The organism is Anaerotruncus sp. AF02-27 (assembly GCF_003465835.1).
Classification (GTDB): Bacteria; Bacillota; Clostridia; order Oscillospirales; family Ruminococcaceae; genus Anaerotruncus; species Anaerotruncus rubiinfantis.
Window position 1 is genome coordinate 1 of the sequence record NZ_QSBX01000016.1, and the last position, 56,794, is coordinate 56,794.

56 protein-coding genes (1 of these 56 cut by a window edge) are annotated in these 56,794 nt (G+C 55.5%); 36 read left to right on the top strand and 20 right to left on the bottom strand.

Annotated features, from left to right (window positions below; all coding sequences use genetic code 11):
- Positions 1-49: 49 nt before the first annotated feature.
- From DWV16_RS12275 to DWV16_RS12285, 3 genes are all read right to left on the bottom strand, one after another.
- The gene (locus DWV16_RS12275; protein ID WP_118479482.1) at positions 50-952 is read right to left on the bottom strand and encodes an NAD(P)-dependent oxidoreductase; all 903 of its coding nucleotides are present in this window, start codon (positions 950-952) and stop codon (positions 50-52) included.
- 13 nt (positions 953-965) lie between these two features.
- Positions 966-1,769 (bottom strand): aspartate dehydrogenase domain-containing protein, encoded by an 804-nt coding sequence (locus DWV16_RS12280; protein ID WP_118479484.1) that lies wholly within the window; start codon positions 1,767-1,769, stop codon positions 966-968.
- A 217-nt stretch (positions 1,770-1,986) separates the two neighbouring features.
- Entirely contained in the window at positions 1,987-5,244 is a 3,258-nt protein-coding gene (locus DWV16_RS12285) for a DUF5107 domain-containing protein (protein ID WP_118479486.1), read from the bottom strand.
- Positions 5,245-5,482: 238 nt separating this feature from the next.
- Here DWV16_RS12285 and DWV16_RS12290 point away from each other — a divergent pair, with 238 nt between their 5' ends.
- Positions 5,483-6,580 (top strand): LuxR C-terminal-related transcriptional regulator, encoded by a 1,098-nt coding sequence (locus tag DWV16_RS12290; protein WP_118479488.1) that lies wholly within the window; start codon positions 5,483-5,485, stop codon positions 6,578-6,580.
- A gap of 69 nt (positions 6,581-6,649) precedes the next feature.
- Here DWV16_RS12290 and DWV16_RS12295 read toward each other — a convergent pair whose 3' ends face one another.
- Positions 6,650-7,525, bottom strand: a complete 876-nt coding sequence (locus tag DWV16_RS12295; protein WP_118479490.1) for an aldose 1-epimerase — start codon at positions 7,523-7,525, stop codon at positions 6,650-6,652.
- Positions 7,526-7,645: 120 nt separating this feature from the next.
- Here DWV16_RS12295 and DWV16_RS12300 point away from each other — a divergent pair, with 120 nt between their 5' ends.
- From DWV16_RS12300 to DWV16_RS12370, 15 genes are all read left to right on the top strand, one after another.
- Positions 7,646-8,305 (top strand): GntR family transcriptional regulator, encoded by a 660-nt coding sequence (locus DWV16_RS12300; protein WP_118479492.1) that lies wholly within the window; start codon positions 7,646-7,648, stop codon positions 8,303-8,305.
- Positions 8,306-8,432: 127 nt separating this feature from the next.
- A complete protein-coding gene (locus DWV16_RS12305) occupies positions 8,433-9,161 on the top strand; it encodes an MBL fold metallo-hydrolase (RefSeq protein ID WP_118479494.1) in 729 nt (242 codons plus the stop codon).
- Complete coding sequence (gene dgoD / locus DWV16_RS12310; protein ID WP_118479496.1) at positions 9,158-10,330, top strand: galactonate dehydratase; 1,173 nt, start codon at positions 9,158-9,160, stop codon at positions 10,328-10,330. Before DWV16_RS12305 ends, dgoD begins: the two co-directional genes overlap by 4 nt.
- Before the next feature lie 195 nt (positions 10,331-10,525).
- Positions 10,526-11,296 (top strand): SDR family NAD(P)-dependent oxidoreductase, encoded by a 771-nt coding sequence (locus tag DWV16_RS12315; RefSeq protein ID WP_118479498.1) that lies wholly within the window; start codon positions 10,526-10,528, stop codon positions 11,294-11,296.
- 23 nt (positions 11,297-11,319) lie between these two features.
- Entirely contained in the window at positions 11,320-11,829 is a 510-nt protein-coding gene (locus DWV16_RS12320; RefSeq protein WP_066456246.1) for a TRAP transporter small permease, read from the top strand.
- Positions 11,826-13,094 (top strand): TRAP transporter large permease, encoded by a 1,269-nt coding sequence (locus DWV16_RS12325; protein WP_066456252.1) that lies wholly within the window; start codon positions 11,826-11,828, stop codon positions 13,092-13,094. The genes DWV16_RS12320 and DWV16_RS12325 overlap by 4 nt, the downstream gene beginning before the upstream one ends.
- A gap of 130 nt (positions 13,095-13,224) precedes the next feature.
- Positions 13,225-14,316 (top strand): TRAP transporter substrate-binding protein, encoded by a 1,092-nt coding sequence (locus DWV16_RS12330; protein ID WP_158572859.1) that lies wholly within the window; start codon positions 13,225-13,227, stop codon positions 14,314-14,316.
- 331 nt (positions 14,317-14,647) lie between these two features.
- On the top strand, positions 14,648-15,733 hold the full coding sequence (locus DWV16_RS12335; RefSeq protein WP_118479502.1) for a TRAP transporter substrate-binding protein: 1,086 nt from the start codon (positions 14,648-14,650) through the stop codon (positions 15,731-15,733).
- A gap of 20 nt (positions 15,734-15,753) precedes the next feature.
- A complete protein-coding gene (locus DWV16_RS12340) occupies positions 15,754-16,290 on the top strand; it encodes a TRAP transporter small permease (RefSeq protein ID WP_066456261.1) in 537 nt (178 codons plus the stop codon).
- A 3-nt stretch (positions 16,291-16,293) separates the two neighbouring features.
- A complete protein-coding gene (locus tag DWV16_RS12345) occupies positions 16,294-17,574 on the top strand; it encodes a TRAP transporter large permease (protein WP_066456263.1) in 1,281 nt (426 codons plus the stop codon).
- Between the two features lie 10 nt (positions 17,575-17,584).
- A complete protein-coding gene (locus tag DWV16_RS12350) occupies positions 17,585-18,283 on the top strand; it encodes a FadR/GntR family transcriptional regulator (RefSeq protein WP_066456266.1) in 699 nt (232 codons plus the stop codon).
- A gap of 79 nt (positions 18,284-18,362) precedes the next feature.
- Entirely contained in the window at positions 18,363-19,175 is an 813-nt protein-coding gene (locus DWV16_RS12355; protein WP_118479504.1) for a transketolase, read from the top strand.
- A gap of 4 nt (positions 19,176-19,179) precedes the next feature.
- Entirely contained in the window at positions 19,180-20,106 is a 927-nt protein-coding gene (locus DWV16_RS12360; RefSeq protein ID WP_118479506.1) for a transketolase family protein, read from the top strand.
- 268 nt (positions 20,107-20,374) lie between these two features.
- A complete protein-coding gene (locus DWV16_RS12365; protein ID WP_066456275.1) occupies positions 20,375-20,587 on the top strand; it encodes a cold-shock protein in 213 nt (70 codons plus the stop codon).
- A 75-nt stretch (positions 20,588-20,662) separates the two neighbouring features.
- A complete protein-coding gene (locus DWV16_RS12370) occupies positions 20,663-21,874 on the top strand; it encodes a DEAD/DEAH box helicase (RefSeq protein ID WP_118479508.1) in 1,212 nt (403 codons plus the stop codon).
- A gap of 91 nt (positions 21,875-21,965) precedes the next feature.
- Here DWV16_RS12370 and DWV16_RS12375 read toward each other — a convergent pair whose 3' ends face one another.
- The 3 genes from DWV16_RS12375 to DWV16_RS12385 are packed head-to-tail and all read right to left on the bottom strand — an operon-like array spanning position 21,966 to position 25,068.
- Entirely contained in the window at positions 21,966-23,138 is a 1,173-nt protein-coding gene (locus DWV16_RS12375) for a PP2C family protein-serine/threonine phosphatase (protein ID WP_066456293.1), read from the bottom strand.
- The gene (locus tag DWV16_RS12380) at positions 23,135-24,817 is read right to left on the bottom strand and encodes a [Fe-Fe] hydrogenase large subunit C-terminal domain-containing protein (RefSeq protein ID WP_118479510.1); all 1,683 of its coding nucleotides are present in this window, start codon (positions 24,815-24,817) and stop codon (positions 23,135-23,137) included. Before DWV16_RS12380 ends, DWV16_RS12375 begins: the two co-directional genes overlap by 4 nt.
- Positions 24,818-24,822: 5 nt before the next feature.
- Positions 24,823-25,068: a (2Fe-2S) ferredoxin domain-containing protein gene (locus DWV16_RS12385; protein ID WP_066456298.1), complete on the bottom strand. Its 246-nt coding sequence runs from the start codon at positions 25,066-25,068 to the stop codon at positions 24,823-24,825.
- A 316-nt stretch (positions 25,069-25,384) separates the two neighbouring features.
- Between DWV16_RS12385 and DWV16_RS12390 the strand changes: the two genes are divergently transcribed.
- From DWV16_RS12390 to DWV16_RS12405, 4 genes are read left to right on the top strand one after another with little or no spacing between them, the layout of a single operon-like run.
- Positions 25,385-25,873 (top strand): NAD(P)H-dependent oxidoreductase subunit E, encoded by a 489-nt coding sequence (locus DWV16_RS12390; protein ID WP_118479512.1) that lies wholly within the window; start codon positions 25,385-25,387, stop codon positions 25,871-25,873.
- Positions 25,866-27,746: an NADH-quinone oxidoreductase subunit NuoF gene (locus DWV16_RS12395; protein WP_118479514.1), complete on the top strand. Its 1,881-nt coding sequence runs from the start codon at positions 25,866-25,868 to the stop codon at positions 27,744-27,746. Before DWV16_RS12390 ends, DWV16_RS12395 begins: the two co-directional genes overlap by 8 nt.
- A gap of 2 nt (positions 27,747-27,748) precedes the next feature.
- Entirely contained in the window at positions 27,749-29,455 is a 1,707-nt protein-coding gene (locus tag DWV16_RS12400; protein WP_066456306.1) for a [FeFe] hydrogenase, group A, read from the top strand.
- Between the two features lie 11 nt (positions 29,456-29,466).
- Positions 29,467-29,721: a (2Fe-2S) ferredoxin domain-containing protein gene (locus DWV16_RS12405; RefSeq protein ID WP_066456308.1), complete on the top strand. Its 255-nt coding sequence runs from the start codon at positions 29,467-29,469 to the stop codon at positions 29,719-29,721.
- A 96-nt stretch (positions 29,722-29,817) separates the two neighbouring features.
- On the opposite strand, the gene DWV16_RS12410 is transcribed toward DWV16_RS12405, so the two are convergent.
- Positions 29,818-30,357 carry a methylated-DNA--[protein]-cysteine S-methyltransferase gene (locus tag DWV16_RS12410; RefSeq protein ID WP_118479556.1) on the bottom strand — a complete coding sequence of 180 codons (540 nt, stop codon included), beginning with the start codon at positions 30,355-30,357 and terminating at the stop codon, positions 29,818-29,820.
- A 101-nt stretch (positions 30,358-30,458) separates the two neighbouring features.
- Complete coding sequence (locus tag DWV16_RS12415; RefSeq protein ID WP_066456310.1) at positions 30,459-31,166, bottom strand: FadR/GntR family transcriptional regulator; 708 nt, start codon at positions 31,164-31,166, stop codon at positions 30,459-30,461.
- Between the two features lie 298 nt (positions 31,167-31,464).
- Here DWV16_RS12415 and DWV16_RS12420 point away from each other — a divergent pair, with 298 nt between their 5' ends.
- The gene (locus DWV16_RS12420) at positions 31,465-32,628 is read left to right on the top strand and encodes a M20 family metallopeptidase (RefSeq protein ID WP_118479516.1); all 1,164 of its coding nucleotides are present in this window, start codon (positions 31,465-31,467) and stop codon (positions 32,626-32,628) included.
- Between the two features lie 48 nt (positions 32,629-32,676).
- Here DWV16_RS12420 and DWV16_RS12425 read toward each other — a convergent pair whose 3' ends face one another.
- The gene (locus tag DWV16_RS12425; protein ID WP_066456320.1) at positions 32,677-33,402 is read right to left on the bottom strand and encodes a FadR/GntR family transcriptional regulator; all 726 of its coding nucleotides are present in this window, start codon (positions 33,400-33,402) and stop codon (positions 32,677-32,679) included.
- A gap of 211 nt (positions 33,403-33,613) precedes the next feature.
- Between DWV16_RS12425 and DWV16_RS12430 the strand changes: the two genes are divergently transcribed.
- The 6 genes from DWV16_RS12430 to larA all read left to right on the top strand — a co-directional run bounded on the left by DWV16_RS12430 (position 33,614) and on the right by larA (position 39,324).
- Positions 33,614-34,696, top strand: a complete 1,083-nt coding sequence (locus tag DWV16_RS12430; protein ID WP_118479518.1) for a TRAP transporter substrate-binding protein — start codon at positions 33,614-33,616, stop codon at positions 34,694-34,696.
- Positions 34,697-34,768: 72 nt separating this feature from the next.
- On the top strand, positions 34,769-35,317 hold the full coding sequence (locus DWV16_RS12435) for a TRAP transporter small permease (RefSeq protein WP_066456324.1): 549 nt from the start codon (positions 34,769-34,771) through the stop codon (positions 35,315-35,317).
- Entirely contained in the window at positions 35,314-36,621 is a 1,308-nt protein-coding gene (locus DWV16_RS12440) for a TRAP transporter large permease (protein WP_118479520.1), read from the top strand. Before DWV16_RS12435 ends, DWV16_RS12440 begins: the two co-directional genes overlap by 4 nt.
- A gap of 13 nt (positions 36,622-36,634) precedes the next feature.
- Entirely contained in the window at positions 36,635-37,735 is a 1,101-nt protein-coding gene (locus DWV16_RS12445) for a C45 family peptidase (protein ID WP_066456332.1), read from the top strand.
- Positions 37,722-37,862 carry a hypothetical protein gene (locus DWV16_RS19090; RefSeq protein ID WP_154018848.1) on the top strand — a complete coding sequence of 47 codons (141 nt, stop codon included), beginning with the start codon at positions 37,722-37,724 and terminating at the stop codon, positions 37,860-37,862. Before DWV16_RS12445 ends, DWV16_RS19090 begins: the two co-directional genes overlap by 14 nt.
- A gap of 184 nt (positions 37,863-38,046) precedes the next feature.
- Positions 38,047-39,324, top strand: coding sequence for a nickel-dependent lactate racemase (gene larA, locus DWV16_RS12450; protein WP_066456336.1), 1,278 nt, complete (start codon positions 38,047-38,049; stop codon positions 39,322-39,324).
- 90 nt (positions 39,325-39,414) lie between these two features.
- Here the strand turns inward: larA and DWV16_RS12455 are convergent, their stop codons facing one another.
- The 6 genes from DWV16_RS12455 to DWV16_RS12480 form a co-directional block, all read right to left on the bottom strand.
- The gene (locus DWV16_RS12455) at positions 39,415-39,822 is read right to left on the bottom strand and encodes an RbsD/FucU family protein (protein ID WP_066456338.1); all 408 of its coding nucleotides are present in this window, start codon (positions 39,820-39,822) and stop codon (positions 39,415-39,417) included.
- Positions 39,823-39,878: 56 nt separating this feature from the next.
- The gene (locus DWV16_RS12460; protein ID WP_066456341.1) at positions 39,879-41,159 is read right to left on the bottom strand and encodes a TRAP transporter large permease; all 1,281 of its coding nucleotides are present in this window, start codon (positions 41,157-41,159) and stop codon (positions 39,879-39,881) included.
- 1 nt (position 41,160) lies between these two features.
- A complete protein-coding gene (locus tag DWV16_RS12465) occupies positions 41,161-41,655 on the bottom strand; it encodes a TRAP transporter small permease (RefSeq protein ID WP_066456344.1) in 495 nt (164 codons plus the stop codon).
- An 81-nt stretch (positions 41,656-41,736) separates the two neighbouring features.
- Positions 41,737-42,822 carry a TRAP transporter substrate-binding protein gene (locus DWV16_RS12470; protein WP_066456347.1) on the bottom strand — a complete coding sequence of 362 codons (1,086 nt, stop codon included), beginning with the start codon at positions 42,820-42,822 and terminating at the stop codon, positions 41,737-41,739.
- Positions 42,823-42,923: 101 nt separating this feature from the next.
- Positions 42,924-43,241 carry an L-rhamnose mutarotase gene (locus DWV16_RS12475; RefSeq protein ID WP_066460281.1) on the bottom strand — a complete coding sequence of 106 codons (318 nt, stop codon included), beginning with the start codon at positions 43,239-43,241 and terminating at the stop codon, positions 42,924-42,926.
- Between the two features lie 227 nt (positions 43,242-43,468).
- A complete protein-coding gene (locus tag DWV16_RS12480) occupies positions 43,469-44,509 on the bottom strand; it encodes a LacI family DNA-binding transcriptional regulator (protein WP_066456348.1) in 1,041 nt (346 codons plus the stop codon).
- Between the two features lie 281 nt (positions 44,510-44,790).
- On the opposite strand from DWV16_RS12480, the gene DWV16_RS12485 reads away from it, so the two are divergent.
- From DWV16_RS12485 to rbsK, 3 genes are read left to right on the top strand one after another with little or no spacing between them, the layout of a single operon-like run.
- Entirely contained in the window at positions 44,791-47,070 is a 2,280-nt protein-coding gene (locus DWV16_RS12485) for a pyruvate formate lyase family protein (RefSeq protein ID WP_066456349.1), read from the top strand.
- Positions 47,057-48,037, top strand: coding sequence for a glycyl-radical enzyme activating protein (locus tag DWV16_RS12490; protein ID WP_158572860.1), 981 nt, complete (start codon positions 47,057-47,059; stop codon positions 48,035-48,037). Before DWV16_RS12485 ends, DWV16_RS12490 begins: the two co-directional genes overlap by 14 nt.
- Before the next feature lie 13 nt (positions 48,038-48,050).
- Entirely contained in the window at positions 48,051-48,974 is a 924-nt protein-coding gene (gene rbsK / locus DWV16_RS12495; RefSeq protein WP_118479524.1) for a ribokinase, read from the top strand.
- A gap of 231 nt (positions 48,975-49,205) precedes the next feature.
- Here the strand turns inward: rbsK and DWV16_RS12500 are convergent, their stop codons facing one another.
- A complete protein-coding gene (locus DWV16_RS12500) occupies positions 49,206-50,264 on the bottom strand; it encodes a carbohydrate kinase family protein (RefSeq protein ID WP_118479526.1) in 1,059 nt (352 codons plus the stop codon).
- A gap of 129 nt (positions 50,265-50,393) precedes the next feature.
- On the opposite strand from DWV16_RS12500, the gene DWV16_RS12505 reads away from it, so the two are divergent.
- The 6 genes from DWV16_RS12505 to DWV16_RS12530 all read left to right on the top strand — a co-directional run bounded on the left by DWV16_RS12505 (position 50,394) and on the right by DWV16_RS12530 (position 56,185).
- Complete coding sequence (locus DWV16_RS12505) at positions 50,394-51,470, top strand: TRAP transporter substrate-binding protein (protein ID WP_118479528.1); 1,077 nt, start codon at positions 50,394-50,396, stop codon at positions 51,468-51,470.
- An 83-nt stretch (positions 51,471-51,553) separates the two neighbouring features.
- Positions 51,554-52,054 carry a TRAP transporter small permease gene (locus DWV16_RS12510; protein ID WP_066456365.1) on the top strand — a complete coding sequence of 167 codons (501 nt, stop codon included), beginning with the start codon at positions 51,554-51,556 and terminating at the stop codon, positions 52,052-52,054.
- Positions 52,051-53,334 (top strand): TRAP transporter large permease, encoded by a 1,284-nt coding sequence (locus DWV16_RS12515; protein WP_118479530.1) that lies wholly within the window; start codon positions 52,051-52,053, stop codon positions 53,332-53,334. Before DWV16_RS12510 ends, DWV16_RS12515 begins: the two co-directional genes overlap by 4 nt.
- A 107-nt stretch (positions 53,335-53,441) precedes the next feature.
- Positions 53,442-54,473: an SIS domain-containing protein gene (locus tag DWV16_RS12520; protein WP_066456369.1), complete on the top strand. Its 1,032-nt coding sequence runs from the start codon at positions 53,442-53,444 to the stop codon at positions 54,471-54,473.
- Between the two features lie 34 nt (positions 54,474-54,507).
- Entirely contained in the window at positions 54,508-55,287 is a 780-nt protein-coding gene (locus tag DWV16_RS12525) for a GntR family transcriptional regulator (RefSeq protein ID WP_118479532.1), read from the top strand.
- Entirely contained in the window at positions 55,280-56,185 is a 906-nt protein-coding gene (locus DWV16_RS12530; RefSeq protein ID WP_066456374.1) for a dihydrodipicolinate synthase family protein, read from the top strand. Before DWV16_RS12525 ends, DWV16_RS12530 begins: the two co-directional genes overlap by 8 nt.
- A 99-nt stretch (positions 56,186-56,284) precedes the next feature.
- Here DWV16_RS12530 and DWV16_RS12535 read toward each other — a convergent pair whose 3' ends face one another.
- The 3 genes in view from DWV16_RS12535 to yedE are tightly spaced (at most 12 nt apart) and all read right to left on the bottom strand, a layout consistent with a single transcriptional unit that may run on beyond the window.
- Complete coding sequence (locus DWV16_RS12535) at positions 56,285-56,515, bottom strand: DUF3343 domain-containing protein (protein WP_118479534.1); 231 nt, start codon at positions 56,513-56,515, stop codon at positions 56,285-56,287.
- Positions 56,516-56,722, bottom strand: coding sequence for a sulfurtransferase TusA family protein (locus tag DWV16_RS12540; RefSeq protein ID WP_066456377.1), 207 nt, complete (start codon positions 56,720-56,722; stop codon positions 56,516-56,518).
- Between the two features lie 12 nt (positions 56,723-56,734).
- Positions 56,735-56,794: the end of a YedE family putative selenium transporter gene (gene yedE / locus DWV16_RS12545; protein WP_066456379.1), read on the bottom strand. It continues 1,029 nt past the right edge of the window; the window shows 60 of its 1,089 coding nt (coding positions 1,030-1,089); its start codon lies beyond the right edge, outside the window; its stop codon occupies positions 56,735-56,737.

Here is a 56,794-nt window from a genome sequence, read left to right on the forward strand (position 1 = left end):
GGGGTCCGGCCCTTTTTCGTTTCGATTGGATGTCTCTCCGGGCGGAAAATCAGGCCTGCCGTGCGGCTGAGCGCAGATTGTCCAGCACTTTTTTGCTGAGCAGCTCCGCCGCCTGCGCGGTGCGGCCCGCAGACACGTCCCTGCAGGTCACGTTCGGCAGTGCAAAAAAGCCGTCGCTGACACTGCCCGCGGCGGCCCGCGTGTCACAGAAAAAGTAGTTGCTGCTGTCGCCGCGCACCCACTGCTCCAGCGCGGCCGGATCGAACCCCGGGCCGATGGAGGTGTTGAACAGGATTTTTCCGCTGCCCAGCTGCGCAAACTCCGGCGCGCCCAATAAGAGCACATTTTTATTCAGGCAGGTGCAAACCACCTGGCTGTCGCGCAGCAATTCGTGCAGCGGCGTGAAGCGCATCCCCTGCGCCTGCGCGTCCGGCTTTGGGGAGCGGCAATAATAGGAGATATTTGCCCCGAGCAGCTGAAGCGCGTCCGCAATCATCCGGCCGGAGGTTCCCAATCCCACGATGCCTACCTTCAGGCCGGTGATCTCCGCAGCCTGCTCATACAGGCGGGGCCGGTCGAACCCGTGAAGCAGGTCGATCAGCTCGTGCAGCACATACTCCACCACGCCCCGGTCGCCGTAATCCCGAATCCCCAGAACTTTCACGCCCAGTTCCCGGGCACAGGCAATATCCACATTGGCGCTTTCCTCGGAATACAGGCTACAGCACATCCCGATATATTTCAGGTTGGGACAGCGCCGGATCACCGAAGCGCCGATCCGGGAGGTGTAGCTCACCAGCACGGCGTCGGAATCGCCGATCCGCCGCAGGATCTCGTCGTCATTGGCCGGCACATCGGAAAACATGCAAACCTGCCGCGCATAGCCAAAAAGCTCCTGCTGGGCCCAGGGAAGCAGGCTCACCGGCTCAATCGCGGTTAATTTATCAAACACAGCAGACCCCTCCTTATTGAAATGCGATGGGGGAGATCAGGTTGCGCAGCAGCGCGACCACGCTCCAGCCCGCGATGGCACTGGTGCTGGAGTAGATATCCACAACCGCCTTTACCCCTTTAATTTCGGCGGTGATCTGGTGGTCATCGCCCAAAAAGCCCGGTACGCTTGTAATTTTTACCCCGGTAATCTGCGGCCCGGTAGTGGCAAGTGCAGTGGCCACCGCGACGTTCACCTTTGTGGGGAACAGGGCGATGGCATCTTTCGCGCAGCCATCGAACACGGTGCTCTCCCGCCGCGCCTTTATCAGCTCCTCCTGAAAGACGGGGGTGTTGCGCAGGGATTCGGGTTCCTTCCGGGTGGAGATGCCCGCCTGTTCAGAATATCCTTCGGCCTGTGCCATCAGGGATATGGTCTGCAGGACGTCAAAACCGCCGATGGCGCCGCTTGCAAGATGCACCTGCGTACCGTTTTCCAAGGCCGCGGCCTTGACCTGCTCATAGAATTCCGCATCCGCGAACGCGCCAATGGAGAGCACCACCAGATGCGCGCCGCCGCCCAGCACTTTTAGCGCCAAATCCCGGACGGTTTGGACGCTCGCGGCTTCCGCCACATAATCCGGCCGCAGCTTTAGCAGCTCCTCGATGGTATCGCATGCTTTGCAGCCGGCCAGGACGGCAGTTTTTTGAGCGGATTCCCGTGTGCGGCTCATCACGCCGACCAATTCATATCCTTCGAGAAGGCCGTCTGTATATGCCCTCGCGATAATATTTCCCAGATATCCGCAGCCCACAAGGGCCAGTTTTTTCGGTTTCATGGAATTTCCCTGCTTTCTGTGTAGTGATTGCCGGTATCTTTACCCATAAGGATACCATACCTGCTGATGCCGCACAACGGTATTCCTTCATTTTTTGTATTTCCGGGCCCGATAAAATGGCTGCTGACGGCGGGAATCGATGAAACGCCAAAAAACCGCCCCGCCGGCCGGAAAAGGACGGCGGGACGGCGGGACACCCAAAGGGCCTTCGCATCCGTCAGACACGAGTTTTGATCTGATGATAGGAATAGATCCGGAAATTGTAGGGATCGAGCCGCGCGGCGGCGGCAATTTCGGTTTCCGCCTGTTCCCGCTTGCCAAGACCAAGGAGCGCATAACCGCGCAGGATATGGCCATTGACAAGATTCTGCTTTTCAACATCGTACTCAAAAGGCATGGGGCAGGGTGAACCGACGCCATAATAAGTCCGCAGATCTTTGTCAGCGATCAGAGAATCGCCGGAGGAAAGCATCTCCGCCAGCACAGCGTTTGCCTCGGAGAAACGGGAGAGCTTTCTGAGTGCCAGGGCCCGGAACAAGGACAGCTCTGAAACGGCGGCTTTATAGACCGAAGCCTCCCCGTAGGCTTTCTGTGCGGCGTCCTGCTGGCCTTTCGTCTCCAGGAGACGCCCGAGATAATAATAGATGTGGGCTTCCTGGTTGAAGAAGGTCTTTGCTTCGCCATAGGATTTCGGCATATTCACGCCGGCATGATAGATTTTTTCCGCTTCGTCCGCCTGTCCGTTTGCGGCGAGCTCATTGCCATAGAGGACATGCATCCACGCATGCTGTTTGGTGAGGTTTCCCTCTCCGCCCTCGTAGATGTGGAAATGCTTGACAGCGGCCCGGCGGATGGCTTCCTTGTAATCTCCCTGCAGGCAGAGCAGGACGATCTGGTCGAGATAGCAGTCGTCGCGTTCGGCCAAAAGATCCGGATGCTTTTCATAGACCGCGAGCCGTTCCCGTGGGGAGACGTTGCTGTTTTTGAGCAGCTGCTGATATTCAAACAGCAGCCTGGGATCCGGCTTATATTCCATCGCCTTTTCCATGCAGACGCGCGCCGAAGCGTAATCCCCGCGCTTGTCGAAATAGGCGAGGCTGAGGTTCCGCAGGGCTTTGGCGTGTTTTGGCTCCCGCCGAACCGCCTCCTCCCAGCAGAGGATGGCTTCCTCGTACCGGAAGCGGTCATAGTAGAGGCTGCCCAGATAGTAACAGGCATTGGAGTCGTCCGGGTTATGCCGGATGGCGAAGTTCAGGATCTCGATATCCTGGAGCCGGGACGGGAAACAGGTCCCGGTTTCCAGATGCGCCGCGCGCAGCAGGTCCTGTGTGAACTCCCTGCCGCATTGTCCGAGACAGTAGGCCCGGTAATAGGAGAACAGCGGATAATCATTTCCGGCGAGATTGAGCACACGCAGCGCGTCCTCAAAAAGGCCGGCCTCCAGATAATCACATACCACGTCGAGAAAATTTTCCGGTTTCTGGCCAAAAATCTCCGCGATGCCCGTGTCCTTTCCGGTGAGGAACAGATATTCAAATCTGCTCCAGAGATCCAGGGAATCCGCCCGCATATTGTTCCGCGCGATTGCTTCGGCCTCGGCTTTGCGTCCGAGCCGCCGCAGGGCGGCAGCTTCCAGATTCCGGGCGCGCAGGTGCCCGGCGTTCAGCCCATAAGAAACGCCGGCCTTTTCAATCGCGTCACAATAGCGCCCAGCGGCGCAGTCCAAGGCGGCCAGCTTATAATATGCGGCGCTTCTATGGGAATAGTTCCATCCCGCGCGATGCAGAACATCGCAGGCCTCGGCGGTTTTGCCCAGATAGCAGAGCGCCACCCCTTTGAGATAGAAGGATTCTGTATCGGTGGGATGTTGGTTGCGGGAGGTCAGGCGTGCAATTGCGACGTCGCAGTGGTTCACGCATTCATCAAATTTGCCGTCCTTCAGCGCCAGGCGGGCCATGGCGGTATTGCAGCGAATATCGCCGGGGTCCCGCCGGAGCCCTTCCCGGTAGTAATCCCGTGGGTCAAAGTTATGCTGCTTATACTGTTCCAGATGGTAGCCGTTGAGATAGAGTTCCTCAACCGTCTTCATTTCCGACGGCCTGATCACAGGCTTGCGCACCTCGATCGGCTTTTTCTGCCCGCGGACATACGGTTGGTAGGAAACCAGGGTTCTGCCGTCCGCCGAGATGAGTGAAACGGTGAGGGAATAAAAATCGCGTCCTGCGAGCGGAATGGTTTTGAGATAGGCGGTTTCGGGAGCCATGTCGACGGTTTCGGAGAAAACAGTCCCGTTTCCAGCCGTGACCAGAACTTTGCAGCCGGGGAACACGCCCGTGACGTTGAATCCGATGAACAGCTCGCCGCCGCGCTGCTCCATATTCATCGCGGCGTCCATGGTGGCGTTTTTCACGTCCCCGATGTCGTGAATCGCATACCAGTACTGCTCGAATTCGCGGGTCTCGTAGGGCTGAAGCCAGGTGAAATCCGGCTGGTTGTCGGTGTACACGCCGGTCATCAGCTCGATGTAGGGCCCGTTTTCGTCGGTCAGGTTCGAGCACCACATTTCCCCGAAATCCCCATGACCCCAGGTCCACATTTTTTTACCAGGGGCGATATGATGGTCCGCGGTGGTGACAATCCCCTTCTGGATGCCGCTGTCGTAACCTGCCACGAAATCCATGTCCGACTGTCCCTGGGAAACCAGGAACGAGGAGGGCACTTTTACCGAATCGTAACGGGACAAATCGGTGCCCGCACCGTAATCGAAGGGCCGGGCAGTTTTGTAAACTCCCTTTGCGATGGGCCATTCGATGACCGCCCGCCGGTCGTGGTCGTTCACCCATTCGACATCCGGCGGGAAGATGGTCCTGGTGTTTTCATTGACCGGGACCGCGAGGTTTGCCCACCACATAAAAATCTGGGGGAGGTCGGTCCGGTTGTAAACACGGATTTTTGCCTTGATGTAGCTGCGGCCCGGGTCCAGGGTGATTCCGGCGGCGCCGCGCATCCTGTAAAAGGGTTCCACCTCTCCTGTCCAGACGGTGGCCCCGCCATCCGGGTTTTCCTCCAGAGTGGCCTCTAAAGGCATAAAGGTGGTTGGGCGGTGGTGCTGCGGGAAGTTGAATTCTATGCCGCCCGAAATCCAGGCGCCGGCCAGCCCCACCAGGGCGGGCTTGATGACCTCGTTATGATAAATAAAATCGTAATCCCCGGTTTTGTCGTATCCGCGCAGGATTTTTCCGCCAATGGCAGGCAGTACCTGCGTTTTGACATATTCATTTTCCAATGTGTAAACCTCGTAGGATACGTCCTGTTTTTCGTCGGTGATACCGTCCGAATAGGGCAGCGGATATAATCTTCCGGAAGCCCCTTGATAGGGCTTCTTTTCGAAGAACATGGGCAAATCATTCGGCTTTTTTGGCACATAGGTCGGAATGATCTGCTGCTGTTTTCGAGTTATCACTTTTTTGCTCATAGCGATCTCCTTTGTTTGGTATTCGGAACCTGGGGGCGGGCCGCCTGAAAAATGGCGATGGAACCACGCATGGCGTTTCTTTTGGTTTTATTCTAGAGAATTGCAGAATAAGAGGCAAGATAAAGAACGCTGTAAAAAATCCCAACATTCTTGTACCTTGCAGATAGAATGGTTTTCCTTTTAAATGGATTTGTGTATAATAGAATAAAAAGGAAATACCGTACGGAATGGAGTCATCATGAGTGAAGTTCTGATATTTTTAGAACCCGCATATTCCGGCAGCATGTGGTGCCAAAACCTGCTTGACGGGCTGTTGGGCGTGCTAAAGCTGAAAAGGATTCCATACAGGATCATCGGTTCCCTGAAGGAAATAAGAGAAAACCGGTATATTTTTTTAATCGGTTCGAACAACACCTGGGTGAAGGCGGTCCTGCGGGCGTGCAACGAAATTGGGACCTATCCGATTTTGCTCTGCAACCAGACCTACCACAAGTTCAATGCGGATTACAGCGCGATCTGTTCGGATGTCGCGGGGTCGATGAAGCATCTGGTGGGGATTCTGGATTCCATGAAACGCAAGAGAATCGCACTGTATGGGGTAAATCCGCAGTCGGTTTCAGACGAAGGACGCAAGGATAGTTTCCTCGTGGCTATGGGCGGTCGGGGCCGCGGGGATATCTTTATCAATAACGGCTCGCTGCAGCAGTGCTTTGCGCGTTTTTTGCTGCGGGCGCAGGAATACGACACGGCAATCTGCACGAATGATTTCGCGGCGATTTCACTGGTCCGGCACCTGAAGGAACAGCGGCCTGAGCTGCTGGACCGCCTCACGATCATTGGCTGCGCCGAAGCGCGCCTGACCGGGCACTATGCTGATCGGATACACTCGGTGCGCCTGAATTTTGAGGAATATGGAAAAGCGGCGGTGGTCACGCTTGGCAGCCTGCAGAAAACACCCTGCATTTCCAATATCGTCATGATGATAAAATGGGACTGCTCAGCGATTGAGAAGCTCCAGCCGGGTCAATCAGAAAAGACGGAGATCAAAAAGTCTGCGCTGCCGGTGGAGATGCAATGCACCGAAACCTTTTACAATGACGGCGAGCTGCGGGAAATGATGCTGGTGGAGCGCCTGCTCTGCGAATGCACCGAGGTCGAACGACTGATCCTCCGAAAAATTATGGAGGGATCTTCTTACGAAAAGATCGCGGAAGAGTGCTTTTTGATGGAAGGAACCATCAAGTACCATGTCAAAAAAATGGGCAGCCTCTGCCGCGTAAACGGAAAACGCCAGCTGGTGGAGCTGCTGCGCAAATATCTCCTGGGCAGTGTCTGAACGGGCCCAAAACAAAAAGCACCCGTCAGGGTGCTTTTTCAAAAGGTGCTCCAAATAATGGACGGCTGGTTATCGCGGGCCGGAAAAAGTGTAACGTCTGCTGTAAGTGGTTGATTCGCCGGGTTTGAGCGCAATGCCGCAGAAGGTTTCCGGGCAAAAGGCGTCTTTGTTGTTCCAGCTGTAAAAGTTTACGACGGGGAACAGATCCTCCACAAGCACCGAAAGCGGCGAATCGTCGCGGGTGAGCTTCATCCAGTGGGTTTTCATCCCTTCATACCCATGCACCCAGAACGCGGTGGATGCGGTCGCCTGGTCGAATGCGGCCACCCGGTAGGCGTCACGCTCGATCAAAAGGCTCCCGCGCCGCAGCGTTGGCGCAATGGAATAGGGAAACTGCAGCCGGTAGCCGCGGTCCACCCCATCCGCGCCAAAGCGGAAAAAGTTATGGCTGAATTCCGTGGCGCGGATCTCCTTTTCGCCCACGTTGTGCAGGGTGTGTGTAACCGTCAGAACGGTACCCTGGAGGGAAACTGTCTTGCGCTGGTCGACCGCGATTCCGTTGCAGAAATGGGGAAGGGTATGGAAGGCGGCTTCCGTATCGTTTTGGCAGAGGACTTCCCGCTCAAACGGCGTTACTTCGTATGCCTTGGTGAACTGAAATGGGAGGGTGTCGCTCTTTTTCAGAAGCCCGACCCCGATCATTGGAAAGGAATCAGCGAAAGCGGTACTGTCATAAATGGATGTGTCGGCCCACTCGAAGACGCTGCACAGCCCAATCCCGCCGAGTCCACAGCCGCCGTCGGACGCAATCTCACGGGAAAGGAAGGTGGATTTCCCATAAAGCGTCACCTGCTTGACGATTCCGCTCCAGTCGTAGCGGGAACCGCGATAGTCGCTCCCAATGTCCGAGATCTCCACAGTCAGAGCATTGTTATGCAGAATCATTGCCGTCACATCCTCAATCTTTAAAAATTGTTCATATTGCATATTGACTTTTGTGTGAAAACAATATAACATCTAAAATATCAAATGTCAAATATATGATTTTGGGATGGGAATAGAGGTATGCAGGATTTCATTGAAACCAACTCCACCGTTGCATCGCGCGTGACTGAAAAGCTGCGTTCGGATATCATCACCAAAAAAATCGCTGCGGGCAGCAGAATCACGATTAAGGAGATCTCCGAGCGGTATGGCACCAGCAATATGCCGGTGCGGGAAGCCTTTCGAATCCTTGAGGGCGAAAATCTTCTGAAGTTCAGCGCCTATAAAGGCGCGGAGGTTTTAAAAATTGACATCAGCTTTATCAAGGACATCTATGGGGTTCTGCGGGCTTTGGAGGATCTGATCTATGAAACCGCACTGCCGGCTGTGGATGACGAGCTGCTGGACCAGCTGACAAAAACCAATGAAAAGATCAGGTCGCTCCAGGATCATCAGGTTGCTGCCTATGTGGATCTCAATACAAGCTTTCATCAGCTTATCATTGCGCGGGGCACAAATGAAAAAGCTATCAAGCTTTACACATACTATAACCGTCTGATCAGGGAGATCAGAAAGAGCTACACCCCTTCCTTTGAGCGGATCAAACAGGTGATCCCGGAACACGAAAGCATTATCGGTGCACTGAGGGAAAAGGACGTCCTGAAGCTGAAGGCCGCCGTCGACACACATGTTATGAACGCCCAGAAAAACTTCAGTGTGCAGTACAATTCGGAGAACTGACTGTTCCGCATGGGGAAAGCGCCGCATGTTCGATGCGCCGTTGTAGGCCGTGGAAAAATAAAAGAGGGTCCCCATCCTTTTTTATTTAAAATATCAAATATCAAATATCATAAACGGGGGGAGAAAAATGAATCTGACCTGGCTGGGGCAGGCCGGTTATTACCTGGTAAGCCCGGGCGGGCTGCGGATCATGATAGACCCATACCTGTCGGACGCGCTGCGCAGGGCCCAGGGGGAGGATTTCCTGCGGGAAGTTCCGATTGACCCTGCCTGGTGTCAGGCGGAGACCGACGTACTGGTCATCACCCATTGCCATGCTGATCATATGGACTTTGAAACGCTTGACTGCCTATTGCTGCGGGATCATCCCGTCAGCGTTCTGGCACCGCTCAATGTCTGGCAGATCCTGCGGGCGAGGTACGGAGGCGCGCATAATTACATCCAGTTTGACCATGGGATCGAGGTGAGCATCGGGGACGTGCTGTTTTGTTCGGTGTTCGCGGCGCACAGCGACGAGCGGGCGATTGGGATCCTCCTCCAAAGCCCGGACTGTGTTCTTTATCACACCGGGGACACCCTCTGTCACCGGAGGATATTCGAGGAGATCGACCGCCGCGTCAACGCCCTGCTGCTCCCCATCAATGGGCAGGGGAACAACATGAACGCCGTGGATGCAGCCCGCTTTACAAGAAGGATCCAGCCGGATCTGGTGCTTCCAATGCATTTTGACATGTTCCGGAAGTTCGGATGCGGCGTCGGGGATTTTTACGCGCAGTTTACCGCTGACGAACAGAAGAAGATCCTGGTTCCGGAGCATTACAAAGAATATTGTTTATGGTTTGGAGAGTCGAAATGAGGATAACAGAGATACATACCTATACCGTGTTCATGTACCGTACCAACTATGTGTTCATTGAAATTGAAACTGACGAAGGGATCACCGGCGTTGGGGAGGGTACCCTCGAATATAAGGAACACGCTCTGCTGGGAGCGGTTGAAGATATCCGGCGGGTCCTGATCGGCAGGGACCCCCGGCAGATTGAAAAGATCACGTCCGAACTTTACCGGGATTCCTACTGGCGGAACTGCGCGGCGCTGCAAAGCGCGGTGTCGGCTGTGGATATGGCACTTTGGGACATCAAGGGCAAGCTGCTGGGGGTTCCGGTGTACGAGCTGCTTGGCGGGAAGGTCCGGGACAGGGTCCGCATGTATGCGAACGGCTGGTTTGCCGGTGCGAATACCCCAGAAGAGTTTGCCTCGGCCGCAAAAGCGGCAAAAGAAAAAGGCGTGACAGCGCTCAAATGGGACCCATTTGGAAAAGCGTATCTCTATATGGATCGCGGCGAACTGGCGCGGTCGATCGAGACAGTGGAAGCGGTACGCGCCAGCGTGGGCAGCGAGGTGGATCTGCTCATCGAGGGGCACGGCCGGTTCGATATCGAAACTTCGGTGCGCGTTGCCCAGGCGCTCAAGCCGTTCGAACCCATGTTTTTCGAGGAACCCACGCCTCCGGACTCGATCGACGCGCTTGCCGAGGTGCGCAGAAAATCGCCGGTTCCCATTGCGGCCGGGGAACGGCTTTATGCGCCGGTCGCCTTCCGGGATTTTCTGGAGAAGGGCTGTGCGGATTTCATCCAGCCGGATGTCAGCCATTGCGGCGGCATCTCCGCGATCAAAAAGATCGCCTCTATGGCGGAGAATTACTATGTTGCGGTTGCCCCCCACAATCCGAGCGGCCCGGTGGCGAACGCGGCCACGCTGCAACTGGCGGGATGCCTGACAAACTTTCGGATACTGGAAATTATGATGACCGATATGAGCTGGCGGAAGCGGCTCACGGATGAACGGGTGATTTTTGCGGACGGGACAATTTTGATTCCGGACCGGCCGGGGTTGGGGCTTTCCCTCAACCGGGAGGAGTGCGGCGCGCATCCTTTCCAACCGGTTGACCTGCGGCATTACAAAGGGTCACTGACAGATATCCGTCCCAGAGACGCGGCGGAATATTATTTTGAGGGGATCTAGCAGTGCGAAAAATACACAAAACCGCATCGCGGACGTCGCAAAATTACGAGCGAAAAGTATAAAAAAGCTTTCCTTTTTTACGAGATAATTTGACTTGTGCCAATAAAAGCATTTTCTTAAAATGAAAGCGGCGGGTTTCTCAGTCCATACAGAATATCCGGCTGGGAGGACCCGCTCCAAAAAGGAGCGTAAATGATGTTTGATCTGAATGGGAAAGTCGCATTGGTAACGGGGTCATCGGCGGGGCTTGGCGCGGCGATCGCGCGCTGCATGGCGGACGCCGGCGCGGATGTGGCGGTAAACTACGTGTCGCCGTCCTCTGCGGAAAAAGCTGAACGGCAGGCGGAGTATATCCGTTCAAAAGGCCGCCGGGCGGCGGTGATCCAGGCGGATGTCGCCAAAGAGGCGGACGTCAGGCGGATGATTGACACGGTCCACCGGGAATTCGGAAGACTGGATATCCTGGTGAACAATGCGGGCATCAACAGCAATTTTAATATTGACAACATGACGCTCGAGGCGTGGCAGAAGATCCAGGACGTCAATATCACCGGAGGATTTCTCTGCAGCAAATACGCCCTGCCGGTGATGCGCGAGCATGCATTCGGCAGGATCATCATGATCAGTTCAATGGTGGGCGAACAGGGAGCTCTCTTTGGGCAGGTTCACTATGCGGCCACCAAAGGGGCGCAGATGTCCTTTGCGAAGACGCTGGCACGTACAGTGGCCAAAGAGAACATCACCGTCAATTCGATTGCGCCGGGGGTCCACATGACCGAGACGCTTCATGAGATTCTGGTGGAATCGGATCCGCACCGGATGGATAAGACGATACCGATGATTCCGATGGGAAGGCTTGGCACCTGCGAGGAGGTGGGTTATGCGGCGGTATTCCTCGCTTCGGAAGAGGCTTCCTACATCACGGGTTTGACCGTCGATGTAAACGGCGGAATGTATATGAGATAACGATAAGTTAAGGAGGGAAAGCTATGAGGGCTGTCACAAAGCTGTTCGACAAGCTGGAATGGCTGTTAAAACAGATTTCATCCTGCCTGATGGTGGTTTTCACGTTTCTTGTATTCCTGCAGGTATTTACAAGATACTTTCTCAATTTCCCGCTGAGCTGGACCGAACAGCTCGCGAGGTACTTGTTTATCTGGATGATCATGCTCTATATGCCGGTACTGATGCGGCAGAAGGTCAATATGTCCTTCGATATTCTGCTTAAGCGCCTCCCCAAAAACATCCAGGAAATCTTCTTTTTGTTCTGTGAACTCATGATCGCAGTGTTTGCAATCATGTATCTCACCAGCGGAATTGAATTCTGCACCGCATTTCAGGAGAAAATTCTGATCGGCATCAATATCAAAGCGGTTTATATCTATTCCGCACAGATTGTCGGGTCGGGGATGCTGCTGCTGTTCACGCTGGAGATTATGTATTATCACTTTATGGAAATGATTGGCAAAAAACGGGCGGAAGGGGGACAGACAGAATGATTGCACAGCTGTTTATTGTGTTTTTTGTACTTATGATGCTTGGCATGCCGCTCGCTTACGCAATGGCGACCGCTTCCGGCCTCTGCTTCTTTTTGACGCCGGAGCTGCCAAACCTCACCATGGCGCAGAAAATGTTCACCGCAATGGACTCTTTTTCGATGCTGGCGATCCCGTTCTTCATGTTCGCCGGGTCCCTGATGAACGAGACCGGCATCACGGAAAAAATCATCGCATTTGCCAAAACGATTGTCGGCCACTTCCGGGGCGGCCTTGCGCAGGCAACGGTTGTGACGGGCGTCATGCTGGCGGGCAAATCCGGTTCGGCCAACGCGGACACCTCGATCCTCGCCAAGATCATGGTCCCGGCGCTGGAAAAAGAGGGGTATGAAAAGGGGTTCAGCTGTTCGCTGGTCGCGGGCTGCGGCGCGCTTGCCCCGGTTATCCCGCCGAGCATTATGATGGTGGTCTATTCCGGCGTGACAGCCATATCGATCGCAAGCCTTTTCATGGCGGGCATCGTGCCGGGACTGATCATCGGCGGCGGCTACCTGATTGTGAACTATCTCTACGCGAGAAAACGCGGGATTCCCAAATCGCATTTCGTTGGCCTGGCAGCGGTATGGAAAACCTTTAAAAAGGCGATCTGGGCGCTCATGATGCCACTCATCATCATCGGCGGCATTATGAGCGGGATGGTCACCGCCACCGAGTCGGGAATGATCGCCACCGTGTATGGGCTTATTTATGGGTTCGCATCGAAAAACCTCACCCTGAAAACGCTCAAAAAGTGTATTGACGACGCGGTCAGCGCAACGGTCAACCCGATGCTGATCATCTCGTTTGCGGGCCTGTTCGGCTTCCTGATCACCTATAACCATTTCTCTGAGCTGGTGATGGGAATTATGAACGGCATCACCACCAATCCATATATGATCCTGATCATCATCAGCATCATCCTGCTCATCGCGGGGATGCTGCTGGACGCGAACGCGGCGCTGCTGATGCTGGTTCCCATCTTTGCCCCGCTCATCAGTGTATACGGATACGATGAGATCCATTTTGCGATGGTTTGCATCCTGACGCTGGTTATGGGCGGTATGAGCCCGCCGGTGGCGATGCTGCTTTATATCGCGTCAAGCTGTACGGAGACTCCGCTTGATCAGGTGGTAAAGCATATCTGGCCGTTCCTGGTTGTGAACTATGCGGTGGTTATTTTGGTGATATTCTGTCCGATCATTGTCACCTGGCTTCCGGCTCTCATGTAGGGCGGTAAAAAAGCTGCGGCAGGCTTTGGAAGCAAAGAGGGGATGATTTGCACTAAAAATGCGGTAACGGAAAACGGATCGTATGAGTAGGAAGCAGAAACTGCAATCTATGTTAGAGAAGGAGAAGATTATGAAAAAAAGAGCACTGGGAATTTTATTGGCGGTCTGTATGACGGTGGGAACACTCCTGGGCGGATGCGGATCGAAGGAAGCGACGGCCGCACAGCCTTCACAGGCCGCGCAGCCGTCGCAGGCGGCGTCCGCGGAGTCTGGATCAGCGCCAGCCGCCCCGGCGGAAGAATTCACACAGATTGAAATGCGCCTTTCCCATCACAATGCGCAGAATCAGCCGATTCATGAAGCCTTTGAAAAATGGGTCAGCCTGGTGAGTGAAAAGACCGGGGGCGCGGTCAAGATCAGCGTTTTTCCGGCGGCTTCGCTCTATAATCAGGAGGACGCCCTGGATGCCGTAAAAGCGGGCGCGCTTGAAATGGCGCTGGGAGATACCAGCGTAATTTCCAATATCCAGCCCGAGTATGCACTTTTTTCCTATCCATTCCTGCTGGACAGCTACGAAGCGGCGGAAAAAGTCATTCTCGGCGACATTGGCAGGAGCGTCGATGAAAAATTTGTTGCGGACAACGGGATCAGGCCGCTTGGCTGGACCTGGAACGGATACCGCAATATCTGCTCCAATAAGCCGCTGACCTCCATGGCGGACTGTAAAGGGCTGAAGCTGAGGAGCCCCGGCGCGGACGTCTACCTCAATACCTTCAAAACCTTGGGAATGGCCCCGCAGGTTATCTCCTGGTCCGAGGCGTATTCCGCGATGCAGACCGGTATTGTCGACGGTGTTGAAAGCTCGCTCGAAGCATTCTATACCCAGGGTTTCTACAAACTCGGCGATAACATCTGCCTGTCCCACCACATGCTTTCCACCATCGGGCCGATCATCAACGAGGATGTGTGGCAGAGCCTCAACGAAAATACCCAGAAGGTCCTGCTCGACGCATGGGCGCAGTGCCAGGCGGATCTCAACAAGACCTCGATCGAAAATGACAATAAATATCTGGAAGCGCTGAAGGAAGAGGGATGCAATATCACCGAATTCTCCGACAAGGATCAGATTTTTAATACCTTCTCTGAGATGTGGGATACCTCTGCCACGGAAATCGGTGCAAAGGATATCCTGGATCAGATTAAAGAGACTGTAAAAGGATAATCCGCCGCCAGAAACGTATGCAAAAACGGCCGTAAGTTCCTTTTGGAAAATGTGCGGAACATCCCGCGCATGACAAATAAACGGAGCCCGGATCAGTGTTATGCTGATTCGGGCTCCGTTTATTTGTCTGTAAGTGTTCTGATTTATCAATTGGTATGTGCAAATGCAACAAACAAAATGAATAATATATAGCATAACAGAGAAAAGTGGATAGATTATTGACATAAAAGGACGCATATGCTTTAATATTGTCAGACAATCGTACTAACATTCAATCATACAATATTGCTTGAAGAAGTGCGGTCGGACAGATATGAAAAGGAGAATTGATATGAAGAAAAGATTTGCGGCATTACTCGTTGGTCTCATGGTGGCGGCTACCGGCCTTATGACCGCCTGCGGCGGCGGAACCTCCGCCTCCTCCGCGGCCCCAGCGGCTTCCTCCGCCCCGGCTTCCTCCGCGGCAGCCGATTCCGCAGCCCCTCAGGAGGTCGTTTCCTTCAAAATGGTAGGCAACAACTCCTCCGCCCTTTCGACCGAAGCGGCAAAAAAAATTGCGGCGATTATTGAAGAAAAGTCCGGCGGCTCCCTCAAACCGGAGCTCTACCTCGAAGGCCAGCTCGGCGACAATGACGAGGACCTTTGCACCGGCCTTTCCGAAGGAAACTATGAGATGCTGCTCAATGCGGAAATGCTCTTCAACTGGGCGGTTCCCGAGTGGATGGAGCTGTTCAACATGGCGTTCATCTTTGAGGATCAGCAGCACCTGCAGAAGTTCTGGGAGAGCGATATGGGCAAAGACCTGGGCCAGATGCTGATTGAAAAGTACGGCGTGCGCGCTTATCTCGACACCATCGCGCTGCGCGGACCGCGTTATCTGACCGCGAACAAAGAAATCAAATCGGTTGCTGATATGGCCGGCGTCAAGCTGCGCACCCCGAACAACGCGGGTGTTATCGCTTCCTGGCAGGCAACCGGAGCGAACGTCACCCCGGTTGCCTGGGGCGAGCTGTTCGGCGCGCTGCAGAGCGGAATCGTGAACGCGCAGGAAAACCCGCTTGCGAATATCGACCAGGCCGGACTTTATCAGGTGCAGAGCTATCTGATGCAGACCGAACATCAGTACACCAACTACTTCATGTACTTCAATGACGCCTGGTATCAGACCCTGACCGCCGAACAGCAGGCAATCATCAGCGAGGCGATCGATGAGGGCTTCAAATGGCACAACGAGCAGGTCAACGCCGAGGATGAGCAGTTCCTGAAATCCTTCCAGGAAAAGGGCATGACCCTTGTAACAAAGGACCAGATCGACATCGACTCCTTTAAAGAGAAGATCATCCCGGCGCTGCTGGAAGAAAATAAAGACCTCTATCCGGAAGGCGCCTACGAGAAAATCCAGGCTCTGAAAGACTGATTTGAAAGGGGAGCTCCCAGGTGGGCAAAATTGCAGCGGCAATGGCCAAGCTGACCGGCTGGCTGGAAAAGGTCGTCAAAGTGATTGCAATTGCACTGTTGGTGGTCCTGGTCAGCACGGTATTCTTCCAGGTGGCAAGAAGGACACTTACCGGAAAATCCTTTATCGAAATTGAAGAATTCTCAATCATAATGGCTTCGTGGTGCGCCTTCATGACAGTTGCCTATGCGGTGCGCAGAAAGGTACATGTCCGCATCGAGGTGTTCACTGATAAGCTCCCGTTCCATCTGAAACACAGCTTGATGCTGGTGATCCAGGCAACGATATTTGTGGCAAGCGTCCTGCTGGTCAAATACGGCTGGATGCTCGGACAGAAGAAGATGATGGTCCCGCTGACCGTCCTGCCGCTCCATTCGGGCTGGTGGTATTTCTCCTTCCCGGTCGGCATGGCGTTTGCCTGTGTGTTTCTGCTGGACAATGTGATCCAGGAGGTCGCGACGCTCAAAAACGGACCGGCGGCTGCAGATTTGCAGCCGCCGGAGGAAAGCGGGGTGTAAGAGATGGTTGTGGTACTGGGATTTATCCTGATGATTATTCTGGGTGTGCCGGTCGGTTTCTCGATGGTTCTTTCGGCTTTTTTCTATGTCGTCCTCACCGGATCGGTTTCGCTCACCTTTATCCCGCAGGCAATGATCAGCGGCGTTTCCTCCTATACGATGCTGGCGATTCCGTTTTTCATGCTCGTGGGTGAGCTGATGAACAGCAGCGGCATCACAAAACGTATCTTCCATTTTGCAAACTGCTGCGTCGGCCACATCACCGGCGGCCTCGGCCACGTCAACATCCTTTCGAGCATGCTCTTCGCGGGGATGTCCGGCGCGGCGGTTGCCGACTGCGCGGGGCTGGGCGCGATTGAAATCAAGGCGATGACCGAGGAAGGCTTTGACGTCGATTTTTCGGTCGGCGTCACAGCGGCCTCGTCGATCATCGGCCCAATCATCCCGCCCAGCAGCCCGATGGTCATGTTCGGCATCGCGGCGGGTGTCTCGATCGGCTCGCTTTTCATGGGAGGCATCACGGTTGGCGTCATCATGGGGCTATTCATGATGATCACCGTATATATCATTTCCAAAAAACGCAAATATCCGAAACATCCGCGCGCAAAGTTTGGGGAGATTTCCAAGGCGTTCTTTTCGGCGCTGCCGGCGCTGCTTTCCCCGATCATCCTCGTGGGCGGCATCCTTTCCGGTTTCTTCACACCGACCGAAGCGGCGGCTGTGGCCGTGTTCTATTCCCTGTTTGTCGGCGTGTTCATCTACCGGGAGCTCAAATTTGACGACATCCTGCGCGTGCTGGTCATCGGCATTGAGAACCTCGGGCTGGTCATGCTGCTGATGTCCTCCGGCAAGGTATTCGCATGGGTGCTTGGCATGGAGAAAATCGCCGAACGCGCGACTGAGATGCTCTTCAGCATCACCAGCAGTCCGGCGGTGATTATCCTGCTGATCAACCTGCTGCTGCTCTTCATGGGAACTTTTATGGAAACCAATGCGAGCATCCTCATTTTAACGCCAATTTTAATGCCGATTGTCCAACAAATTGGCATGCATCCGATCCAGTTTGGTGTTATAATGATATTTGCCCTGATGATCGGGCTTCTGACCCCGCCGATGGCGATCTGCCTGTTCATCACATCAAAGCTGGGAGGGATCTCGTTCCAGCGGGCTTTCAAAGCGGTCACGCCATATTATGTGGGGCTGCTGGCCGTTCTTGCGCTGATCAATATTTTCCCACAGATAATTCTCACAGTACCGAAACTCTTGTTGGGCAATTCGTTTTAGGTGGTAGTTTATGGAACCGATTCAAAAGAAATCCACAGTTGACCTTGCGGTGGAAAAGCTGATTGAATATGTGCAGGGCGGCAATATCGAGGTGGGAGAAAAGCTGCCGGCCGAGGTGGCGCTCTGCAAAGAACTGAATATCAGCCGCACAACTGTGCGGGAAGCTTACCGTGTCCTGCAGTCACAGGGATACCTGGATATACAAACCGGGAAGGGTGCTTTTGTCAAAAGCAAGGAACGGGATTTTGTCCAGGAAGCGACCAACTGGATTTCCTCACACAAGGTTCAGATGAGCGACTATCTGTTTGTGCGCATGGCGCTCGATCCCCTGGCGGCCCGCCTGGCGGCAGAAAATGCGACCGAACAGGATATTGACGACCTATGTGCAATTCATAAAGCGTTCGTGGAGGCAGTCCACCGCAGGGATAACGAAACGCTGGAACTACTGGATGCCAAATTTCACGAACGGATCGCGCGGGTGACCCACAATGACCTGTTGCTGTCGCTTGTGCGCATCACAAACCACTATTTCAAGCTTCTGCGCCAGACCAGTTTCCGCTTTGAAGCCCATGCGGAGCATGCGCTCATGCCGCATGAGCAGATCCTGGAGGCCATTGCGGGAAATCATCCGGAGGATGCAGCAAAGGCAAGTACGGAACATATGCTTGCTGCGTTCCAGGATCTTTGCGGCTGGCAGCCGGAAATCTGAATGATCTTTTCATAGTACGGGAAAAGCAGCCGCGGATTCCGCGCGGCTGCTTTTTTCTGAAAAAATGGAGGAAAACCTGATGAATATACAAGCGCTCGAGGAAAAATGCCGGCTTCTACGCCGGGATATCCTGACGATGGTGGGCAATGCCGCCAGCGGTCATCCGGGCGGTTCGCTTTCCGCCGTGGAATTGATGGCGGGCGTTTATTACACCCAGATGCGGTTTGATCCGAAAAATCCAAAGGATCCCTGCCGGGATCGTTTCGTTCTGAGCAAGGGGCATGCAGCCCCCTGCTATTATGCGGTTCTTGCGGATCTCGGCTTTTTTGATAAAGCAGAATTTCAAAATTTCCGCCAGTTGCACAGTATCCTGCAGGGGCATCCGGATACCAAAAAAGTCCCGGGCGTCGACGCTTCGACCGGTTCGCTTGGCCAGGGAATTTCCATCGCGGTGGGGATGGCGCTCGGTGCGAAACTGCAGAAGAACGGCGTCAGAGTCTATACGCTGCTTGGCGACGGCGAACTGCAGGAAGGCCAGGTCTGGGAGGCCTGCATGGCGGCCGCCAATTACCGCCTAGACAATCTGACCATCCTGATCGACAACAACGGCCTGCAGATCGACGGCAGAAACGAGGAAGTCATGTCGCTGGGCGACCTGCACGCAAAATTTACCGCTTTCGGGTTTGATGTGATTGAACTGCCAGACGGCAACGATATCCGCCAGGTGGCCGCTGCGCTGGAAGTGCCGGCAATGCCGGGCAGGCCGAAATGTATCCTTGCCCACACGGTCAAGGGCAAGGGGGTTTCCTTTATGGAAAACGGTGTCGGCTGGCATGGCAAAGCGCCTGATTCGGAAGAACTCGAACGGGCGCTCCGGGAACTGGAGGGATAAGAAGATGAGTGAATTGAAAGCAATCCGCGCCGCGTACGGCGAAACGCTGGCCGAGCTGGGCGGCCGGGACGAGCGGGTGGTCGCGCTCGACGCAGATCTTGCGCACGCCACCTATACCTGTTATTTTGCTGAAAAATATCCGGAACGTTTTTTTAATGCGGGAATCGCCGAGGCCAACATGGTTTCGATGAGCGCCGGCCTTTCCGCAATGGGGTATATCCCTTTTTGCAGCACCTTTGCGGTATTCGGAGCTGGCCGAGCCTATGAACAGGTCCGCAATAGCGTCGCTTATCCGCATTTCAACGTCAAGCTTGCGATGACCCACGCGGGCATCACGCTCGGGGAGGACGGCGGCAGCCATCAGGCCATCGAGGATATCGCGCTTATGCGGGTGATCCCCGGCATGACGGTTGTGGTCCCGTGCGATGCCGGCGAAGCCCGCCGCGCCACCTTTGCCGCCGCCCAAATGAACGGGCCGGTCTATCTGCGCCTTGCCCGCACGCCAAGCCACGTTTTTGAAGAAGAGATGCCTTTTACCCTCGGCAAGGCGAATGTTCTGCGGGAGGGAAGCGATGTGGTCCTGTTTGCCTGCGGAATCATGGTAAAGACCGCGCTCGACTGCGCGCGGATGCTGGCGCAGGAAAATATTTCGGCAGCGGTGATAAACATGCATACCATCAAGCCGATTGACCGTGAATGCGTACTCAAATATGCCGGAACCTGTAAAAGGGTTGTCACCATTGAGGAGCACAGTGTCATTGGCGGGCTTGGTGACGCGGTTGCCGATGTGCTGATCGGTACCGGGGACTACAAATTCCGGAAGATCGGTGTGCAGGACCGCTTTGGGCAGTCCGGAAAGCCTGCCGATCTCCTGGCGGAATACGGGCTGGATGTCCCGGGCGTCCTGCGGCAGATCCGCAGCTGTTTCTGACGGTTGTTCCGGCTTCCGATCCATCCGCCGCCGGCCTGTGGCTTGGTTCCGGGCGGCGGATGGGATCGGGGAAGGAAGTGCGCGGATAAAATTGTTTATATTTCACAAGTTGACATTACAACTGTTGTGTGATATACTAAACATGTATTCTAAATATTTGCATTGTCTCACATGTTTTTGTAAGCATTCAATTATTTGAAGGTTTACAAAAACATGTGTTTTTTTGTAAGTTTGCGGGTACGAATAATAATTTTTGGAGGTACCAATTATGAATAACGGTACAGTAAAATGGTTCAATGCTGACAAGGGTTTCGGCTTTATCAGCAACGACAATGGTGGCGAGGATGTCTTCGTTCACTTCTCCGCCATCCTGAGCGACGGCTACAAATCCCTCAATGAAGGCGATAAGGTGACTTTTGACACCGAGCAGGACCCTAAGAACAGCCGCAAGCTGCGCGCTGTCAATGTCAAGGTGGCCTAAGACATGCCGGAGCCGCCCGCCCCGTAAAGGGCCGGCGGCTTTTTCGCGCTTATCAACACAAGAAAGGGATTGTGAATGAACGATCAATTTATCAAATTTGGCTTGAGCCCGGAATTGAATAAGGGCTTGGACAAAATGGGCTTCCAGACCCCTACCCAGGTCCAGGAGGCCGCTATACTGCCAATGCTGGATGGCCAGGATCTGCTGGTTCAGGCTCCCACCGGCACCGGCAAGACCTGCGCTTTCGGCATCCCAGCTGTGGAGATGGCTAAGTCGGGCGTACACTATGTGCAGACCGTGATCCTGTGCCCTACGCGGGAACTGGCGGTGCAGACCGCGACCGTCCTGAAATCCCTTGCCGCCTATAAGCCGGGCGTAAGGATCCAGGCGGTTTATGGCGGTGAGCCCATTGGACGGCAGATTTCAGATTTGCGCCGCAAACCGCAAATCCTCGTGGCGACGCCCGGAAGGCTCATGGACCATATGAGCCGCCGCACGGTCCGATTGGAGACGGTTTCCCAGATCGTGCTGGATGAGGCGGACAGGATGCTGGATATGGGCTTCCGGGACGATATCAAGGAAATTCTGCGAAATGTCCCAGAAGAGCGGCAGACAGTTCTGTTTTCCGCAACACTTTCCGCGGACATCCGGCAGATCGCGTCCCAGCACCAGCGGGACGCCCGGAAAATTGAAATTCAGGAAACGGGGAAATCGGTTGACCGGGTGGAACAGTATTACAGCCAGATGCCGTCAAAAGAAAAGACCCCCGCGTTGCTCAGCCTGCTGGAGGAGAAGAAGTTTGGCCTTTCCCTGGTGTTTGTGGCTACAAAGTCTATGGCTGACAGGCTGTCCGCGCAGCTCAATGAAAAGGGGATCAAAGCGGATGCCCTGCATGGGGATCTGCGCCAAAGCCAGCGGAATATGGTTATGAAGCGGTATCGCAGTGGGCAGATCCGTGTGCTGGTCGCCACCGATGTGGCTGCCAGAGGCATCGATGTCCAGAATATTGACGCTGTTATCAACTATGACATTCCCGGAGATGCAGACAGCTATGTCCATCGCATCGGACGGACCGGGCGGGCAGGGCAAACCGGCAGCGCCTACACGTTCGTATCCCGGCAGGAATATGGCAAGCTGAAGAGCTTTATGGATCTGACCCAGGCAAAGATGCGCAAATTGATGCTCGGGGAATGGACACAACCGGCTGCAAAGGCTCCGGTCTCCCACCGGAATCAGAACAGCAAGCCGGCATTTCGTGGAAAATCGGCACAGATGCGTATCGCATAGAAAATTTTGTAAGGGAACAGGGCACCTGAGGGCGCCCTGTTCCCTTTTTCAATTATATGATGCAGGTAAAACCCACGGACTGCGCAGCGGCTCAGCACATGCTGAGTTTAACATTTTTACCCATATGGAGCAGACACTCCTGAATCTGTTTGATGATCCCCATTTTCGCGGGGAAACCGATTTCTGCATCCAACCGCTCGTGGGCCTTGTTTTCCGCGCGCCCCACAAAAAGATTGATGTCGGTGGCCTCCTCGAAGAGCATCCGCGCGAGAAGCGACGCGCCGTCGGTCCGGTTCTTGATTTCAAAGGCCACCCGGGTTCCGGCGGTGTATTCCTGTGCGATTTCGAGCACTTTGCCAAGGGTGATGACCCCTTCGGTCACAAGGTCGATGCCTTTGATCGAAGCGGCCGCGGGGATCTCCTCGGTGCCGGTATCCGGCAGCGGAACAACCGGCGCGCGCAGATACCGGCTGGCCGCCTGTGCGGTGGTGCCGCCGCAGACAATATGCCGTCCCTCCTTTGAAAAGAACATGCGCATCACGCTTTCGTCATCCTCTCTATGCGCGGGCGGGCCGATGAGGACGTTGACCGCCTGCCGTTTCCGCAGCTTGTAGACGATGATGGTGATGTCGTCGTCCGGCGAGCCAAGATCGAGATCCATGCAGGCTTCGGCCAATGTGGCGGCCATCCGCTGTGGAGAGAGGTCCGGCGCGTAGCAGTCCTCCAGATGTTTGATAATATCTTCGCGCGGCCAGCCGTCGAGCATCGTTTTTCCGAGCCCCGCGTTGGTTACCCCATCCGAAAAAAGGATAAGAAAGTCTCCGGCCGCCAGCCGCAGGACGCTTTCGGAAATCTCCTTGCCGCCGATAATCCGGCGGCTGCGCTCGTAATCGAAGTTTTTCCCCGCGCGCAGCAGGATTGCGGGCGGGTTGTCGAACTGCGCGAGATAGGCTTCGGTACGGTTGTCATCCAGCTGCAGGATGGTAAAGGTCGAATAAGCCATTTTACGCACCTTGCAAACCGGGAGGGTGTCGGCCATGGTGCGGATACACTGGGAGATTGGCAGCTTGCGCGCCATCATCGTACTGAGGATTTTTGCGGTCAGCGTTGCGAGAATATTGGCTTTGACTCCGCTGCCAAGCCCATCCGAAAGTACGATGGTCGTACCGTTTTCTGTTTTGACAGTGGTATAAAAATCGCCACAGACCGGCTGGTCGTGTTTATTGATGCTGACATAGCCGCCCTCCATGAAGAGATCCTTCATTTTCTGTGCCCCTCCAGCAGAATTGCCTCCTTGAGGTCGGTCAGCGCCACTTGGGTCTCGGCGGCCGTTTCACCCAGCAGGGAAGCAATTTCATGAACGGTGCGCAGCTGCTTTTCAATGATCTCATCAGTGATGCGCGCGGCGCTCAGCTTGACGTCCATGATTTTTTCGTTTTCCAGTTCGGCTTCGGTGACATCCTTCATGATACAGATGCAGATTCCGATGCCCTTATCGTACAGGAACTCCTGCTCCAGATATTTTTGATATTCGGGCAGGAAGACTTTCTGGGAAAAGCGCCCGCTTTCCGAAGTGATCGCCTTGACAAAGTCGAACTCGTTGAGAATGCGGGAAACCGGCGCGCCGATCAGCTCCTGTGGACGAAGCAGGCCGAAAACCGCTCCGGCCGCGCGGTTGAGCTCCTGTATGGTGAGATCGGTATTGACCGTGACAATTGCGCTTGGAACCGCGTCAATCACCTGGAGGGAGACCGACTCCGCGCGTTCCTTCATATAGGGCAGGCACATGCTGATCTCTGCCCGGCCAAAATGAACCGCGGCCGCCTTTTCCCGGCAGGTAGCATATCCGCAGGTGCCGCAGTTGAGTTCGTCCTCCGGACGGTGCTTACCCATCTTCTGGAGGATCGCGGTGATCTCCTGCTCGCTCGGCGGGATACAGATCACCTCCAGATCGGGGATGCTCTTTTCAAGCGCCGGGGAATCAGGCAGGTCGAAATCATCTGTCCGTCCGCCGCCGGCAAACGCCTCCACCCGGATACGCGAGGCGAGCGCCTCCTTTTTCCCGCCCGCGCAGGGCCCTCCGATACAGCTGCCGCTGCAGGCGCTCATCTCGACAAAACAATCGGAAAGACGGCCCTTTCCGATCTCTTCGAGCACCTCCATGCAGTTTTGCAGGCCGTCCACCGCAAGATAGTGGCAGCCGTTTTCCTGTTCCATGCTCTTCAGAATGCCGCCGCTTTCCGGGAAGAAACGGGAACGGCGCGGGGCGCTTTCTGCGGAACGGGATGGAAAGGAGATCCCGCGCGCCTGCATCCAGTCGTTCAGCTCATCAAAAGTGAGCGCGTAATCCGCTCCGTCCGGGAATTGCTCGCATTCGTCCTTCTTGGAGATGCAGGGCCCGATGAATACGACCACCGCATCCGGGTCCTGCGTTTTCAGGAGTTTGGCGTGCGCCTGCATCGGAGAGAGAACCGGCGCGAGATGCCGCAAAGCCTTGGGAAAACGCGTTTGGATGAGCTTTACAACCGTCGGGCAGCAGGAAGAAATGAGCAGCTGACCGCGGCGTTCGCGCACAAGCTGTTCATAGCGGGACTTCACCAGATATGCCCCTTCGGCTGCCTCCCGCGCGCCAGCAAAGCCCAGCGCGCGCAGCGCCTGCGCAAAGGCGTCAAATCCGTCGACCGGATAGCTTGCGATAAAAGCGGGCGCTACGCTTGCAACGACGGTTTTGCCGCCTGCGATCGCGCTTTCGACCGCTTGGATATCGCTGCGCACCACCTTGGCCTGCTGTGGACATACCAGGATACAATTGCCGCAGTAGATACAATCCTGCAGGATGACCTGTGCCTGGTGGTTTTTCACTTCGATGGCCTTCACCGGACAGCCGCGGACGCATTTATAGCAATTTTTGCAGTTGGCTTTTTTCAGCTTCAGGATTTCCATCTGGTTCAGCCCGCTTCCTTCAGAATGTGATTTTCAAAGACGCTTTCGGCGTTTTCGGGCGTGACGCCGGTGATGAGCCGGCCGTCCACCTGGATGCTGACGCCCTGGTCGCAATGTCCCAGGCAGATGCTTGACCCGAGCTGGACGCGGTCCTCGAGATGATTTTGCCGGACCAGCTCGGCAAAACGTTCGCGGACGCGGTAGGAGCCGTTGACATGGCAGGCGCTGCCAATACAGATTAGAACTTTCACAATGTAAACCTCCCGGCTGACAATTCAAAATTTGGTCAATATTGCTTTAAGTATACGACGAGTGTTAATTAATTGTCAATCTCTGCGGGCCAGGAAAATCTGCAAAAACGAGGGGAATTAGCCATTGACCGATAAAACAGTTTTTTTGCCCAAAAAAGAAGGAAAAAATTCTACAATTAGTCCAACTAAAATGCCTTTCCAAAAGTTGTTGCCTATGGTATACTTAACTTGTTTTGGATTGTTACAATTTTATCAATCTCCCCTCTGCCGATGCACCGTGGCGTGTGCGACGAAAACGTAAAGAAGGATGGTCCATATGGGAAACACAACCAATTTTGACAAGGCTGAAGAAATTCTTCAGGCGCATGGAAAAAAGGAATCCGCCCTGATTGCGATCATGCAGGATATCCAGGCGGAATACCGCTATCTGCCGCCCGATATTCTCGAGTACATTGCAAAGGGGCTGGGCATCAGTGTGGCGAAGGTGTACAGCGTCGCCACCTTCTACGAGAATTTTTCGCTTGAACCAAAGGGCAAATACGTCATCCGCATCTGCGACGGCACCGCCTGCCATGTGCGCAAGTCGATTCCGATCCTGGAAGCGCTGCGCAAGGAACTGGGCCTCTCGGATAAGAAACACACCACCGATGACCAGGTTTTTACGGTGGAAACCGTCTCCTGCCTGGGCGCCTGCGGGCTTGCGCCGGTTTTGACGGTGAACGACAAAGTTCATCCCGCCATGACGCCGGACAAAGCGCGGGAGCTGCTGAAAGAACTCAAAGAGGAGGACGCGGGAAATGCCTAAGGTCAATACATACGCCGAGCTTTCTGAACTGCGCGGGTTTGCGCAGCGTTCGCTCGGCATGCAGAAAAAACAGGTGCTCATCTGTGCCGGTACCGGCTGCGTCGCGGGCGGTTCGCTGGTCATTTACGACCGGATCAAAAAAGCCTGTGAGGAGCGCGGGCTTGACGTCTGTGTCGAACTGCGCCACGAGCCCCACGGCGAAAATATCGGGCTCAAAAAGAGCGGCTGCCATGGATTCTGCGAGATGGGCCCGCTGCTGAAGATCGAGCCGTTGGACGTGCTCTACATCAAGGTGAAACCGGACGACTGTGAAGAGATCATCGAAAAATCGGTGATCGGCGACGAGGTGATCGACCGCCTGCTTTATAAGCTGGAAGGCAGGACCTATCCAAGTCAGCATGAGATCCCGTTTTATAAAAAACAGACCCGCCTCGTGCTGCATAACTGCGGACAGAACGACGCGGAGGACGTGCTCGAATACATCGCCAAAGGCGGCTATGAAGCTTTCGCAAAGGCGCTTTCCTCGATGACCGGCGAGGAGATCTGCAAGCAGATCTCCGAATCGAATCTGCGCGGCCGCGGCGGCGGCGGGTTCCCGACCGGCCGCAAATGGGAACAGGTGCGCCGCCAGAAGGAGCCTGTCAAATATGTCGTCTGCAACGGCGACGAAGGCGATCCGGGCGCTTTTATGGATCGTTCGATCATGGAGGGCGACCCGCACAAGATGCTTGAGGGCATGATGATCGCGGGTTACGCGACCGGCGCACAGGAAGGCTACATCTACGTCCGCGCCGAATATCCGCTGGCGGTCAACCGCCTCAAAACCGCGATCCGAAAAGCCAAGGAACTCGGCCTGCTCGGGGAAAACATCCTGGGGTCCGGTTTCAGCTTCGAATTGCATATCAACCAGGGCGCGGGCGCGTTCGTCTGCGGCGAAGGAAGCGCGCTGACCGCTTCGATCGAGGGCAACCGCGGCATGCCGCGCGTCAAGCCCCCGCGCACAGTCGAACAGGGGCTTTTTGGAAAGCCAACCGTCCTTAACAATGTGGAAACCTTCGCCAACGTCCCGATGATTATCCTCAACGGGGCGGACTGGTTCAAATCGATCGGTCCCGAAAACAGCCCGGGCACCAAGGCGTTCGCCCTCACCGGCAATGTCAACAACACAGGGCTCATTGAGGTGCCGATGGGCACCACCCTGCGCGAGGTCATCTTTGATATCGGCGGCGGGGGCAAAAATGGCCGCGACTTCAAGGCGGTGCAGATCGGCGGGCCGTCCGGCGGCTGTCTCACGAAAGAACACCTCGACCTGCCGATGGATTTCGACTCGCTTAAAAAGGTCGGCGCGATGGTCGGCTCGGGCGGCCTGGTCGTCATGGATGACAAGACCTGCATGGTCGAGGTTTCCCGGTTCTTCATGAATTTCACCCAGAACGAATCCTGCGGCAAATGTGTCCCCTGCCGCGAGGGTACCAAGCGGATGCTGGAAATCCTCGAACGGATCGTTCACGGCAACGGCACGCCGGAGGATCTCGACCTGCTTGACGAGCTGGCCGAAACCATCTCCAAGACCGCACTGTGCGGGCTCGGAAAAACCGCGGCGTTCCCGGTGCAGTCTACGCTCAAATACTTCAAAGACGAGTATCTCGCCCATGTCGTCGACAAGCGCTGTCCCGCGGGCGACTGTCAGGCGCTGAAGGTCTATACGATCGATCCCGAAAAGTGCAAAGGCTGCAGCAAATGCGCGCGCGGCTGCCCGGTGAACGCGATTACCGGGAAGATCAAGGAACCGTTCGTCATCGATCGGAACAAATGCATCAAATGCGGCGCCTGCGTGGATACCTGCCCGTTTGGGGCGATTAAGGAGGCTTAACCATGAGCAAAGGAATCATGTATATCGACGGCAAGCGGGTCGCTTTTGACGGAGAGAAAAACGTATTGGCAGTTATCCGCAAGGCGGGGATCGAAATCCCGACCTTCTGCTATTATTCGGAACTTTCGGTTTACGGCGCCTGCCGGATGTGTGTTGTGGAGAACGAATGGGGCGGCGTGGAGGCATCCTGTTCGATGCAGCCGCGGGACGGCATGAAAATCCGGACCAACACCGCCAAGCTTCAAAAACACCGTAAAATGATCCTCGAGCTGCTGCTCGCGGCCCACTGCCGGGATTGCACCGTCTGCGAAAAGAACGGTAAATGCAAACTGCAGGAGCTTTCGCTTCAGTACGGTATCCGCCGCATCCGCTTTGAAGATACCCGTGAGAAAATGGAGCTCGACCGTTCGAGCAAATCCATCCTGCGCGATCCGAATAAATGCATCCTCTGCGGCGACTGTGTGCGCATGTGCAGCGAGGTGCAGGGGATGGGCGTCATAGATTTTGCCCACCGCGGCTCCAATCTGCGGATCATGCCTGCGTTCGGGCGTGAAATTGGGGAAACCGACTGTGTGGGCTGCGGCCAGTGCGCGGCGGTTTGTCCGACCGGCGCCATCACGATCAAGGGCGACATTGGCCGCGCCTGGAAGGCGATCCAGGACCCGGAGAAGCGGGTCGTCGTGCAGATCGCGCCCGCGGTGCGCGTTGCAATCGGAGAAGAATTCGGCCTCGCGCCGGGTGAAAATGTCATGGGCAAACTGGTCGCGGCGCTCAAGCTGATGGGTGTGGACTATGTCTTTGATACCACCCTCGGCGCGGACCTTACAGTCATGGAGGAGGCCAGCGAATTCCTCAAGCGGATCGAAACGGGCGGCCCGTTCCCAATGTTCACCTCCTGCTGCCCGGCGTGGGTGCGCTACGTCGAGAAACGCAAACCGGAATATCTCACAAACATCTCCTCCTGCAAATCCCCGATGGAGATGTTCGGCGCGGTGCTCAAAGAGCACTATAAATCGATGCAGGCTGTCGACGGCAAGGAAACGGTGGTCATTGCGATCATGCCCTGCACCGCCAAAAAATCCGAAGCCGCCCGCAGCGAATTTGTCCGGGCGGGCCTTGTGGATGTCGACTATGTGCTGACCACCCAGGAGGTCAGCACGATGATCAAAGAAAATGGCATCGTCTTTGACGAAATTGAAAGCGAGTCCCCGGATATGCCGTTCGGGCTTGGCAGTGGAGCGGGCGTTATCTTTGGCGCCACCGGCGGCGTGGCCGAGGCGGTCATCCGCCGCTGCGCCGAACAAAAGGATTCCAATACCCTGCGGGAAATTGAATTTTGCGGCGTGCGCGGCATGGAGGCTGTCAAGGAGGCCGCAATTACAGTCGATGGCCAGGAGATTAAGATCGCCGTTGTAAACGGGCTTGGAAAAGCACAGGAACTCATCGGGAAGATCGAAAGCGGGGAGGCCTCCTATCACCTGGTGGAAGTTATGGCGTGTCCGGGCGGATGCATCGGCGGCGCCGGGCAGCCGCTTGGCTTTACAAAACAGCGCGAGGAGCGCGCGAAGGGCATTTACAGTGTTGACCAGCAGTCCCAGATCAAGCGTTCGGAGGAAAATCCGATGATCATGGCACTCTATAACGGGGTGCTGCGCAAAAACCGGCACGAACTGCTCCACGTCCACTATCAGGGTGGATCGGAAGAATAGGAGGAAGCCAAATGCGCGTATTGGAAGTGTGTGTGGGAAGCGCCTGCTACCTGAAAGGCTCTTACAATGTGATCAGTGACTTGCAGGAGCTGGTTTCGGATCACGATCTGGCTGAACAGATTGAGATCAAAGCCGCGTTCTGTTTTGGAAACTGCGCGGGAGCCGTATCCGCGAAGTTTGAGGACGAGGATCAGGTGCTGAGCGTGGATCCCAAGCAGGTGAAGCGCTTCTTTGACAACGAGGTGCTGCCTCGCCTGCAGGCATAAAACAAAACCCCGGTCACATGTGACCGGGGTTTTTCTATAGGCATGGGGGCGCACCCGCGCTTTTTCATTTCCTGGATGTGATGCCTGGAGAAAGGATTATAAGGCGCTCCCTTTTACAGGCGCAAACAGTCGGGACATATCCACGCCCTCCAGCTCCAGGAGCATGATCTTTTTTTCAACGCCTCCAGCATAGCCGGTCAGGCTTCCACTGGCGCCTACCACCCGGTGGCAGGGGATGATGATGGAGATGGGGTTATGTCCCACAGCGCCGCCCACCGCTTGGCTGGACATCGTTTTTCTGCCCATTTTAGCCGCCATTTTTTTGGCAATATCGCCGTAGGTGGTCACCTCTCCGTAGGGGATTGCGCACAGCATATTCCACACCTCTTGACGAAAGGTTCCCCCGATAGGGCGCAGAGGGAGTTCAGAAATCCCGGGCTTCTCCCCGGCAAAATAGCGGTCCAGCCAGTCTTTTGCGGCGCGCAATACCGGCAGGTCAGCCTTTTTTGTCATGCGCTCCGGGATGGTATTTCCGAAGTACTTCTGGCCCTCCATCCAAAGGCCCGCCAAATTTTCCCCATCACACGCAAGGGTAAGGAGTCCCACGGGAGATTGGTATGTTGTGGAATAGAACAGATCAAAGACCCCTTTGCAATCAAATTCAAATACCGGCGGCAAGTATCCCGCCAACGCGGCGGCCCGAAAGGCCAGCGCCGTATTCGGCAGGGGAAATCCGGTCATTCCGAATCCTGTTTGATGTAACGCCGGTAACGCCACAGAATGGTTTTTCCGTGTTCACACACCTTCTCCTCAGCTGCATCCGGATCGCCGCTTTTAATCGCCTCAAAAATTTCCCAATGGTTGTCCGCCGTGGAGGCGCGCAGCTGAAAGGATTCCTCACGGATCGCGAGCCATTCGGGGCCGCTTAGCAGGATGTTGTCGTACGCCTGCTGCAGATAGCGGCTCTGCGCAGCCTCAGCGATCTTGCGGTGAAATTCGTAATCCGCGTCGATGAGCGTAGCCACATCTTTTTTCTGGCGCGCTTTTTCAATTTTATCCAGCGACTTTTCCATCTCAGAGAGCGCTTTGGGCGTAATGCGTTCGGTCGCCAGGCGCGCCAGGTGGCGCTCCAGAATAATCCGGGCTTCGACCCGCTCGGTCAGATCCTTGGGATCAGGCGTGGAAGAGAGCAGCGGCGAGCCCATTTTTCCGACCGCGTCGTGGAGGGTCAGATAGGTGCCGTCGCCGGGCTTTATAACAATGATATTCGCATAGGAAAGAGCTTTCATTGCTTCGCGCACGGAAGCGCGGCTGACGCTCCACTGCTCGGCCAGCGCACGTTCGCTCGGGAAACGGTCACCCGGTTTCATCTCGCCGGAACGGATCGCATCCATCACGCTGTTGACGATTTCATCTACAATGGTTTTTTTGAGCACTGGCCGCATAGTTACATCCTCATTCCTTTGATAGATCGCGCAAATATTCTAAATTAGTATAGCATTATTTGCATGAGACCGCAAGAGAGATGTTCTGTGAAGTAAATTAATAAGCTCGAAAAAAGGAGAAATATTTGGACTAAATCCATAAAAACAATTTAAAAATTTCAGCATATTTATAGAAAACATATGAAATTGTATTGACGGATGCTTCGAAAAGCCCTATACTGATCGCAACAATTGGTCTAACCACCTTACCATAAGATCAATTGATAAAATTTGCCCGAAAACGGAAGAGGAGGTACGTATGAGATACGAAAATGTGGAAGTCATTGCTTTGACCCGCCGGCTTGTTCAGATTGAAAGCACCAATGTGGGGACCTTTGAAGGCGAGATCAGCCGGTTTGTGGCCGATTGGCTCACCCAAAACACCAAGGCGCAGGTGGTCCGCGATGAATTTGAACCCGGCCGCTTTAATGTGATGGCAACCCTGAAGGGAAAACAGGCGCACCCCAACCTGATTTACGTGGCCCATATGGACACAGTGCCTGTGGGAAGCGATTGGACCAAAGACCCCTTTGCCGCCGAGATCGTCGACGGAAAGATGTATGGACGCGGCGCCTTCGATATGAAAGCGGGGCTGGCCTGCGCGATGATCGCCTTCCGTGATTTCGAGAAAAAATGCCGCGAAGAGGGCCTGACGCCGAAATATGATTTTACCTTTGTCGGGTCGGGGGATGAAGAGGATGTAATGAAGGGTGCGGACCGCCTGGTGGAGATTGGGCTGGCCGACCGGCAGACGCTGGTGCTCGATACCGAGCCAACCAGCGGAGAGATTTACATGGCGCACAAGGGGAAAACCTGGTTTGAGATCAGCACCAAAGGCAAGGCGGCCCACGGCAGCACGCCCTATAAGGGAGCCGATGCGATCGTTGCGATGGCGGAAGTGATCCTGGAGATCAAAAACCGGTTGGACGCGTATCCGGAGGACCCGGTCATGGGACGCAATACCGTTTGTTTCGGCACAATCAACGGCGGTTTCAACACCAACATCGTCGCGGACAGATGCGCCATCCAGATCGATGTTCGCCTGGCTCCGCCGCTCACAAACGAAGGGTCGATCAAGCTGGTGGAGGATGCGATTGAAGCCGCGACAGCGCGTGTTCCGGGCACAAGCGGGAGCTATCGCGTGATTGCGCAGCGCCCGTATGTGCAGATCAACGAGGATTCCTTCCTGCTGAAAAGCCTGCAGGATTCCTGTGAAAAAATCACCGGCGCCCGTCCGCAGCCGCTGGTATTCACCGGTTATACCGACAGCGGTGTGATCGACGGCAGCACGGGATGCAAAAACGGCATGTCCTACGGCGCGGCGGGTGCGCATGAACACCAGGCGGATGAGTATGTTGAATGCGACTCGGTCATCCAGTCCCTCGAAGTATACAAGGATCTGACCCAGCGCATTTTGCTCTGAACATAAAAAACGATGATCCCCGGAAAACCGGGAACCATCGCGGGAAGATTAGATTTTGGAAGTCTCAAGCGGACTTTCATAGTAGGAATTGTAACGTTCCCAGACCGATTCTTCGTGCAGGAGCACTATCTGGGAGGCCAGATCAGGGTCCCTCGCTTTGATCGCGTCGCAGATGTCGTAATGGTTGTGCGCATCCGCCGCGCGCTGTTCGAACGGCAGGCGGGTGATGCCGAACCATTCCGGGCCGGCCAGCAGGATACGCTCATAGGCTTCCTGCAGGTAATGGTTTTGCGCGGCGGCGGCCACCGCCTGATGGAACGCGTAATCAGCTTTTAAAAGGGCGTTTACATTTTTCTGCTCGCAGCATTTTTCGATCCGCTTACAGGCCTTTTCAATTGCGGCGATTGCCTGCGGGGTGGCATGCTGCGCGGCCAGCCGGGTGATCTGCTGCTCGAGGATCATACGGGCCTGCACCCGCTCTTCCATGTCCTGCCCGTCGAAGGATGGGGACGTCCTTTGCGGAGATTTGGGGCTTGTGGATTTCGTCGGCTGCGTTTTGAGGTAGGTGCCGCTGCCCGGGCGGATCTCGAGGACGCCGGAAAAGGAAAGTGCCTTCATCGCTTCCCGCACGGCAGTGCGGCTCACGCTCCACTGCTCGGCCAGCGCGCGTTCGCTGGGGAAGCGTTCGCCCGGTTTCATCTCGCCGCTTTCAATCGCTTCCATGATGCTGGCGACAATCTCGTCCACAAGCGTTGTTTTAAGAACAGGTTTCATTTTTGTCTCCGTTTCGTTCTGCAGAACATATTTTTAAAAGAGCAAGCCTTCCTATTGTACGGAATGTGACAGGAAAACGACCTGCGGCGCCCATTTCGGTGCTTAGTATAGCATGATTCCCGTATTTCTGCAAGAAAACTTTCAGTCCGAAGGTGCAACCGTTATTTGACAAAGAAGTCAAAGAACACTATGATAAAAAGGAGAGAAAATAATGAAAAAACTGCTGACGATCGCCCTGTGCTTTACCATGGTTCTCTTTTTATTCGCCGGATGCAGCGGTTCCGCTCCGTCAGCCGCGCCAGCGGCTTCAAGCGGCACGCCGGCCGCGCCGGCCGCGTCTGCGGCCCCGGCCGATGGCACTGTACTCGCGCTGAAGGCCGCCCATGTTGTTTCGGAGGAATCCTCCACCCACAAAACGCTTGTCCGGCTGGGCGAGGAGATTGAAAAAGTTTCCGGCGGCAAAATGACGGTTGAGGTTTATGGCAACAGCGTCATGGGAACCGCCCGCGAAATCGTGGAATCGATGCAGGCGGGCGCGCTGGATATGGCGATCCTTGCGAATGCGCCGTACAGCGGATTCACCGATGCGCTGACCTGCTTTGACGTCCCGTACCTGTTCGATTCGCTTGATGAAGGCTGGTACGTCCTGGACGACCCGTTCGGGACCGAGATCCTCAGCGACCTGGAAAACCAGGGCCTGCACTGCCTGGGCTGGGTGGGCGCTTCCTGGCGCAATATGTCCACCACCAAGGTCGAGGCGCACAGCCCGGCCGACATGAAGGGGCTTAAAATGCGCGTGATCGAAAGTCCGATGCATGTGGAACACTTCAACCTGATCGGCTGCTCCGCGACCCCGATGGCTTTTTCCGAACTTTACACCGCGCTGCAGCAGGGCGTCGTCGACGGCCAGGATAACCACTGGCTCGAGATGTGGACCAGCGCGCTGCATGAGGTGCAGGGTTATCTGATGGAAACCCGCCATATCATGGACCCGACAAACATCATGATGTCCAAAACCACCTATGACAACCTGACAGACGAGCAGCGCGGCTGGGTGGATGAAGCGTTTGAATCCGCAAAGGCGGATATGCGCCAGATCACGACTGACGACGAGCTTACAAACAAGCAGAATGTGATCGATGCGGGGCACTGCAAAGTGATCGAACTGACCGAGGCGGAACGTGACTCCTTCAAAGCGGCCGCGCAGCCGATGATCGACAAATACACCGAGTCGAACCCGAATGTCAAGAAGATCATCACGCTGACGGAAGAATTCCGCGCGCAGAACAGCTGACCGCTGGCTCATGGGGTCTTTGCCCTTGGGCGTCCCTTCGATGCCCAAGGGCCATTCGAAGGAGGGAAAACAGTGCTTGCAAAGATCAACAAGTTCTTCATTGCGATTGAAGATAACCTTGCGGTCATCCTGTTCTTCATCATGACCTGTATCACCTGCATGAACGTCTTTACCCGGTTCTTCCTAAATTATACCGCTTCCTGGGCGGAGCAGACCACCCGCCTGCTATTTATCTGGGTCGGCTACGCGGGCGTCTGCATCTGTGTACGCCGGGACAGCCACCTCAAGGTGGAGGCGCTGCCCGCATTCCTGCCTCCGCGCGGCGGCGCTGCGGTGCGCGTGATCGGGGACCTGGTTTCGGTCCTGTTCGGCTATTATATCTCCTGGAAAATCTTTGAGACGACCCTCAACCTGATTGCTACCCACCAGACCTTCCCGGCCATGCCGTCGGTACCGGTCTGGATCATGTATCTGCCTGGCGCGCTGGGCATGTTTGGCTTTGCAACCCGCATGATCGGTACGCTGATCAAGCACTGCAAACAGGCCTTTGGAAAGGGGCTGCCGCCCGCCGGGCCTGAAAAAGAAGCTGTAAAAGCTGCCGAGGGAGGTGACCGGGCATGATTCCTGTCCTGATGGGAACGCTGTTTGCATGCCTGTTTCTGACCGTGCCGATCGCGGTTTCGCTCTGTGTCACCTGCACGGTGTTCTTCGCGGCATTTTATCCCAATACCCCGATGGCGACCCTGCTTCCGCAGTCGATGATTTCGGCAATGGATTCCTTCTCCCTGATGGCGATCCCCTTCTTTATCCTGATGGGTTCGCTGATGGAGGGCTGCGGCCTTGCCAAGCGGATTGTCAAGGGCGCCGAAAAGGTGACCGGCAGCATGCCGGGCGGCCTGGGCATGGCGGCGGTCGCGGCGTCGGCGTTTTTCGCGGCGCTTTGCGGCTCCGGTCCGGCGACGGTCGCGGCGATCGGCGGAATCATGATGCCCGCAATGAAAAAACAGGGCTATGATACGGCATACTGCGCGGCACTTGTCTCCGCCGCCGCGGTTATCGGGCCGATCATACCGCCGAGTATCCCAATGATCGTCTATGGCGTGACCATCGGCGCGTCGGTGGGCGAACTGTTTATCGCGGGCGTCATACCGGGCATCATCATTGCAATTGTATTGATGGTCCTTAACTATTTCTTTGCCAAGAAGCGCGGTTATCTTGGACTCAGCAAGGCCGCGCTTGCCGAAAAATACGGCGAGACTTCCGGGAAAAAGGGCTTTAGGATCGATGACTCGGTCTGGGCGCTGATTATGCCGGTTATCGTCCTGGGCGGCATCTACGGCGGCGTGTTCACACCGACCGAGGCGGCTGCTGTGGGCGTCATGTACTCGGTCTTTGTCGGAAAGTTCATTTATAAAGAGCTCGACTGGAAGAAGCTGCGCACCGCGCTGCTCAACGCGACCGAGCTGACCGCTGTTGCGGTCATCCTGCTGGGCGGCGCGAACACCTTCGGCCGTATCCTGACGCTCGGCAAGATTCCGCAGACGATCGCGGCGTTCATCATGTCCGCGACCGAAAACCCGGTCATCATCATGCTCTTTGTGAATGTGTTTTTGCTCATCACCGGTATGTTCATCGATACGACCTCGAACATCCTGCTGTTTGCCCCGCTGTTCTGGCCGCTGGTTCAGATGCTCGGTTATGATGCGGTTTATTTCGGCATCATCATGACCATCAACCTCTGTATCGGCATGCTTACCCCGCCGGTCGGCGTAAACCTTTTCGTGGGCCAGACGATCAGCGGCGCGCCGCTGGGCGCCATCATGCGGGATGCCATTCCATTCCTGCTTGCGTTGATTCTGACATTGACGGTCTTTATTGTATTTCCACAGATCGTCATGTTCTTACCCAATCTATTATACGGTTAAAGGAGACAACAACATGAAAACGATTGGCGAAATCCCATGTATTACCGCAGCCGGAACACCTTATCAGATCGGCTATGCTCACGGAAGCGGCGCGAAGGAGCGAATCGCGGTGAGCCTGGCGACCTATCGGGAGATGTTCTGGGATTATTCCGGCATCTCCTGGGAACAGACCCAGAAGATTGCGGAAAGCTTTGTCCCCTGTATTGAAAACTACAATCCGGATTATCTCGCGGAGATGCAGGGGATCGCGGACGGCGCGGGGGTGCAGTTTTGGGAAATTCTGGCGCTTAATGTGCGCAGCGAGCTGGTGCTGCAGGGCGGATCGCTTGTATCAGACGGCTGCACCTCGGTTGCGGTCACACCGGAGCGCACCGCGGGTGGGGTTACGCTAATCGGGCAGAATTGGGACTGGAAAATGTCCATTCGGCAGGCGCTGATCCTGCTGCGGATCCATCAGGAAAATGGGAAGCCGGACATCTGCATGATGACTGAAGCGGGCATCATCGGAAAGATTGGATGCAACTCCGCCGGGCTTGGCGTCTGCCTGAACGCGCTGTCGGTCGACGCGGCGCCCTCCGGCGTGCCGCTTCACATCGCGTTGCGCGGTATCCTGGATTCCCAAAACCTCAACGACGCGGTCCGGGCCGCTGTGCGGGAGAAGCTCGGCTGCTGCGCCAACTTCCTGATCGCGCACAGGGATGGAGAGGCGCTCGATGTGGAAGTCGCGAACGACGATTTCGATGTGCTCTATCCCAGGGATGGAATCCTGGTTCACACCAATCATTTTACCAGCCTGCGTCTGCCGCGCGCACCGTATCACGACACGCTCAAGCGTTCCATGCCGAACAGCTTCCACCGGCTCGGGCGGCTTGATAAGCTGGTTCGCGCCGTCGAGGGGCCAATCGGCGTACAGGACCTTAAAACAGCGTTCGCGGACCATGCGGGGGCGCCGTTTGCAATCTGCCGGCACGAAGGGGACGAAATGGGCGGCCTTTCGATGTCCACCGTGTTTGCCATTGTGATGGATCTGACCAATCTGACGTTGCACATCTGCCCTAAGCACCCCTGCAACACCCCGTTTGAAACGGTTTTGCTGAAAGATGGCGGCCAATGAAAACTGTGTTCCCTTTGGGCCGGGGCCGCTCGGCGTCTGCCATAAGGCGGACGAATGGGCGGACTGCGAGCAGGTGTTCCAGACGACGGATGTCCTTGAACGCCTGACCGAAAGACTGCTTTTCTGAACGGCCTGCTTTTATCCGCCAGAAACAACCTCCATATTTCCCTGTACCCGCAGGGGAAAAAGCCGCCGGAAACGGCGGCTTTTCTTTATGGCTCCCTTCTAATAAAAAGGAGCACAATCCAATTTACAAATCGATCATCTTCCTGTATCATAGTGGTAACGATAGAAAGGGATGGAAAACGAGCATGGATTACAGTAGTGAACCGGTGAAACAGAACATCGAAATTGGATATGGAATGAAGCCGCAGATGGTAGCGGTGGAGGAGCATCGTTTGCTCGGAATTCTGAAACCGAATGCGGTTGCCGTCGAGCGTACCGGGAGGGCGGCGGTTGACAGCGCACTCCAGTGTCCTGTGGGCTCGCCGCGCCTGAGAGAGCTTGTGAAACCGGGGATGCGGATTGTGATCATCACCAGTGATATCACCAGGCCGCTGCCCAGCGGTCAATTGATCCCCGCGGTATTGGAGGAGCTTTATGCGGCGGGGGTGGATGCCGCGAATATCACCATCGTATTTGCATTGGGCAGCCACCGCAGGCAGACCGAGGCGGAGATGCGCAGGCTGGTGGGGGATGAGGTGTATCAAACGGTTCGCTGCATGGACAGCGATACAACCGATTTCGTTCGCCTTGGCAGTACGCGGCTGGGCACTCCGGTGGATATTACGCGTGTGGTGGCTGAAGCGGATTTCCGGATTGGTTTGGGCAATATCGAATTCCACTATTTTGCGGGTTACAGCGGCGGGGCGAAAGCGATCATGCCGGGAGTATCCACCCGTGCCGCCATTCAGGCAAATCACAGCCGGATGGTGCTGCCGGAAGCTGCTGCGGGAAGACTGGAGGACAACCCCGTCCGCATGGATATCGAGGATGCGGTCCGGCTCTGTCCTCTGCATTTTATTGTGAATGTGGTGCTGGACGAACATAAACAGATCCTTCACGCAGTGGCAGGCGACTTTATCCTTGCGCACAGGGAGGGATGCCGGTTCCTGGACCGTCTCTATAAAATTGCGATCCCATCGCGGGCGGATATTGTCATTGCGTCACAGGGAGGCGCGCCGAAAGATTTGAACCTGTATCAGACGCAAAAAGCGCTGGACAACGCGAAACATGCCGTTAAGCCGGGCGGAATCATCATCCTGGTCGGTTCCTGCCAGGAGGGTCTCGGGGAAAAGACCTTCGAGGAGTGGATGACCGGTTCGGCCAGCCCGCGGGCCATGATCGAACGCATCCAGACCGACTTCCAGCTGGGCGGCCATAAGGCCGCGGCGATCGCTCTGGTGCTGGAGAATGCCGATATCTATCTGGTTTCGGAGATGGAAGCGGATTTTGTCCGGAAGATCCATCTGCAGCCCTATCGCAGCGTGCAGCAGGCGCTCGACGATGCGCTGGGGAAGCTTGGCCCGGATGCCAGCGTCCTTGTGATGCCTTATGCAGGGTCGACCCTGCCCTGCCTGGCGGAATGACCGGAGTCCCCCGCAATCTATCCCGCGCGAACTGTTTTTTAAGATATAAAAAGGCCGCCAATCGATTTGATTGGCGGCCTTTTTACAGTTTTATACGACGCCTACAGTCAGAAGCAGGCAAGCGTAGGTTCGGTCCTCGCCGGTGGAGATTGCCACACAGACGTCCGGCTCGCAGGCGGCGTCATAAAACGCAAACCTGTCCAGCGTGTCCAGCGGCATGCCCTGCATGACCGCGCGGACTTCCTTGAGCGCTTCGGGAGTGCTTCCGTCATCCGGAACCATGGCTTCCACCTTCTCAAAGTTTGCGATACTGCACAGCGCTTCAAGCACCTGCGGGACGGTGGGCAGCCCGGGCTTTACACCGAGAAAAATCTTTTTTGCTTCACCGCTGCGGGCGGCGAGCGGATAGTTTCCGTCGACCAGCAGCACCTTGTCGCCGTGCCCACAGAAAGCGAGCGCCTCGATCAGCAACGGGTTGATACAGCCTGTTTTCAGCATGCTAGTTGCCTCCTTATCCAAAAGTTGCTTTGCAAATTATCAATTTACCCCCAAAATCAGCTCATGAACAGATCGGGCAGCAGGGTTGCGACGCCTGGGACAAAGATGATCAGTATCATGACGGCGATGATGATTCCGATTACCGGAACGATGTAGCGTACAGTGTCGCTGAACCGTGCTTTGGTGATACCCATGGAGAGGAAAAGGTAAACGCCAACCGGAGGAGTCAGCCCACCGATGACCGTCGAAATCGAGAACATGACTCCGAACTGGATTGGGTCGATACCAAGATTCTTGATGATCGGGTAGATGACCGGCATGATGACGACCGTTGCCGCCAGGCAGTCCATGAACATACCGATGATGAGCATCATGCCGAGGATGATCAACATAATAAGGGTCGGGTTGGTGGTGATTGAAAGCAGGAAATTACCAACCTTTTCGCCTACGCCTTCAATGGCGAATATGTAGCCGTAAATCTGCGCCACGCCCATAATAAGCATGACCATGCAGCTGCTTTCGGTCGCCTTGCGGAAAATCGGGACAAGGTCCTTCAGCTTGACCGAACGGTAGATGAACAACCCGCAGATCAGCCCGTAGACGCAGGCCACGACGCCCGCCTCGGTCGCGGTGAAGATGCCGAAGATTACGCCGCCGATGATGATGAGCGGGGTGATCAGCGCGAAGAACGCTTCTTTAAAGGATTTCCACAGCGAACGAAGGCTGAACTGGCCGGAACCGCCGTCGATGTTGTGTTTGCGGGCATAGAAATAGCACATGATCATCAGTGTCAGGCCGATGATGATGCCTGGAATGATGCCGCCCACGAACAGCTTCCCGACCGAATCGCCGGTAACCGAGCCATAGACGATCATATTGAGGCTCGGCGGGATGATCGGGCCGAGCGCGCCCGCGCCGGCGATCAGCGCGGCCACGAAGCCGGGCTTGTACCCCTGCTTGTCAAGTTCCGGCGTGGTGAGCGAACCGACCGCGCTGATCGCGGCCGCACCGGAGCCGGTGATCGCGGAAAAAATCATATTGCCCGCAACGCATACGCAGCCAACGCCGCCGCGCATCCAGGACAACAGCTGGGAGCAGAAATTGAGAATCCGGTCGGACAGCTTCGCGCCCGCCATGATTTCGCCGGCCAGGATGAAAAGCGGGCAGGCCATCAGCGACCAGGAGTTGATTCCGCGCACAATCTGCTGAACCGCCATGAACAGCGGTACGTCGCCGGACATCAGAAGCGCGATAACCCCGGAAAAACCGATGGCATATACAACCGGCGCGCCGAGTGCGATAAAAATGAGCAGAAGGACAATTGTAATTTGAATCATATCATCCGTCCCCTTCCTCCAGAATTTCTTTGGTGCGGCGTGGGAGCGCGGTAAGATATGACCACAGCATCAGAACGATTCCCACGGGAACCGCGGCATATACATAGGAAAACGAGATCGGAAGAGAAGCCGCCATCGAGTTCTGCGACCGCAGCACAAGCGTGATCGACGCCGGGAACAAAACCGCCAGAAACGCCACCCCCACCAGACGGGACGCGGCATACAGCACGGCGCGCACCTTGTGATTTTTCAGATATTCCTGCAGCAGATCGATCGAGACGTGCCCGTCGTTGCGCACCGTGAGGGAGGAACCGATAAATACAAGCCACACGCAGCTGTAACGCAGGAATTCTTCTGCCCATGGAATCGAAAGGTTAAAGACAAATCTGCTGAAAACCGCGATGCTGCCAAGCAGCACAATCGCGCACAAAAGCGCGAAGCAAACGTAGGTCTGCAGCTTTTCCACAAACTTGTCAATTTTCAGAAATACCCGCATCAAATACCCTCTTTCCCTGTTATTTGCGGTGTCCGGGGGACAGGCGGGGCTGCCGCCCCGTCTGTTCCCCATTCAGTTTGCTTACGCTGCGGTTCCCAGTTCGCGGATTTTGCTGATGACGTCGCCCACGCCGTATTCCGCGTCAAATTCGTCATACAACGGCTGAACAGCGGCCGCCATCTTGTTGTATTCTTCGACGCTCACATCAACGATCTCAACGCCGGCTTCAGCCATCTTGTCCATCGCGGCCTGGTCGGTCACCTTGCGGTCCTCAACTTGCAGACTGGAGACTTCCTGGGTGGTTTTGATGAAGATTTCCTGCAGATCTGCGGGGATCGACTGCCATTTGGCTTCGTTGATGCCGACGATATGGATGGTACCCATGTGGTTGGTCTGCGAATAGTATTTGCCGACTTCCTGCAGGTTTGCATCCACCAGGGTGGACGGGTCGGCTTCGACGCCGTCGACTACGCTCTGGGAAAGGGAAGTATAGGCTTCACTCCAGGAGAGGGCGGTTGCGTTTGCGCCGAGCAGGGTCCAGGTCTGGACATAGACGTTGTTTTCCGGCACGCGCATCTTGATTCCAGAGATATCCGCCAGGCTTTTGATCGGTTTGGTCGTGGTGAGCGCGCCGCGGATCGAAGCAGAGAAGCAGAAGAGCGGGCGCACGCCGGACTCCACCATGACCGGTTCGGCAAAGTCCAGAACAACCTCGTCCATGACCTTTTTCTGTCCGTCGATATCCTTATAAAGGAAGGGAAGTTCGAGCGCGGAAAGCGAAGGCGCGTTGAGTGCGTTTGCCCAGGTGCTGCCGCCGGAAACGCCCATATCCAAAGTGCCGAGCAGGATCTGTTCGGCCATCTCACGTTCGGTGCCGAGCTGTCCGCCGCCAAAGATCGAGAGCTTTAGACGTCCGCCGGAGGCTTCTTCAAGCCGCTTGCCAAGCTCTTCGAGCCAGAGGGCTTCGTTATGCGTGGCGCTGTAAATATGGCCGACCTTCAGGGTGATGGCCTCCGCTGCCGGGGCGTCGCCGCTGGCTGCGGGAGCGGCATCCGCGGCTGGGGCCGCATTGGATGCGGGGGCGGTACCACTGTTTCCGGAGCATCCGGTCATCAGCAGCATTGCGGCACAAAGAACGATCGATACGACTTTCAGCATTTTTTTCATTTTATAACCCTCCATGTAACTTTACAGGTTTATTCACTTTCCATTTTCCCGCCTTGCGGGAACATCCTTCTTTTCTTCCAAATGCTTTTGGGGGTCGGTGTCTAAAAATCGTGGTGCCAGATTTCCTCTATCTCGATGAAACGGTTTTCGCCGTCCATGATCTCCCGGAATTCACCGGTGGCTTTCTGCCATTCGATACTGATGGGAAGCGCGCTTTTTTTGGCCATGTCTGCCTCAAAGTCGTCGCCGATATACTCGTAATAAGAGAAAAGATAATCTCCTATGCGAAAGATGGAAAAGTTGCGCATATTCGCTTCATGCCCAGCATCCACAACGCCCTGCCAGATTTCGTCGTGCAGCTTGATATAGGCGTCCGCGGCGCCCGGTTTAAGCTTGGATAAGGTGCCGATTCTTTTCATTTTCTCAATCCCTTCTGCAAATTTGCACTGAAACACGGATCCTCTTACCACAATAGTATACAAATTCTTTCAATCTTTCACTATGTAATTTATGGATTTACATATGAAAATATATAAAGTTTCATTGAGCCACTGTGGACAAAAAGAAATCCCCCTGGAAAAAAGCGTATATCACGCGAATGCCCAGGGAGAATTGTACAGTTTCGGTATAAGCTTTCCACAAACATTCAATCCGGCCTTTTCCGGTTCGGCGGGAATTTTTCCGAGCCGCGGAGCACCAGCTTCATATCGAAGGTAATCCTTTTTTTCGAAGCGCTGCGGATACGTTTCGGCTTTTCCATCTTTCCGAGGAGGATCTTTGCGCATTCTTCGCCAATATCTACGGTTGGGTAACTGACGTGGCTGATCCGATTGAAGTTTATGTCAATTTTTCCGCAGGAGATAAACGCCATATCCGCACCGATCACCAAATCCTTCTCAGCAAGGGCCAGCATACATCCGGAGGACATCCGACGGTTTGAGGAGAAGATCGCGGTGACCCGGTTTTGCTTTTCCAAGAGTTTTTTGGTCATATCGTAGGCCAGGTCAAACTTGAAATCCCCGTAGAGGATATACTCCTCATGGATCGGCAGGCCATTCGCTTTCATCGCGCCGAGATAGCCGTTGAGGCGGTCGAGCCCGCTGGTGGAGGTTGTTGGGCCGCAGATAAAGGCGATATCACGGTGCCCGTTGTCGATAAAAGCCTGGATACTTTCGTAAGCGCCGCCGTAATTGTTCATGAATACGCCGTCCATGTTGCCGCCGCGCAGATCGCGGTCGAGGATGACGACCGGCGTGCCGGTGTTGTTCATATCGATCAGGAATTCCGCGTTGTATTCCACCGTGTCCGAAACCGGAACGGTGATAATCCCGCCGACCTGGATCTGCCGGAGCATATTGAGGTAGCGGATTTCCTTGCCGGGGTCCTCATCGGTATTGCAGATGATAACCTCGATCCCCTTCGGGTCCATCACCGATTCGATGCCCTGAATGACCTCGGCGTAATAGGTGTTGCGGATATCGGGGATCACCACCCCGATCCGGTCCCGGCAGGTGACGCGGGCGAGCTGCCGCTTGTACTGTTTGGGTGTGAAGTCCATTTCCTTTGCAATTTTCAGGACCTTTTCACGTGTCTGCTCATTGATGAAATCCTTGCCGCTGAACGCGCGGGAGACGGTTGCGGTTGAAACGCCGGCCTTTTTTGCAATATCCGATAATGTTGCAGCCATCTGTTTTCACCTTCCCTCATAGCCTTTTTTATATTGTAGCACTTTCTGAAAAATCGCACAACTTTTTCAAGATGAAAATTTATAAATTTACTTATGTAAAAATATAATTTACATATTGCGTTTTACACTTGGCGCAACGGATAATGAAACCAGAAGATTCCCCCCGGCCCGCACCATGCAAATCTCCGCGCAGCCACCTGCCACGGCTGTGTGCGGCGGACCGCCGGGAGTCCGCGCTGAAACGCCTCTGCCGCAAGTCAAACGAGAAAGGATGCGTCCATATGAGCAGTGTCAGAACCAAATATCCATCCAAATTCCTTCCCGGGGAGCGCCTGCAGAAGGTGATTGCCTATAATCAGGAGCTGGCTATTTCCGGCCGCCGTAACCTTTATACCGCCGATGAAAACCAGCTGGTTTATCACTGGACCGACAAGGCGAACGGCTGCATCCCCCAGTCGGGGGAGTGGGCCGCCACCAAAGAGAGCAGCTTTTCGCTCGGCGACCACGCCTGCCGCGTGGATATCGGTGAGGGATTTCCCCGTTACAAGGAGGTCCCATCCCACGTGGAAGGGTATGAGGCCACGCCGCTGAGCTGGGGCAAGGACTACGCCTTCCTGCTCGACAATTCCCCGGCGGAGATCCATCCGTTTGAATCGATCGTTGGAGAGTTTCACTGGGAGATGAACGAAATCCGCCAGTACTATTTTGGCGACAAGGTCCACGAGCTCGGCCGTGAGGTACGCAAGCTGGGCGCCGGCGGCACCAGCCACGGCCACACCTGCCTGGACTTTTCAATTGGGCTGACCGAAGGGTGGGGCGGCATCCTTGAAAGGATCGACAAGTCGCTCGCGCTGTACACCCGTCTTGATCACCCGGGCAAGGTCAACTATCTGCAGGGGCTTCGCTATGTCTGCCAGGCGATCATCGATTACATCCAGAAATATGCCGATAAGGCTTACGAACTGGCGCAAGCCACCGACGATCCGGCGCAGAAGGCGCTTTACAAAATGGTGGCCGACGACTGCGCGCATATCTCCCGCAAGCCGCCTGAAACCTACCACCAGGGTGTCCAGTGGATTCAGTTCGGCGTCATGACCGACCGCATCGTGGGCCACGGCAACGGCTATGGCCGTATCGACCTCTATCTGAACGACCTGTTGGTGAAGGACCTCGAAAGCGGACGGATCACCCGTCAGGAGGCGCGGGAATATCTGGCAGAGCTTTTCCTGAAGATTCGCGGCCAGCATTTCACAATCTGCGGCCGGCTGGCGGACGGTTCGGACGCGACGAACGATATGAGCTGGGTCACGCTCGAAGCCTATGACATGGTGGATGACTACAACAACCTCTTCCTGATGTGGCACAAAGATATGGACCAGAAACTTCTGCTTTATGCCTGCGATGTGCTTGCGCGCCACGGCGCGAGCGTCCCGACCTTCTGCAACTACGACCTGCTCGTCGACTGCGAGATGCGTTCGGGCGTGCCGTGGGAGGATGCGTGGACAGTCGCGGTCGGCGGCTGCCAGTGGTTCTGTGTCCCAGGCAAGGAATACTGCGACCAGGACGTCAACTCCCTCGTCCTGCTGGACCCGATGTGGCGCGCCATCGACCGCGGCATCGAGAATCCGCCGAAGGACTTCGAGGAGCTGTTCGCGTCGTTTACCGAGGAGTTCAAGCGCACTGCCGAAGCGCTGCGGGTCTTTAAGGACGCGCAATACGAAGTGATCGACAAGGTTTGGCCGGAGATGGCGACCTCCCTGAGCTTCCACGGCCCGGTTGAGCGCGGCATCGATATCACCGGCCACCGCGGGGTGGACTATCAGTATACCTCGGCCAATGTCCTGGGGATTCCGAACGTGGCGGATTCGCTTTACGCGATCAAGAAGCTGGTGTTCGACGAGAAGGCCTATACCCTTGCGGACGTGCGCAAAGCGACCAGTGAAAACTGGGAGGACAACGAGATCATGCGTCAGCGTTTCCTGCGCCAGGATAAATTTGGTAACGATCTCGACGAGGTGGATGAGCTGCTTGTGCGGATCACCGATATGATCGCCGATGTGCTTGACAACACCTATAACAACCGCGGCCAGCAGTACCGTGCGTCTCTCTACCAGTTCCAGGGACACACCGCGACCAATGTGCTTCCCGCAACTCCGGACGGCCGCCTTGCCAACGAGCCGCTTGCGCACGGCATCAACCCGACCGCTGGCAGGAACACGAAGGGCCTGCTCGCCACTGCGAACTCGCTTGCGAAGGTACATAATTATAAATTCCTCGGCGGCACCCTTCAGATCGAGCTTCAGCCGAAATTTTTCGATGGCAAGGAGAATCTTTCCGAATATATCAAGAATTTCATCGAGGCGTATTTCAGCAAAAATACCTTCCAGGTCAACTTGAACATCATCGACCTCGAGAAACTGAAGGATGCGATCGACCATCCCGAAAATCCGGAATATCAGAATATCGTCATCAAGGTCACCGGCTACACCACGCGGTTCATCTGCCTTGCGAAACCCTTCCAGGTTGAGTTCTGCGGGAGAAACAACTATGGAGAGATGTGATCTTTGCCCACCGACGGACAGCCGCGGGCTGATTTTCGATCTCTACCGCGGCACCACCCATGACGGGCCGGGCCTGCGCTCGACGGTGTTCTTCAAAGGCTGCCCGCTTTCCTGCGCCTGGTGTCACAATCCCGAAGGAATCCCTTTCAAGCGGGCGGTCTGGTGGGACGGCAGAACCTGTATCGGGTGTGGGCTCTGCCACGAGGCCTGTCCATACGGCGCGAACGAAATGAAGGAACAGGGCATTGTGATCGACCGGGAAAAATGTCGGGCGTGCGGCGCCTGCGTAAAAGCCTGTCCGGCACAGGCGATGACCTTCATCGGGGAAGACTGGGAGCTTGAGAAACTTGTCAGGGAACTGCTTAAGGACAAAACCTACTACGACCAGACCGGAGGCGGCGTGACCGCCTCCGGCGGCGAGGCGCTGATGCAGGCGGACTTTGTGGCCGCCCTGTTCGTCCGGCTGCATGAAGCGGGCGTCACGACGGCGCTGGACACCTGCGGCCTTGCCGGATGGGACGCGCTTGAAAAGGTGCTGCTGCATACGGACTATGTTCTGTATGATTTGAAAATCCTTGACGGCGCGGCGCACAAACAGTTTACAGGCGCGGACAATGCGGTTATACTGGAACATGCGAAGCGGATTGCACAGGGGATTGCGGACGGCGTTTGGAATGCGCAGATGTGGATCCGGACCCCGCTGATCCCGGGCGCGACCGCGACGGAGGAAAACCTGTCCGAAATCGGCAGATTCATCGCCGGTCATCTGCTGCCCGCGGTGACCCGGTGGGAGCTCTGCGCTTTCAACAACAGCTGTATCAACAAATATGAAAAGCTCGGCGGGGAATGGTCCTATTCGGATGTGAAGCTGATCGGCAGCGCGCAGGCGGAAAAGCTTCGGGAGGCGGCGCTCTTGGGCGGATGCAGTCCGGAGATGGTCTTTGTCACCGGGCTGGTAGCGGAGTAAAGGTGGGTGCGATATGAAAAAAATTGTGGTGTTCGGAAGTTTCTTTGTCGACCTTGCCGCCCGCGCGCCAAAGTTTCCTGTCCCAGGAGAGACGGTGCATGGCAGTTCTTTTCAGATCGGTTCCGGCGGTAAGGGTTCCAATCAGGCGATTGCCGCCCACCGCGCGGGCGCGGATGTAACTTTTATCACCAAGGTCGGCGCGGACGAATTCGGCCGGATGGCGCGGGAAGTCTACAGCCGGGAAGGGATGGACACCCGTTATATTCTTGTCGATGAAACGGCCAGTACCGGAACGGCGCTGATTGTCGTGGAGGAGAGCGGCCAGAACATGATCGTTATTACAAGCGGCGCCTGCGGAAGGATCTCCGAGGCCGACATCGCTGCGGTGACACCGGTTTTGGAACAGGCTGATCTGCTGCTTTTGCAGCTGGAAGTGAATTTTGACGCGGTAAAACGCGCTGCCGCGCTTGCAAAGCAAAGCGGCGCCCGGGTCATTTTGAATCCCGCCCCGGCAAGGGAACTGCCGGACAGCCTGCTCAGCCTGGTCGACATCATCACCCCGAATGAAAGCGAAGCCGCGCTGCTCACCGGTATACCGGTGAAAGGGCCGGAAGATGCGAAAAAGGCCGCCGCCGTTTTCTTTGAAAAAGGGATGCAGGGCGTTGTGATCACCCTGGGGAAGCAGGGCGCTTATGTGGCGGACCGCAGCCGTGGGGAGTATCTGCCGTGTATACCGATGAAAGCGGTGGATACGACCGGTGCGGGGGACGCCTTTAACGGCGGTTTTGTTATGGCGCTTGCACAGGGCGCGGATATCTTTGAGGCCGCGCGCTATGGAAACGTCTGTGGAACGCTTTCTGTGACAAAACAGGGCGCGGCCGCTTCGGCCCCTTATCGGCAGGAAATTTTGAAACTCTATGAGGAAAACTACGGCTGAGATTCCAAAAACAGAAAGGGAAGACAAAAGGGGCCGCGCTGCTGGACGGTACGGTTTGAGCCGGCGTAGGAAGGGCGCTCTGTAGCCCCGTATGCCCCGGCCGGGCTTTGCCTTTGAAACTTTGTGGGAATCGACAACATCATGCTCTGACAGAATGCAGACAACACGAAAAAGCTCCGCAAACTTTTGGTTTGCGGAGCTTTTTTAGATTGGCGCCTGGAAAGCCGTCTTTCAGGTCTGATTCAGCGCGGCACAAAACGTTTCGAAGGGGATTCCCCGGGCATTGCGCACATAGTAGTTGGCGGAGGCGTTCGCGGCCCGCAGACGTTCGTCAGGGGAGAGCCCCAAGAGTAGCGCGGCGCAGTATCCGGCATTGAAATTGTCGCCCGCGCCGGTCGAAATTTTCGGTTTTGGGACAAACGAAGTAGGCGCGGCATATTGCCTGCCATTCTCGAACAGAAGGCTTTCATGCAGGGTGTGCACCGCTACCTGGTCGATTCCAAACTGTTCCGCCAGCACGCCGCCCGCTTCCCGTGGGTCTGGACAGCTGATTCCCAGCTTTTCGGCAATCAATTGCGCCTCGTTCAGATTGACGCTCAGGACAGTGGTGCGGTACCGCCCGCAAGCGCCGATAAGCTCCATCAGCTCGTTTACCCGGGCGGCGGGATGGCGCGCGGGGTCAGCCAGATCGAAAAAGAGCTGTTTCTCCCGCTGTGGCACGGTACAGATATATTTCTGCGCGGCGGCGCGCCAGAGGGAATGCATAAAGTCGATCTCGCCCCAGTTGACCATCGCGACAAGGTCCGCTCCAAACGCTTCGCCGGCGGCGGCTTCCCCACCGAGCGCCTGTTCGACCGCCGCGAGCGGGGTTTCAGGCGCCGGCTGCCGCGGCGCCAGCATCACCTTTCCGTCAAGGAATTCGAGCGCGAGCGTTTCCCACGGCGCGGCATAGCTGCGGCGGGCGCAGTTTTCCGGAAGGTCGTCAAACACCGCGAGTGGGCCGGAGCGCCCGAGCATCCCGCAGAGCGTTACCTGCGCGCCGATCCCCGCCAGCGTCCCGGCCAGGATGGGCGCGTTCCCACCGCGCCGCTCCTCAAGTGAATCGAGCTGAATCGCGCAGCTCTTACCGGTTTTTCCCGCGAGGAAATTGCCGAAATCCCCAATCGTGTCAAAATACGCGGCAGTTTCTTCGGTCGTTTGCGCGATGGGGCGCAGGATGCGGTCAATATAGCCGTCGAAGCCGACCAGCGCCCGTCTGTTCCTGAGGAAATCTTTGTTGCAGTTCACCATATTTTGCTCATCCTTTTCTCCAGTCGTTCCAAAATTTTAATTTTGGGGTTGATCTTATTATAATATTATAATATTATATATTTACACGAAAGGCAATATGTCTCCGGACAAAACTTTAGGAGGTACAAAATGAAAAGAATCTTTGCACTACTGCTCGCATCGGCCATGGCGCTCACTGTGATGAGCGGCTGCACGTCGTCCAAACCGGCGGCGTCCTCCGCGCCCGCCGCGCCCGCATCGTCTGCCGCCGCCCAGAGTGAAGCGGCATCCGACCCAGCCGCTCCCGCGCAGGTCACCACCTGGAAGTTTTCCACCTTCGACGCGGAGGACACCAACCAGTCGAATGCTTACAAAGCGATGTGGAAACGCATTGAGGAGGAAACCGGCGGGGAGCTCAAGGTCGAGTTTTATCCGCTCGGACAGCTCGGGGGCGAAGCCGATCTGCTTCAGAACCTGCAGACCGGTTCGCTCGATGCGGCCCAGATGGGATGCGCGCTGCTCGCGGGCCTTGAATCCAGCTTTAACGTGGGGGACCTGCCCTTCATCTTTGATGATTTCGACCATGCCGACCGGTTTGCCAAGACCGACGAAGCCAAGGAAATGAACGCCAAGCTCGAAGCCAGCGGCCTTGAGGTCTGGTACTGGAGCATCCTGGGCTACCGCCAGCCGAACCTGGTCAAAAAGACCATCAACTCGCCGGAAGATTTCAAAGGCGTCAAATGGCGCACCATGGAAGTCGCCGTGCAGATGGACACTATGACCGCGCTGGGCGCCGTCCCGATCGCCGTCCCCTATAATGACGTTTACAACGCGCTCAAGATGGGCGTCGTCGACGCCTGGATGAACGACGGCGTCGCCTTCAAGAACCTTGCCACCTATGAAGTCGCCCCCTATTACTGCGATATCCCGCTTTTCGCATCCACCCAGACCTGCGTCATCAGCAAGAAGTCCTATGACGCGCTCTCCGACAAAAATAAGGAGATCGTCAAACGCGTCGTGGAAGAGGATCTGCCAGGCGTCATCAAAGCGGCCTGGGATCAGAACGCCGCGCAGCTGCAGGAACTCAAGGACAACAACTTCAAGGATTGGACCAAGGTGGAGGACACCGCTCCGTATCTTGAACTGGTTCAGCCGGTTTACGACAACCTTGTCAAGGAATATCCCGAATGCCAGAAATACATTGACGCCATTAACAGTGTCCGTTAAATCTGACCCGGAGGGACGCTGCATTATCGCAGCGTCCCCACTTTGACAGCAGCTCCAATTCAAAAGGGATTGAGGACTCGGATATGCTAAGAAAAATAAGTGATATCATCTATAAAATCAGCGGTTACTTTGTCGAGCTTGCGCTGATGGCAATCGTCGTTCTGGTGTTTCTGCAGGTGATCTCCCGCTATGTTTTTCAGTTTTCGATCGACTGGGCCCAGGAACTCACCGTCTATCTACTGATCTGGATGGTCTTTATGGGATGCAGCATGGGAATGCGGGATAACCAGGTGGTTTCGCTGACGCTTGTCACCGATCAGCTTCCGCGTATTGCGCAGGAACTTTTGAAGATCGTTGTGAATCTGCTGCTGATCTTCTTCTTTGTCGTCTGCACGATTGGAAACGTGGAAATCATTCAGTTTGCGATGAACCGGATCAGCCCGGTCTTAAAGATCAAAATGGGCTATATCTCCGCCGCCTTTTCGGTTTCCGCGGTGATCATGTCCTATAACTGCCTGCTTGCCATCGGAGACACTGTCAAGGGGCTCTTTGGGAAAAATCAGAAGGAGGTGCCTGCCGAATGAGTATCTGGATCATGTTCCTCCTGCTTCTGCTCTTTCTCGCGATCGGGGTGCCAATTGCATTTGGACTGGGGCTGGCTTCGCTGTTTTACCTGATGGCAAACGGAATGCCCATCTCCATGGTACCACAAAAGATGACCATTTCGCTCGAAAACTTCATCTTTATCGCGCTGCCGCTCTTTATCCTGGCGGGGGAAATTATGAATACCGGCGGCCTGACCCAAAAGCTGGTCAACGTGGCCCGCGCGATTGTCGGGCGCTTCCGCGGGGGGCTCGCCTATGTAAACGTGCTGGTCAGCATGCTGTTTGGCGGCGTACAGGGGCTGGCCACAGCGGACACTGTGGCGATCGGATCGGTGCTGATCCCGGCAATGGAGAAAGCCGGATACCGCAAGGATTTCAGCGCCGGCGTCACCGTCGCTTCCTCCACCATCTCCTCGATCATACCGCCCGGCATGCTCTTTATCATCTTTGGATCGGTCACCGGCGTTTCGATTGGGTCGCTCTTTTTGGGCGGCATGGTCCCGGGCATCCTGCTGGGGCTTGCGCAGATGGCGCTCGTGTTCTTCTATGCGCACAACAAAAAGCTCAGCGTCAACATTCCGGCGGGTGAACGCCTGAGCCTGCATGAATGCCTTCGTTTCATCGTGCAGGGCCTGCCGACCCTTCTGCTTCCGGTTATCATCATCGGCGGCATCGTGACCGGTATCGCAACCGCTACCGAATCCGCGGTGCTGGCGGTTGTCTATGCGCTTTTCCTGAGCCTGGTCACCCACGAGATCAGATGGAGCGACCTGCCGGGGATCTTCTTTAAATCCGCGAAAATGGTCGGTTCGGTCATGGTAATTCTCTGCACGTCTTCCATTTTCGGCTATATCCTGACTCAGGAACGGGTCCCGCAGATGGTTGTCGAGCTGCTCTTTGGAATCACAAACAACAAGTTTGTCCTGCTGCTCATTATCAATCTGTTCCTGTTGTTTGTCGGCACCTTTATGGATTCGACCCCGTCGTGCATCATTCTGGCACCAATCCTTCTGCCGATCCTGGTGGAAATGAATATGGACCCGGTACATATCGGCGTATTCATGTGCTTCAACCTGGCGCAGGGCCTCATCACCCCGCCGGTCGGCTCCTGCCTGTACCTGGCTTCCGGAATCAGCCAGCTGCCGGTTGAAAAGATCGCCAAGGCGATGATGCCGTTTTTCCTGATCAACGTGGTGGTGCTGTTGCTCATCACCTATTTCCCGCCGTTTGTCCTGTTTGTGCCGTCGCTGGCCGGATGACCGGAAACATTCCGCTTTTGCGCCGGCATATCCGGCGTAAATGGGATATAACGTGGACAGATATTGAAAACAGCCTTCAAATTATGGTAAGATAGTAGGAGAACACTATGTCAGATTTTTACAACGAGGTAAAAACCCAGCCGGAGAAGCTGCGCGGGATGCTTGCCCGTTACCGGCAGGAGGATTTTGCGTCCATAAAGGCCGCGGCGGCATTGATCCGCAGCAGCGGGACCGTTGTCTTCAGCGGTATGGGCACCTCTTTCCATGCGCCGCTGTGCGTCTATGGGAAGCTTTGCGCCAGGGTTCGTCCGGTTATTCTGGAAGCGGGGGAGCTGCTGGAGAGCTGTCTCGGAATCATCCATCCTGGAGATGTCGTCGTGTTGATTTCCCAATCCGGTGAGAGCGTCGAAATTGACCGGCTCACCGAAAAGCTCCGGGGAACCGCCAAAATTATCGGCATCACCAACCAGCCGGATTCCACCCTGGCCCGCGCGAGCAGCGTCCTGCTGCTTCTGCACGCGGGCCCCGAAAAAAGTATCACCAACAAAACCTTTACGAACACGATGGCGCTTTTATATCTGCTGGAATGCTGCGTGGCCGAAGGTTTGCCCGAAACCCTCTGCGGGGAGCTGGACGCTGCGGTTCCTGAAATGGAGCGGGTTCTGCGGGAGCTGCCCGCCGAAATCGCGGCAGCCGCCAAGACGCTTGCACCCGCCGACATGGTCCATTTCATCGGCCGGGGCGGCGCCGCGATGACCGTTGCCAACCAGAGCGCGCTCATATTCATGGAGGGCGCGAACTGCGCGGCGCGTGCGTTTACCTCCGGCGGCTTCCATCACGGACCGATTGAAATCTGCGGGCCCGGCCACCGGGCGGTTTTCTATGCGAACGAACCGGAGACCTTCCCCAAAATGCTGGAGCTGGCCAGACAGATTGCCGGATATGGAAGCCATGTGGTGATGGTGACCAATCTCCCATGCGAGCTTCCGGGCTGCATCCAGCTGCATGCCGCAACCGCCGAACAATTTGCCATGGCGTCCGCCATGGTGATGGAACTGCTGCTGGTGCGGATTGCGGAAAATCGCGGGCTCACCGCGGGGGAATTCCAGATCACCAATAAAATCTGTCAGGTTGACTGATTAAAATATGCGGAAATCATGATGAGGTGTCGCCATGCAAAAACTGGACAGAGAAGGGCCGCTGACCCTGACCTACCAACTGACCGAAATCCTGCGGGAGCGGATCGCGAATTTCTATGATCCCGGTGCGCTGCTGCCTTCTGAAAAGGAATTGGTGCAGGAATTTAATGTGAGCAATATCACTGTCCGAAATGCGTTGGAAAACCTCGTAATTGAGGGGATTGTCACCCGAAAACGCGGAAAAGGCACCTTTGTGTCCGAGAAGAAGATTTCTTCCAATATCACCCGCTTGCAAAGCGGCACCCAGCTCTTCCAGGAAAGCGGGATGACCTCTCATGTCGAGTTGCTCGAGGCGGTCAAAGTGAAAGCAAACCTTCCGACTGCGACCCAGTTTGGGCTGCCGGAGGGCGCGCTCTTTAACACTCTCACCCGCCGCCGTATGCTGGACGCGGTCCCCTACAGCCTGGAAACCAGTTATATCCCGCAGGAGATCTGCCCGGATATCAGCGACCGGTACCAGGGGGGCTCGCTCTATGAATTCCTCGAAAAGCAGTATGGCATTTTCATGACCCGTTCAGAGGAGATTTATACGGCTGTCGCGCTGCATTCCAAACAGGCAAAGCTGCTCCACCAGGAACGCGGCGCGGCCGCCCTGCTCCTGCGCGGCCGGGTCTACGACCAGAATGACCGCCTCGTGGCGGTCGAAGAGTCGCTTTACCGCAGCGACAAATTTGAAATTGTCGTGCAGGCCAATTCCAGCCTGCCGCGTCCCACAAAATTAATTGAACCGAATTCAGGAGGCAATTATGGCTAAATATTTTTCGGGGATTATGGTCCCTGTTATGACCCCGTTTGATCAGTCGGGCAAGATCGCTGAGGCGGAGCTCGACCGGCACATCCGTTTCCTTGTGGATGCGGGCGTGCACAGCCTGCTCGTTCCGAGCGGCACCGGTGAATTCGCAAACCTCACTTTTGAACAGAAGGAGCTTGTCACCCGGACTGCTGTCAAGGCCGCTGCGGGGAAGGTTCCTGTTGTTTCGCTGGTGAGCGACTGTTCCACCGAAAATGTGCTTAAGCTGTGTGAGCTGGCAAAAAAATGCGGCGCAGCTGAGCTGATGCTCACCCCGCCATACTATTCCCACGTCGATCAGCGTGCGCTGCTTGAATTTTTCACATTGGTTGCGGATCGGTGCGATCTGCCGCTTTGGCTGTATCACCAGCCTGGAGAAACCAAGCTGACCATCGAACCGGAAACCGTTCTGGAACTTGCAAAGCATCCAAACATCGTGGGCATCAAGGTCGCCGCGGGGGATGATTTCTTCTATTTCTGCCGCCTGCGCCAGATGCTGCGCGCAAACGACGATTTCAGCGTGCTGATGGGCGAGGATTTTGCCACGCTGCCGTCCTATGTGATGGGTGGGGACGGATCGGTTTCTTCGCTTGCGAACGTCACGCCAAAGGAATTTGTCGAGATTTTCGATGCGTACCGGGCGGGGGACCTGAAACGCGCGCAGGCGCTCCAGGAGCGGATTATGGATATTTTCGCCGCAATGGTCATGGTCGACACGGGCGCTTATCAGAGTGCCTGCAAGACGGTTCTGCGGGAGATGGGCCTTTATTCCACCAACCTTGTGAGCAGCCCGTTTGTTTCGGTGCTTCCTGAAGAGGAAGCCCAAATCATTGCCAAGGCCAAAGCTTTGGGCGTCATTTGAACAGAGAAAAACCGCTGGCCAAAATTTGGCCGGCGGTTTTTTATTGGAATCTATTTCGCCGCAAACGGAAAATATTTTTATGGATTTCCAACATGGGTGTTATCCGCATATGCGGTAACCGTCCTCTGTCACCTGGAAAATCTGTTCCACTTCTTCGGGAACAGAATCCGTGGGACAGGCAAAATCCCCCTCATACCGCACACACGAGCCGCAGCTGCTGCTCAGTTTTCTGGGCACGGGCATGATTTTGGCCTTCCAGTTCCTGGCGTCGCAAAGCTTTTTGAAGCGGATAGCGCCAAAGTGGGAATAAAAAGTGGCAATGTAAATCATCTATCTGGTAATGGACAGGGTGTATTCCCCATCTTTTTCCGTTACGGCGACCTGATAGCCCTGATGCTCCGCATATCGCGTTACATTCTCCCTGGCGGCGGGATTGTCCACCACAATTTGATAGGCGGGTTCTTTAGAGAGCATCGCCTTTTGTATCATAATGACAGGTTCCGGACAGGACAATCCCCTTGCATCCAATTTGTTCATCTTTATGCTCCTTTACAGCTTTTGCTTATGGAAGGTGTTGAGACAGGCGATCAACAGGACAACGCCAATTCC

What these genes read in the sequence shown, in the direction of transcription:
- dgoD (WP_118479496.1), top strand. Translation starts at nt 9,158, where the DNA reads ATGAGGATAACAGAGATACATACCTATACCGTGTTCATGTACCGTACC.
- DWV16_RS12390 (WP_118479512.1), top strand. Translation starts at nt 25,385, where the DNA reads ATGGGAAACACAACCAATTTTGACAAGGCTGAAGAAATTCTTCAGGCG.
- DWV16_RS12360 (WP_118479506.1), top strand. Translation starts at nt 19,180, where the DNA reads ATGAGTGAATTGAAAGCAATCCGCGCCGCGTACGGCGAAACGCTGGCC.
- DWV16_RS12315 (WP_118479498.1), top strand. Translation starts at nt 10,526, where the DNA reads ATGTTTGATCTGAATGGGAAAGTCGCATTGGTAACGGGGTCATCGGCG.
- DWV16_RS12395 (WP_118479514.1), top strand. Translation starts at nt 25,866, where the DNA reads ATGCCTAAGGTCAATACATACGCCGAGCTTTCTGAACTGCGCGGGTTT.
- DWV16_RS12280 (WP_118479484.1), bottom strand. Translation starts at nt 1,769, where the DNA reads ATGAAACCGAAAAAACTGGCCCTTGTGGGCTGCGGATATCTGGGAAAT.
- DWV16_RS12330 (WP_158572859.1), top strand. Translation starts at nt 13,225, where the DNA reads ATGAAAAAAAGAGCACTGGGAATTTTATTGGCGGTCTGTATGACGGTG.
- DWV16_RS12350 (WP_066456266.1), top strand. Translation starts at nt 17,585, where the DNA reads ATGGAACCGATTCAAAAGAAATCCACAGTTGACCTTGCGGTGGAAAAG.
- DWV16_RS12325 (WP_066456252.1), top strand. Translation starts at nt 11,826, where the DNA reads ATGATTGCACAGCTGTTTATTGTGTTTTTTGTACTTATGATGCTTGGC.
- DWV16_RS12420 (WP_118479516.1), top strand. Translation starts at nt 31,465, where the DNA reads ATGAGATACGAAAATGTGGAAGTCATTGCTTTGACCCGCCGGCTTGTT.
- DWV16_RS12415 (WP_066456310.1), bottom strand. Translation starts at nt 31,166, where the DNA reads ATGCGGCCAGTGCTCAAAAAAACCATTGTAGATGAAATCGTCAACAGC.
- DWV16_RS12320 (WP_066456246.1), top strand. Translation starts at nt 11,320, where the DNA reads ATGAGGGCTGTCACAAAGCTGTTCGACAAGCTGGAATGGCTGTTAAAA.
- DWV16_RS12375 (WP_066456293.1), bottom strand. Translation starts at nt 23,138, where the DNA reads ATGAAGGATCTCTTCATGGAGGGCGGCTATGTCAGCATCAATAAACAC.
- rbsK (WP_118479524.1), top strand. Translation starts at nt 48,051, where the DNA reads ATGAAAAAAATTGTGGTGTTCGGAAGTTTCTTTGTCGACCTTGCCGCC.
- DWV16_RS12470 (WP_066456347.1), bottom strand. Translation starts at nt 42,822, where the DNA reads ATGAAAAAAATGCTGAAAGTCGTATCGATCGTTCTTTGTGCCGCAATG.
- DWV16_RS12440 (WP_118479520.1), top strand. Translation starts at nt 35,314, where the DNA reads ATGATTCCTGTCCTGATGGGAACGCTGTTTGCATGCCTGTTTCTGACC.
- DWV16_RS12485 (WP_066456349.1), top strand. Translation starts at nt 44,791, where the DNA reads ATGAGCAGTGTCAGAACCAAATATCCATCCAAATTCCTTCCCGGGGAG.
- DWV16_RS12370 (WP_118479508.1), top strand. Translation starts at nt 20,663, where the DNA reads ATGAACGATCAATTTATCAAATTTGGCTTGAGCCCGGAATTGAATAAG.
- DWV16_RS12505 (WP_118479528.1), top strand. Translation starts at nt 50,394, where the DNA reads ATGAAAAGAATCTTTGCACTACTGCTCGCATCGGCCATGGCGCTCACT.
- DWV16_RS12500 (WP_118479526.1), bottom strand. Translation starts at nt 50,264, where the DNA reads ATGGTGAACTGCAACAAAGATTTCCTCAGGAACAGACGGGCGCTGGTC.
- DWV16_RS12285 (WP_118479486.1), bottom strand. Translation starts at nt 5,244, where the DNA reads ATGAGCAAAAAAGTGATAACTCGAAAACAGCAGCAGATCATTCCGACC.
- DWV16_RS12400 (WP_066456306.1), top strand. Translation starts at nt 27,749, where the DNA reads ATGAGCAAAGGAATCATGTATATCGACGGCAAGCGGGTCGCTTTTGAC.
- DWV16_RS12515 (WP_118479530.1), top strand. Translation starts at nt 52,051, where the DNA reads ATGAGTATCTGGATCATGTTCCTCCTGCTTCTGCTCTTTCTCGCGATC.
- DWV16_RS12290 (WP_118479488.1), top strand. Translation starts at nt 5,483, where the DNA reads ATGAGTGAAGTTCTGATATTTTTAGAACCCGCATATTCCGGCAGCATG.
- DWV16_RS12295 (WP_118479490.1), bottom strand. Translation starts at nt 7,525, where the DNA reads ATGATTCTGCATAACAATGCTCTGACTGTGGAGATCTCGGACATTGGG.
- DWV16_RS12405 (WP_066456308.1), top strand. Translation starts at nt 29,467, where the DNA reads ATGCGCGTATTGGAAGTGTGTGTGGGAAGCGCCTGCTACCTGAAAGGC.
- DWV16_RS12300 (WP_118479492.1), top strand. Translation starts at nt 7,646, where the DNA reads ATGCAGGATTTCATTGAAACCAACTCCACCGTTGCATCGCGCGTGACT.
- DWV16_RS12490 (WP_158572860.1), top strand. Translation starts at nt 47,057, where the DNA reads ATGGAGAGATGTGATCTTTGCCCACCGACGGACAGCCGCGGGCTGATT.
- larA (WP_066456336.1), top strand. Translation starts at nt 38,047, where the DNA reads ATGGATTACAGTAGTGAACCGGTGAAACAGAACATCGAAATTGGATAT.
- DWV16_RS12525 (WP_118479532.1), top strand. Translation starts at nt 54,508, where the DNA reads ATGCAAAAACTGGACAGAGAAGGGCCGCTGACCCTGACCTACCAACTG.
- DWV16_RS12425 (WP_066456320.1), bottom strand. Translation starts at nt 33,402, where the DNA reads ATGAAACCTGTTCTTAAAACAACGCTTGTGGACGAGATTGTCGCCAGC.
- DWV16_RS12465 (WP_066456344.1), bottom strand. Translation starts at nt 41,655, where the DNA reads ATGCGGGTATTTCTGAAAATTGACAAGTTTGTGGAAAAGCTGCAGACC.
- DWV16_RS12480 (WP_066456348.1), bottom strand. Translation starts at nt 44,509, where the DNA reads ATGGCTGCAACATTATCGGATATTGCAAAAAAGGCCGGCGTTTCAACC.
- DWV16_RS12430 (WP_118479518.1), top strand. Translation starts at nt 33,614, where the DNA reads ATGAAAAAACTGCTGACGATCGCCCTGTGCTTTACCATGGTTCTCTTT.
- DWV16_RS12305 (WP_118479494.1), top strand. Translation starts at nt 8,433, where the DNA reads ATGAATCTGACCTGGCTGGGGCAGGCCGGTTATTACCTGGTAAGCCCG.
- DWV16_RS12355 (WP_118479504.1), top strand. Translation starts at nt 18,363, where the DNA reads ATGAATATACAAGCGCTCGAGGAAAAATGCCGGCTTCTACGCCGGGAT.
- DWV16_RS12530 (WP_066456374.1), top strand. Translation starts at nt 55,280, where the DNA reads ATGGCTAAATATTTTTCGGGGATTATGGTCCCTGTTATGACCCCGTTT.
- DWV16_RS12520 (WP_066456369.1), top strand. Translation starts at nt 53,442, where the DNA reads ATGTCAGATTTTTACAACGAGGTAAAAACCCAGCCGGAGAAGCTGCGC.
- DWV16_RS19090 (WP_154018848.1), top strand. Translation starts at nt 37,722, where the DNA reads ATGGCGGCCAATGAAAACTGTGTTCCCTTTGGGCCGGGGCCGCTCGGC.
- DWV16_RS12335 (WP_118479502.1), top strand. Translation starts at nt 14,648, where the DNA reads ATGAAGAAAAGATTTGCGGCATTACTCGTTGGTCTCATGGTGGCGGCT.
- DWV16_RS12445 (WP_066456332.1), top strand. Translation starts at nt 36,635, where the DNA reads ATGAAAACGATTGGCGAAATCCCATGTATTACCGCAGCCGGAACACCT.
- DWV16_RS12365 (WP_066456275.1), top strand. Translation starts at nt 20,375, where the DNA reads ATGAATAACGGTACAGTAAAATGGTTCAATGCTGACAAGGGTTTCGGC.
- DWV16_RS12510 (WP_066456365.1), top strand. Translation starts at nt 51,554, where the DNA reads ATGCTAAGAAAAATAAGTGATATCATCTATAAAATCAGCGGTTACTTT.
- DWV16_RS12345 (WP_066456263.1), top strand. Translation starts at nt 16,294, where the DNA reads ATGGTTGTGGTACTGGGATTTATCCTGATGATTATTCTGGGTGTGCCG.
- DWV16_RS12535 (WP_118479534.1), bottom strand. Translation starts at nt 56,515, where the DNA reads ATGATTTACATTGCCACTTTTTATTCCCACTTTGGCGCTATCCGCTTC.
- DWV16_RS12475 (WP_066460281.1), bottom strand. Translation starts at nt 43,241, where the DNA reads ATGAAAAGAATCGGCACCTTATCCAAGCTTAAACCGGGCGCCGCGGAC.
- DWV16_RS12540 (WP_066456377.1), bottom strand. Translation starts at nt 56,722, where the DNA reads ATGAACAAATTGGATGCAAGGGGATTGTCCTGTCCGGAACCTGTCATT.
- DWV16_RS12380 (WP_118479510.1), bottom strand. Translation starts at nt 24,817, where the DNA reads ATGGAAATCCTGAAGCTGAAAAAAGCCAACTGCAAAAATTGCTATAAA.
- DWV16_RS12460 (WP_066456341.1), bottom strand. Translation starts at nt 41,159, where the DNA reads ATGATTCAAATTACAATTGTCCTTCTGCTCATTTTTATCGCACTCGGC.
- DWV16_RS12455 (WP_066456338.1), bottom strand. Translation starts at nt 39,822, where the DNA reads ATGCTGAAAACAGGCTGTATCAACCCGTTGCTGATCGAGGCGCTCGCT.